Source organism: Glutamicibacter sp., assembly GCF_032154645.1.
Taxonomy (GTDB): domain Bacteria; phylum Actinomycetota; class Actinomycetes; order Actinomycetales; family Micrococcaceae; genus Glutamicibacter.
Map to the genome: position 1 here is coordinate 56447 of NZ_JALDXV010000005.1, position 57671 is coordinate 114117.

53 protein-coding genes and 1 tRNA gene (2 of these 54 running past the window's edge) are annotated in these 57671 nt (G+C 63.8%); 16 read left to right on the top strand and 38 right to left on the bottom strand.

What is annotated here, in order from left to right:
* The 4 genes from RUH64_RS06240 to RUH64_RS06255 form a co-directional block, all read right to left on the bottom strand.
* Positions 1-1480: the 5' portion of a transporter gene (locus tag RUH64_RS06240; RefSeq protein WP_313812164.1), read on the bottom strand. Its footprint begins 86 nt before the window's first position; the window shows 1480 of its 1566 coding nt (coding positions 1-1480); the start codon lies at positions 1478-1480; the stop codon falls past the left edge of the window.
* Entirely contained in the window at positions 1462-2220 is a 759-nt protein-coding gene (locus RUH64_RS06245) for an ABC transporter ATP-binding protein (protein WP_313812165.1), read from the bottom strand. Before RUH64_RS06245 ends, RUH64_RS06240 begins: the two co-directional genes overlap by 19 nt.
* Positions 2221-2347: 127 nt before the next feature.
* Positions 2348-3259: a tetratricopeptide repeat protein gene (locus RUH64_RS06250; RefSeq protein WP_313812166.1), complete on the bottom strand. Its 912-nt coding sequence runs from the start codon at positions 3257-3259 to the stop codon at positions 2348-2350.
* Between the two features lie 4 nt (positions 3260-3263).
* Positions 3264-4952, bottom strand: coding sequence for a hypothetical protein (locus RUH64_RS06255; RefSeq protein WP_313812167.1), 1689 nt, complete (start codon positions 4950-4952; stop codon positions 3264-3266).
* Between the two features lie 245 nt (positions 4953-5197).
* On the opposite strand from RUH64_RS06255, the gene RUH64_RS06260 reads away from it, so the two are divergent.
* Complete coding sequence (locus tag RUH64_RS06260) at positions 5198-6490, top strand: AI-2E family transporter (protein WP_313812169.1); 1293 nt, start codon at positions 5198-5200, stop codon at positions 6488-6490.
* A gap of 10 nt (positions 6491-6500) precedes the next feature.
* Here the strand turns inward: RUH64_RS06260 and RUH64_RS06265 are convergent, their stop codons facing one another.
* On the bottom strand, positions 6501-6854 hold the full coding sequence (locus RUH64_RS06265) for a hypothetical protein (protein ID WP_313812171.1): 354 nt from the start codon (positions 6852-6854) through the stop codon (positions 6501-6503).
* A gap of 59 nt (positions 6855-6913) precedes the next feature.
* On the opposite strand from RUH64_RS06265, the gene nucS reads away from it, so the two are divergent.
* A complete protein-coding gene (nucS, locus tag RUH64_RS06270) occupies positions 6914-7609 on the top strand; it encodes an endonuclease NucS (RefSeq protein WP_313812172.1) in 696 nt (231 codons plus the stop codon).
* A gap of 9 nt (positions 7610-7618) precedes the next feature.
* Positions 7619-8827: an N-acetylglucosamine-6-phosphate deacetylase gene (nagA, locus tag RUH64_RS06275; RefSeq protein ID WP_313812174.1), complete on the top strand. Its 1209-nt coding sequence runs from the start codon at positions 7619-7621 to the stop codon at positions 8825-8827.
* Between the two features lie 81 nt (positions 8828-8908).
* On the opposite strand, the gene RUH64_RS06280 is transcribed toward nagA, so the two are convergent.
* From RUH64_RS06280 to argS, 20 genes are all read right to left on the bottom strand, one after another.
* The gene (locus RUH64_RS06280) at positions 8909-9337 is read right to left on the bottom strand and encodes a DUF2550 domain-containing protein (protein ID WP_313812176.1); all 429 of its coding nucleotides are present in this window, start codon (positions 9335-9337) and stop codon (positions 8909-8911) included.
* A gap of 8 nt (positions 9338-9345) precedes the next feature.
* Positions 9346-9618: a F0F1 ATP synthase subunit epsilon gene (locus tag RUH64_RS06285; RefSeq protein ID WP_313812177.1), complete on the bottom strand. Its 273-nt coding sequence runs from the start codon at positions 9616-9618 to the stop codon at positions 9346-9348.
* A 2-nt stretch (positions 9619-9620) separates the two neighbouring features.
* Positions 9621-11069: a F0F1 ATP synthase subunit beta gene (gene atpD, locus RUH64_RS06290; protein WP_313812178.1), complete on the bottom strand. Its 1449-nt coding sequence runs from the start codon at positions 11067-11069 to the stop codon at positions 9621-9623.
* A gap of 36 nt (positions 11070-11105) precedes the next feature.
* Positions 11106-11999, bottom strand: a complete 894-nt coding sequence (locus RUH64_RS06295; protein WP_313812179.1) for a F0F1 ATP synthase subunit gamma — start codon at positions 11997-11999, stop codon at positions 11106-11108.
* 78 nt (positions 12000-12077) lie between these two features.
* On the bottom strand, positions 12078-13715 hold the full coding sequence (gene atpA, locus RUH64_RS06300) for a F0F1 ATP synthase subunit alpha (protein WP_313812180.1): 1638 nt from the start codon (positions 13713-13715) through the stop codon (positions 12078-12080).
* Between the two features lie 127 nt (positions 13716-13842).
* Positions 13843-14655, bottom strand: coding sequence for a F0F1 ATP synthase subunit delta (locus tag RUH64_RS06305; protein ID WP_313812182.1), 813 nt, complete (start codon positions 14653-14655; stop codon positions 13843-13845).
* Entirely contained in the window at positions 14655-15209 is a 555-nt protein-coding gene (locus RUH64_RS06310; RefSeq protein WP_313812183.1) for a F0F1 ATP synthase subunit B, read from the bottom strand. The genes RUH64_RS06305 and RUH64_RS06310 overlap by 1 nt, the downstream gene beginning before the upstream one ends.
* A gap of 80 nt (positions 15210-15289) precedes the next feature.
* A complete protein-coding gene (locus RUH64_RS06315) occupies positions 15290-15502 on the bottom strand; it encodes an ATP synthase subunit C (RefSeq protein WP_038990456.1) in 213 nt (70 codons plus the stop codon).
* A 108-nt stretch (positions 15503-15610) separates the two neighbouring features.
* Positions 15611-16402 (bottom strand): F0F1 ATP synthase subunit A, encoded by a 792-nt coding sequence (gene atpB, locus RUH64_RS06320; RefSeq protein WP_313812189.1) that lies wholly within the window; start codon positions 16400-16402, stop codon positions 15611-15613.
* A 287-nt stretch (positions 16403-16689) separates the two neighbouring features.
* Complete coding sequence (locus RUH64_RS06325) at positions 16690-17124, bottom strand: hypothetical protein (RefSeq protein WP_313812190.1); 435 nt, start codon at positions 17122-17124, stop codon at positions 16690-16692.
* 157 nt (positions 17125-17281) lie between these two features.
* The gene (locus RUH64_RS06330; protein ID WP_313812192.1) at positions 17282-18409 is read right to left on the bottom strand and encodes an MraY family glycosyltransferase; all 1128 of its coding nucleotides are present in this window, start codon (positions 18407-18409) and stop codon (positions 17282-17284) included.
* Positions 18406-19140, bottom strand: coding sequence for an L-threonylcarbamoyladenylate synthase (locus RUH64_RS06335; RefSeq protein ID WP_313812194.1), 735 nt, complete (start codon positions 19138-19140; stop codon positions 18406-18408). The genes RUH64_RS06330 and RUH64_RS06335 overlap by 4 nt, the downstream gene beginning before the upstream one ends.
* A 57-nt stretch (positions 19141-19197) precedes the next feature.
* Positions 19198-20103 carry a peptide chain release factor N(5)-glutamine methyltransferase gene (gene prmC, locus RUH64_RS06340; RefSeq protein WP_313812195.1) on the bottom strand — a complete coding sequence of 302 codons (906 nt, stop codon included), beginning with the start codon at positions 20101-20103 and terminating at the stop codon, positions 19198-19200.
* A gap of 11 nt (positions 20104-20114) precedes the next feature.
* Complete coding sequence (prfA, locus tag RUH64_RS06345) at positions 20115-21188, bottom strand: peptide chain release factor 1 (RefSeq protein ID WP_313812196.1); 1074 nt, start codon at positions 21186-21188, stop codon at positions 20115-20117.
* Between the two features lie 171 nt (positions 21189-21359).
* Entirely contained in the window at positions 21360-23606 is a 2247-nt protein-coding gene (gene rho / locus RUH64_RS06350) for a transcription termination factor Rho (RefSeq protein WP_313812198.1), read from the bottom strand.
* A gap of 306 nt (positions 23607-23912) precedes the next feature.
* Complete coding sequence (gene thrB / locus RUH64_RS06355; protein WP_313812200.1) at positions 23913-24845, bottom strand: homoserine kinase; 933 nt, start codon at positions 24843-24845, stop codon at positions 23913-23915.
* Between the two features lie 131 nt (positions 24846-24976).
* Positions 24977-26077, bottom strand: coding sequence for a threonine synthase (gene thrC, locus RUH64_RS06360; protein ID WP_313812201.1), 1101 nt, complete (start codon positions 26075-26077; stop codon positions 24977-24979).
* A gap of 1 nt (position 26078) precedes the next feature.
* Entirely contained in the window at positions 26079-27368 is a 1290-nt protein-coding gene (locus RUH64_RS06365; protein ID WP_313812202.1) for a homoserine dehydrogenase, read from the bottom strand.
* A complete protein-coding gene (lysA, locus tag RUH64_RS06370) occupies positions 27369-28790 on the bottom strand; it encodes a diaminopimelate decarboxylase (RefSeq protein ID WP_313812203.1) in 1422 nt (473 codons plus the stop codon).
* Between the two features lie 6 nt (positions 28791-28796).
* Complete coding sequence (gene argS, locus RUH64_RS06375) at positions 28797-30440, bottom strand: arginine--tRNA ligase (RefSeq protein ID WP_313812205.1); 1644 nt, start codon at positions 30438-30440, stop codon at positions 28797-28799.
* Positions 30441-30594: 154 nt separating this feature from the next.
* On the opposite strand from argS, the gene RUH64_RS06380 reads away from it, so the two are divergent.
* A tRNA-Arg gene (locus tag RUH64_RS06380) sits at positions 30595-30670 on the top strand.
* A gap of 45 nt (positions 30671-30715) precedes the next feature.
* Positions 30716-31174, top strand: a complete 459-nt coding sequence (locus RUH64_RS06385; protein ID WP_313812207.1) for a hypothetical protein — start codon at positions 30716-30718, stop codon at positions 31172-31174.
* A gap of 256 nt (positions 31175-31430) precedes the next feature.
* Here RUH64_RS06385 and RUH64_RS06390 read toward each other — a convergent pair whose 3' ends face one another.
* The 3 genes from RUH64_RS06390 to RUH64_RS06400 all read right to left on the bottom strand — a co-directional run bounded on the left by RUH64_RS06390 (position 31431) and on the right by RUH64_RS06400 (position 34241).
* Complete coding sequence (locus tag RUH64_RS06390; protein WP_313812208.1) at positions 31431-32222, bottom strand: ABC transporter ATP-binding protein; 792 nt, start codon at positions 32220-32222, stop codon at positions 31431-31433.
* Positions 32215-33135, bottom strand: a complete 921-nt coding sequence (locus RUH64_RS06395) for an ABC transporter permease (protein ID WP_313812209.1) — start codon at positions 33133-33135, stop codon at positions 32215-32217. The genes RUH64_RS06390 and RUH64_RS06395 overlap by 8 nt, the downstream gene beginning before the upstream one ends.
* 104 nt (positions 33136-33239) lie before the next feature.
* Entirely contained in the window at positions 33240-34241 is a 1002-nt protein-coding gene (locus RUH64_RS06400; protein ID WP_313812211.1) for an ABC transporter substrate-binding protein, read from the bottom strand.
* 401 nt (positions 34242-34642) lie between these two features.
* Here RUH64_RS06400 and hrpA point away from each other — a divergent pair, with 401 nt between their 5' ends.
* Positions 34643-38656 carry an ATP-dependent RNA helicase HrpA gene (gene hrpA / locus RUH64_RS06405; protein WP_313812213.1) on the top strand — a complete coding sequence of 1338 codons (4014 nt, stop codon included), beginning with the start codon at positions 34643-34645 and terminating at the stop codon, positions 38654-38656.
* Positions 38657-38763: 107 nt separating this feature from the next.
* Here hrpA and RUH64_RS06410 read toward each other — a convergent pair whose 3' ends face one another.
* Genes RUH64_RS06410 through RUH64_RS06420 form a run of 3 tightly spaced genes read right to left on the bottom strand, consistent with a single transcriptional unit; the run spans position 38764 to position 40776 of the window.
* Positions 38764-39192, bottom strand: coding sequence for an HIT family protein (locus RUH64_RS06410; protein WP_313812215.1), 429 nt, complete (start codon positions 39190-39192; stop codon positions 38764-38766).
* A 10-nt stretch (positions 39193-39202) separates the two neighbouring features.
* Entirely contained in the window at positions 39203-40039 is an 837-nt protein-coding gene (locus tag RUH64_RS06415) for a rhodanese-like domain-containing protein (RefSeq protein ID WP_313812217.1), read from the bottom strand.
* Positions 40036-40776 (bottom strand): MBL fold metallo-hydrolase, encoded by a 741-nt coding sequence (locus tag RUH64_RS06420; protein WP_313812218.1) that lies wholly within the window; start codon positions 40774-40776, stop codon positions 40036-40038. Before RUH64_RS06420 ends, RUH64_RS06415 begins: the two co-directional genes overlap by 4 nt.
* A gap of 164 nt (positions 40777-40940) precedes the next feature.
* Between RUH64_RS06420 and RUH64_RS06425 the strand changes: the two genes are divergently transcribed.
* Positions 40941-41363: a Fur family transcriptional regulator gene (locus RUH64_RS06425; RefSeq protein ID WP_313812220.1), complete on the top strand. Its 423-nt coding sequence runs from the start codon at positions 40941-40943 to the stop codon at positions 41361-41363.
* On the top strand, positions 41324-41866 hold the full coding sequence (locus RUH64_RS06430; RefSeq protein ID WP_313812221.1) for an NUDIX domain-containing protein: 543 nt from the start codon (positions 41324-41326) through the stop codon (positions 41864-41866). Before RUH64_RS06425 ends, RUH64_RS06430 begins: the two co-directional genes overlap by 40 nt.
* Here the strand turns inward: RUH64_RS06430 and RUH64_RS06435 are convergent.
* From RUH64_RS06435 to RUH64_RS06455, 5 genes are all read right to left on the bottom strand, one after another.
* Positions 41828-42502 carry a maleylpyruvate isomerase family mycothiol-dependent enzyme gene (locus RUH64_RS06435; protein ID WP_313812222.1) on the bottom strand — a complete coding sequence of 225 codons (675 nt, stop codon included), beginning with the start codon at positions 42500-42502 and terminating at the stop codon, positions 41828-41830. The two genes, RUH64_RS06430 and RUH64_RS06435, sit on opposite strands and share 39 nt — an antisense overlap.
* A 74-nt stretch (positions 42503-42576) precedes the next feature.
* Complete coding sequence (locus RUH64_RS06440; protein ID WP_313812223.1) at positions 42577-43434, bottom strand: metal ABC transporter permease; 858 nt, start codon at positions 43432-43434, stop codon at positions 42577-42579.
* An 8-nt stretch (positions 43435-43442) separates the two neighbouring features.
* Positions 43443-44285, bottom strand: a complete 843-nt coding sequence (locus RUH64_RS06445; RefSeq protein ID WP_313812224.1) for an ATP-binding cassette domain-containing protein — start codon at positions 44283-44285, stop codon at positions 43443-43445.
* 163 nt (positions 44286-44448) lie between these two features.
* Entirely contained in the window at positions 44449-45531 is a 1083-nt protein-coding gene (locus tag RUH64_RS06450) for a hemolysin family protein (protein ID WP_313812226.1), read from the bottom strand.
* A complete protein-coding gene (locus RUH64_RS06455) occupies positions 45528-46847 on the bottom strand; it encodes a hemolysin family protein (RefSeq protein WP_313812228.1) in 1320 nt (439 codons plus the stop codon). Before RUH64_RS06455 ends, RUH64_RS06450 begins: the two co-directional genes overlap by 4 nt.
* Positions 46848-47276: 429 nt before the next feature.
* Here RUH64_RS06455 and RUH64_RS06460 point away from each other — a divergent pair, with 429 nt between their 5' ends.
* The 3 genes from RUH64_RS06460 to RUH64_RS16895 all read left to right on the top strand — a co-directional run bounded on the left by RUH64_RS06460 (position 47277) and on the right by RUH64_RS16895 (position 52029).
* A complete protein-coding gene (locus RUH64_RS06460; protein ID WP_313812229.1) occupies positions 47277-51047 on the top strand; it encodes a multifunctional oxoglutarate decarboxylase/oxoglutarate dehydrogenase thiamine pyrophosphate-binding subunit/dihydrolipoyllysine-residue succinyltransferase subunit in 3771 nt (1256 codons plus the stop codon).
* Positions 51048-51203: 156 nt separating this feature from the next.
* Positions 51204-51809, top strand: a complete 606-nt coding sequence (locus RUH64_RS06465) for a GDSL-type esterase/lipase family protein (RefSeq protein ID WP_313812230.1) — start codon at positions 51204-51206, stop codon at positions 51807-51809.
* 145 nt (positions 51810-51954) lie between these two features.
* A complete protein-coding gene (locus tag RUH64_RS16895; protein WP_369299107.1) occupies positions 51955-52029 on the top strand; it encodes a 50S ribosomal protein bL37 in 75 nt (24 codons plus the stop codon).
* A gap of 78 nt (positions 52030-52107) precedes the next feature.
* On the opposite strand, the gene rsrA is transcribed toward RUH64_RS16895, so the two are convergent.
* On the bottom strand, positions 52108-52368 hold the full coding sequence (gene rsrA, locus RUH64_RS06470) for a mycothiol system anti-sigma-R factor (protein ID WP_141365610.1): 261 nt from the start codon (positions 52366-52368) through the stop codon (positions 52108-52110).
* A gap of 1 nt (position 52369) precedes the next feature.
* Positions 52370-53017, bottom strand: a complete 648-nt coding sequence (locus RUH64_RS06475; protein WP_313812231.1) for a sigma-70 family RNA polymerase sigma factor — start codon at positions 53015-53017, stop codon at positions 52370-52372.
* Positions 53018-53281: 264 nt separating this feature from the next.
* Here RUH64_RS06475 and aroA point away from each other — a divergent pair, with 264 nt between their 5' ends.
* From aroA to RUH64_RS06500, 5 genes are all read left to right on the top strand, one after another.
* Positions 53282-54634: a 3-phosphoshikimate 1-carboxyvinyltransferase gene (gene aroA / locus RUH64_RS06480; protein WP_313812331.1), complete on the top strand. Its 1353-nt coding sequence runs from the start codon at positions 53282-53284 to the stop codon at positions 54632-54634.
* On the top strand, positions 54634-55728 hold the full coding sequence (locus RUH64_RS06485) for a ribosome small subunit-dependent GTPase A (RefSeq protein WP_396275992.1): 1095 nt from the start codon (positions 54634-54636) through the stop codon (positions 55726-55728). The genes aroA and RUH64_RS06485 overlap by 1 nt, the downstream gene beginning before the upstream one ends.
* A 13-nt stretch (positions 55729-55741) precedes the next feature.
* The gene (locus RUH64_RS06490; protein WP_313812234.1) at positions 55742-56545 is read left to right on the top strand and encodes an inositol monophosphatase family protein; all 804 of its coding nucleotides are present in this window, start codon (positions 55742-55744) and stop codon (positions 56543-56545) included.
* 6 nt (positions 56546-56551) lie between these two features.
* Positions 56552-57178 carry a metal-dependent transcriptional regulator gene (locus RUH64_RS06495; protein ID WP_313812235.1) on the top strand — a complete coding sequence of 209 codons (627 nt, stop codon included), beginning with the start codon at positions 56552-56554 and terminating at the stop codon, positions 57176-57178.
* Positions 57179-57399: 221 nt separating this feature from the next.
* A protein-coding gene (locus RUH64_RS06500; RefSeq protein WP_313812236.1) for a universal stress protein crosses the window boundary here: on the top strand, positions 57400-57671 show its 5' portion. 211 nt of this gene lie beyond the right edge of the window; 272 of the gene's 483 nt are visible here — the first part of the coding sequence; it begins with the start codon at positions 57400-57402; its stop codon lies off the right edge, out of view.

Here is a 57671-nt window from a genome sequence, read left to right on the forward strand (position 1 = left end):
GTCCGACGCCCAGCACGATCCCGACGCCCAGGGCGATAAGGCCCAGGGTCAACGAGTGCAGGCCAAGAGAGAAGCCGAAGGGCACCGCCACGGGGATCAGCAGCACCGTCATCACGCCCATGGTGCCCAACTGGGTCAGCGCCATGCGCAGGCCATTGCCCGGTGGCGTCTTCATCGGATTCTCCCCCGGCAGCGCCACCGCGTAGGTGTAGCGTGCCGAAGCCACCGATGAGACGCCCAGCGCCACCAGGAAGGCAGCCAGCGACAGCCCGAGGTCGCCGGGCAGCCGCCACAGCTGGTCGGAGAGCACCGCGGGCAGGATCGCTGCCAGCAGCAGCGGAATGATGCCGACGATAAAGCAGGCGGCCACGCGACCAGCCCGGTCGACGAACCCCGACACCCCTGTCAGCACGTGCAGTGCGAAGGCGGTGTTGTCATAGGAGACGTCGGCGGAAATGGAGAACCCGAGCAGGATGCCGAACAGCGGGCCCAAAAAGTACATCATGGTGTAGCTGCCCGACTGATTTCCGGCGAACCAGAAGATCAGCGGCAGCATCGGCACCATCAAAATGCTGATCGCATAGCGCGGGTCTTTGAACCAGTAGGTCAGGGCGCGGGCGGCGACGGCGCCCACCGGCGTGGCGGGAAGCATCTTGAAAAACCCGAGCCCGCGGGCAGTCGCAGCGCGCTGCTGTGGCGGCGGAGCCACGGTCGCCGCCCCGGTGGCGCGCACCAGCAGCAGGTACAGCCCACCCAGGTACACCACACCGAGCACTGCGCTGATGCCAAGCTGAAGCATGTCGCCCGCGGCCAGCGCCCCGGGCAGGGCTCCGAAGGCGCCGAGCGGGGTGTACGCGAGCACCGCGGAGATGGGGTTGATCCAGTCGCCGATGGACTCGGCCGCGGCGAAGACCGAGCTGAGCAGCGGGCCCAGCGAGACCAGCAGCAAAAACAGCAGGCCAAAGGTCAGTTCGCGGAAGCGTCGCTTGGCACGCAGCGCGGTGGCCATGATCGTCAGGTACTGGCACAGCAGCACCGCCGTGACGGCGGTGGCAAGGTTTGCCAGCAGCGCCAGCAGCAGCACGCCGGGCTGCAGCCGCCACATTCCGGCAGATGCGAGCAGTCCCAAGATGGTCAGCAGCGCCGGCACGGAGATGAATCCCGCGAGCACCAGCGCCGGTCCCAGCACCTTGGAGTCGATGCCGAAGTGGACAAAGCGGGAGGGTTCAAGTGTCAGGTCCACCCCGGTGAGCAGCGGCGGAATCAACGCCCAGCCCAGCACCACCACGGAGCCGATCAGGATCGACAGCTGCCCCGGGAACGGGTTCTGCTCGGCGGTGAACCAGCAGGCCAGGGCGAGCATGAGAATCATGCCCAGCGCGTAGAGCCCGCCGATGACCACGCCGATCAGCTGGCCTACGGAACGTTTGAACCCGTTGCGCAGCAGCAGCAGCTTCAGGCTTAAGATGTGTGCAACCATGACAGCCCCTCGTTGGTTCCGCGCCCGCCGACCAGGTCGACAAAGCGCTCCTCCAGGCTCTGGCCGGCGCGGACCTCGTCCACGGTGCCTTGGGCCTTGAGCATGCCATCGGCGATGACCGCCACATGCGTGCACATGCGCTGGACCAGGTCCATCACGTGGGAGGAGACGATGACCGTCCCGCCGAAGCTGACGTAGTCGTTGAGGATGTCGCGGATGTTCGCCGCGGAGACCGGGTCCACCGCTTCGAAGGGCTCGTCGAGCACCAGCAGCTTGGGCGAATGGATCATGGCGGTGGCCAGCGAAATCTTCTTGGTCATGCCTGCGGAGTAGTCCACGACGAGCTTGTCCCCGTCGTCCGTCAGGTCCATCACGCGCAGCAGGTCCTCGGTGCGCTGCAGCACCTGATCGCGGTCCATGCCGCGCAGCAGCCCCGAATAGGTAACCAGCTGGCGTCCGGTGAGCCTGTCGAATTGGCGCACCCCGTCGGCCAGCACGCCCAGGGTGTGCTTGGCGGCGCGCGGGTCGCTCCAAATGTCGATGCCGTTGACCACGGCGCTGCCGGCGTCCGGACGCAGCAGGCCGGTGGCCATGGACAGCATCGTCGTCTTGCCGGCGCCGTTGGGGCCCACCAGCCCGTAGAAGGAGCCGGCCGGAACCTGCAGGCTGACGTTGTTTACTGCTACCTTGGCGCCAAACTGCTTGGCCAGGGCGCGAATATCAAGCGCGATCGGATTCATACCTAGAGATTAGCAACCGCCCAAATCAGCAGGCATCATCCTTTGGAGTTAATCCTTAAACGCAACACGGCGCCGGTGCTCCCATGGGAATACCGGCGCCGTGCTGCGTACCTGTTGCCAGCCCTGCTTAGAACAGGACGCGGGCCAGCTTCTGCCGCGAGGCTGCCACGCGCGGGTCGTTGTTGCCGATCACCGCGTAGAGCTCAATCAACCGGCGGCGCACCCGCTCGCGGTCGTCGTCGGCCAGGCGCGAGATCAGCGAGACCAAACGGGAGAACGCATCCTCCACGTGGCCGCCGACGACGTCGAGGTCTGCCACGTCCAACTGCGCCGCGAGGTTCTGAGGATCTGCTGCGGCAGCCGCGCGCGCCTGGTTCAAATCCAGGTTCTGGGTGCGTGAGAGCAGGCGAACCTGGTACAGCCCCACCTGTGCCTCGTGGTCGTTGGGCTTCTCGTTCAGCGCCTCAAGGTAGGCTGCCTCCGCGGCGGCGAAGTCGCCCTCGTCGATCGCGTCCACCGCCTTCTGGTGCAGCGGCGGCAGGGCAGGCTGCTCCTGCGCCTCGCCGGAGAATGGCGGAACCGTGCCGGCAAGCCCCTGCTGCACCGCAAGCTGCTGCAGCTGACCAAAGACCTGTTCGATCTGTTCGGCCGCCGCCGGGCCCTGGAACAGCGGCACCGGCTGGCCATTGACCAGCGCTACCACCAGGGGGATCTGCTGCGCCTGGAAGGCCTGGGCAATCTGCGGGTAGGCCTCGGCGTCGACCAGTCCCAGCACCAGCGAACCGGCGCGGGCGTCGACGAGCTGGCGCAGCGCCGCGTCGAGATCCACGGACACCTGCACACGCGGGGAACCGAGCGAAACAATGGCCGGAACACGCTGTGAGAGCGCGACGAACTGCTGGAAGGAGCCCTCGTCGAGCTGCATGGTCCAGCTGGCCGAGGCGGGGGCGCTCGCATCGGTGGCCTGCAGCTGGTGGGACGACAGCGAACTGAGGTCCACCGCGCCGCGGGATGATGGGATGGTCGGTTCTTCACTCATGTTGCTACTTCACTTCCTTGGCGTCCAGCAGTACCACCTCAGCGGCGATCAACTGCATCTTCTCATCCGAACCGTCGGCAGGCACGTAGATCATGACGGGTTCCGCGTAGGTGATTTCCACGTCGCCGGTGGAGCTCGACTTGCCCAGCAGCTTCTGGGTCAGATCATCGGTTCCCTTGAGCGGATCTGCATCCTTGGTGCGCTCGAAGACTACCTTCTGGGTCAGCTTGCCGGTGACGATCGCGCCGCCATCCGGGGTGGAAATCGCCTTGGTGTCGTTGTTGTTGACGGTGCGGGTGTACTTGACCTTCGCCTCGTTCGCTTCCTTGGACTCGGACTTCTGATCCGCGTGGATCGCCTTGATGAACTCCGAATCGGCGAACTTGTCCTTGTTCTTGGACTTTTCGTTGGTCAGCACGTCGGCCATCGTTACCAGGGCCTCGGTGGGGGTCTGCTGCAGGCCCTCGGCATCCGCGTCGAGCTGCTTGATTGATGGATCTCCCACGGCGATGCCCGGGAAGCTGGCGCCGGGCAGCATCTGCTCTGCGAAAACGACCTTGTAATTGTCGCGGGCGCTGTCCTGCTGCAGGGTCATCGCGATCGGCAGGGTGTCTGCGTCGGAATCCTTGGCGGTCACGACGCTGATCACGCGCGGGAACTTCGCCTCGGAGTCGTTCGGCACTGCCGCGGAGCGCAGCACCGAGGTGTTCAGGGTCAGCGGCTTGTTGACCTTGACGTCGTCCTTCAGGATGTCATAGCGGCTGGACCGGATGTACTTGAAGGCTCCTTCGGCACGCGAGTCGAGATCCGTGGCGTTCTGCGACTCGTCGGCCTTGCCGATCTGCTTCTGCACGTCGGCAAGGATACGAGAAAGCTGCTCCTCGGTCAGGTACGGGAACTCTGCGGGAGCCTGCTTTTCGTCGGCCGACGGTGAGTCGCTGGCGGCTGTTTCGCTGGCCGCGGTTTCACTGGGGCTGGCGCTGGCGTCGTCCTTTGGCGCCATCGGCACCGCAACGCCCGACACCGCGAGGGCGACCACCGCAGCGGCGGCAATGGAGTGCTGGGTGTTCGACTTCGACGCCGGGGCGCCGGGGCTTGCCTTGCCGGTGCGCATCACCAGCAGCGCCAGGCCGAAGACCAGCAGCAGGGCTCCGACGATGATCAGTGGCAGCGCCAGCGGCATGGCTGCATTATTTGCATAGGTGACCGAGATATTGGTCGGTGCGGCGGCCTTGCCGTCGGCGGCCAGCAGCAGCGACCAGTCGCCGGCGTCCGGTGAGGTCCAGCGGTAGGTCATGGTGCCATCGGCGGTCTGCGAATCGTAGAAGATGTCAGCGCCCTGGGGATTCGGCACGTCCTTCTTTCCGTCCACGAAGCTCGCCTGCATCTGGTGGTTCTCGGTGTCGATGCCGGTCACCGATACGTGGGCGGCGTCGTCCACCCAGGCATCGACATCGGTGCTGCGGCCCAGGGATGCGGTGAATTCTCCGTCGCCGGAGATCACCAGCTCGACCGGGGCCAGGTTTTCCGAGTTCACGCTTGATTCGATCAAGGTCAACGGGGCTGATCCGTCAAGTTGCGGCATGGTAGCGGTGACCGTTTCGGGCGGGGCCCAAAAGGTCTTCTGTCCGATGCCGACCACCAGGGCCACAGCCCCGAGCAGCATCGCGATCACGGAGATTACTTTTCGCACGATTTCACCTATTTACCTACGTCTCACAGCTGTACTATCCCCAGTCTAACGAGTGTGCCCCGCGCATGGTTCCTTAATGCACCTGTGAACTGACTCATTTCAGGCAGGTCTGCGGTGTCTTTGAGCACACTCCCAGCACCATCGCGGGTATGCTCGGTGCCATGCACTCAGATCAGCCCCGCGACCGGCAGGAACCCGGCTCGACCGGCGGGCAGCCTCAACGCCCGACGCCGCACCACGGTATCGTGCACGATGCGTCCACCGATGCTGAGCTGCAGCACAGCGGCCCCATCGAGGAAGCTACCAAGCCCGAGGTCGGGGCGCCCGTCAACGCGGCAAATACACAGGATGCCCCGGCCGCGGACAGCGCACCGGCAGATCCTGCGGCGCGCAGGCCCGGCCGGTTCACGCGGCGGCTGAACAGCCTGTTCAGCCCGCCACGGCGCAGCAATGCGCTGGGCGATGAACCCGCCGAAGTTTCGGGCCAGGCACCGGAGCCCATCGCGGCACTGCATCCGATCTCCATGGGCTTCCTTGGAACCATCGGCGTCGGTCTGGCCCTGGGCGGGTTCTACGTCTTGACGAACGTCGGCTCCCTGATGACCTGGATCGCCATCGCGCTGTTCATCGCGCTCGGGCTGGATCCGATCGTGCGCTGGATGGTCTCCAGGGGGCTGAGCCGGCCGCTGGCTGTCACCGCCACCATGGTCGGCATCCTCGCGATCTTCGGCGGGTTCATGGCGCTGATCATTCCGACGCTGGTCACGCAGATCACGAACTTCATCACCTATGCGCCGAACTACGTCAACGACTTTTTGGGCAGCGAATGGCTGGTCCAGATCGACCGGCAATACGCCCTCACCCAGCGCATCAACGACGAGGTGAACCGCTTCTTCGGCGATTCGGGCGCGATCACCAACGTGTTCGGCGGCGTGCTGGGCGTGTCGCAGACCGTCGCACAATCGATGTTCGGCATTTTGATCGTGCTGGTGCTGGCGATCTACTTCCTGGCCTCGCTGCCGACGATCATGGGCTTCGGGCTGCGGCTCGCCCCGCGCTCCAAGCGTGAACGCGTCGGTGAATTGGCCACCCGCATCACCCGCTCGGTGGGCAACTACGTCATGGGGCAGGCCACCGTCGCCTTCCTGAACTGCCTGGTGGCGCTGATCCTGATGTCGATCCTGAAGGTGCCATTCGCGGCGCTGCTGACCCTCGTCGTAGCCCTGCTCGCCTTCATCCCGCTGGTGGGCGGGGTCATCGCCGGCCTGCTGGTGACGGCCGTGAGTCTTTCGCTGGGGTGGCAGAGCGCGTTGATCTACGCGTTGTGCTATTTCGGCTACCTGCAGGTGGAGGCGTACTTCGTGTCCCCGCGCATCATGCGGCGCGCCGTGGCGGTGCCCGGTGCGGTGGCGGTGATCTCGGTGATCGCCGGCGGCGCCTTGGCTGGGGTGACCGGCGCACTGATGGCCATCCCCGTGGCGGCCAGCGGCATGATCCTGCTGCGCGAGGTGTTCATCGCCCGCCAGGACCGGCTCTAGCGGCCGAGGTCTAGTACCTGTAGGAGCGGGTTTCCCAGCAGCGCGGATGCCAGTGCCTGCGCGCCGCGGCGGAGGCGTCGTCCCCCGACCAATGATCGGCGCGCCAGGCGACGATGTGCGCCACGCCGACGGTGATGTTCCGGTGGCAGCCCGGGCAGGTGTAGATTTTCTGCGCGTTCATCGCAGACACCTTGCGCACGTGCCACTGCCCGTCCGGGGCGTCCTGCAGCACTTCCACGCCATAGCGGGCGCGCTGCATCCACACTTCCTGCTCCCCCGCCTGCGCCTCGAAGTCCTCGGTCGAGTAGCTGCGCGATGATCCATGGGATTTGGAGTTGCGGCGGGGGCGGTTTGAACGGGGCATGTCATTAATCATGCCGTATCGCCCGGCCGCAGGGACAACCAGCTAGTAAAGTGGGTCGGGTGCGTTTAGTGGTTGCAAAGTGTTCAGTAGATTACGAGGGCCGGCTTCGGGCCCACCTTCCGTTGGCTACCCGCCTGATCATGGTCAAGGCCGACGGCTCGGTGCTCATCCATTCCGACGGCGGCAGCTACAAGCCGCTGAACTGGATGAACCCGCCGTTATCCCTGCAGGAGGTGGCTCCCGACGACGACGCGGCGGCCCTGGGCGCCACCAGCACCTGGACAGTGTCCAGCGCGAAGACCGATGACAAGCTGACCATCAATTTCCACAGCATCGAACATGACTCGGCCCATGACCTGGGCACCGACCCGGGGTTGATCAAGGACGGCGTGGAGGCCGACCTGCAGCGCCTGCTGGCCGAGCAGATCGAACTGCTGGGCAGCGGGCACAAGCTCATCCGCCGCGAATACATGACGGCCATCGGGCCGGTGGACATCCTTGCCCGCGACGGTTCGGGCGCCACGGTCGCGGTGGAGCTCAAGCGCCGCGGCGACATCGACGGCGTGGAACAGCTGACCCGCTACCTGGAGCTGCTCAACCGCGACCCGCTGCTGCGCCCGGTCTCCGGCGTGTTCGCAGCCCAGCAGATCAAGCCGCAGGCGCGCACCCTGGCCGAGGACCGCGGCATCCGCTGCCTCACCTTGGATTACGACGCAATGCGCGGAGTCGATGACTCGGCGGGCCGACTCTTCTAAGCTGTAGTCATGACTGCTACGCGCTTAGTAATGTTCGCCACCCTGGTCTCCGATGGGCTCAAGCTCACCGATGGCGCTTTGGCCATCGACGGCGACCGCATCCGCTTCGCCGGCAACAAGGACGACTTCCTGCTGCTCGATGATGCCGAGGAATTTGTAGAGCACCCGGTGCCTCAGGGCGCCATCCTCACCCCGGGGTTGATCGACATCCACTGCCATGGCGCGGTGGGCGCCGATTTCGCCGCCCCGGAGCACCAGAGCGTGGGCGAAGCTCTGCGCTTCCTGCACCGCGCCGGCACCACCACGCTGCTGGCCTCGCTGGTCACCGCCGAACGCGGATCGATGATCGAGGCAGCCGAGATCCTAGCGGAATTTGCGGAGGCTGGACAGATCGCCGGCATCCACGCGGAGGGGCCGTTCCTCTCCCAGGACCGCTGCGGGGCCCAGGATCCGCGCTTCCTCTCCGACCCGCAGCCAGAGTTCGTCGACGAGCTCATGGCCGCCAGCCGCGGCCAGCTGCGCACCATGACCTATGCCCCCGAACTTGCCGGCACCGAGGAGCTGATCAGCCAGCTGGTCGCCTACGGCATAGTCCCTTCGCTGGGCCACTCCAACGCTTCCTATCAGGTCGCCGCCGATTCCCTGCGCTTTGCCCGGGAGCAGCTGCGCAGCGCCGGCGTCGACGGCTTCACCGAAAAGCCCACCGTCACCCACCTGTTCAATGGGATGCCTTCGCTGCATCACCGCGAACCGGGCCCGGTGGGTGCCTCCTTGGAGCTGGCCCGCCAGGATGATGCGCTGCTTGAGCTCATCGCCGATGGGGTGCACCTTTCCCCCGAGACCATTCGACTGGTCTTCAACATTGCCCGCGCCCGCGGGGTCATTCTTGTCAGCGACTCCATGGCCGCGACGGGTCTGGCCGACGGACAGTACTCGCTGGGACCGCAGGAGGTCGTCGTCGCCCAGGGACAGGCGCGGCTTGCCAAGGACAATTCGCTGGCGGGCGGCACTTCGACGCTGCTGGATATCGTCCGCACCGTCGTCGCCAGCGGGGTGCCGCTGGTGCAGGCGATCTACGCTGCCACCGTCAACCCCGCCTCGTTGATCGGGTTGGCCGACGAGGTAGGCTCGCTGCACTATGGGTTCGCCGCCGACGTGCTGGTCCTCGATCAGGACTTGAACCTCGTGCAAACCTTCCGCAAGGGCGAGCTGCTCTAGAATATTGCGCGTCGGCGCACAAAAAATCCCGCTTCGTCCTCCGTACTCGGAGGATGAAGCGGGATTTTGAGGTTTCAGCGGCTAGATTTGCCAGGAGCCGGCGATCGGGCCGGCCTCCAACCACGAAGAGAACCCGGTGTAGTCCCGGTAGTCCATGGCCAGCAGCAGCGGCTGCTCGGCCCGGACAAGTTCTACGATGATGAACCCCGGGGGGATCATCTGTGCCTCGTGGTCGTCTGGTTGCCGCCGCCCGGAGATATCCAGCCCGCGGCGTTCAATCACGAAACTTGGGATGGGCGAGACAGAGAAAAACCGCAACAGGTCTACATGTCCTCCGCCGTAGCGGCCGATGACCATCATCCACTTGCCCTTGGGCGTGAGAATGCTGGCGTCGAAGGTGCCCAGCGTGCGCCGCAATTGAATGTGGCGCACGGCCATGGCGCCAAAGAACATCACGATGCAGGCAAGAACCAGCAGCGCTATGAGAACTGGTGCGGTTATCTCAATCAATTCATCGCCTACGCTGCGTTTTCGAGCACAGCGTTGTCGGCGACGATGACCACGCGGTCAGAATCAACGGAGAGGAAGCCCCCGTCGATCTGGACCGTGAAGCGGGATCCGGAAACCGGTTCGATTTCCAGATCGCCTGCGGCTAGCACAGCCAGGGTCGGAACGTGACCGGGCAGAACACCGATCTCGCCGTTGACCGTGCGAGCCTTGATCAGCTTCTTCGCAGCGCCGGACCACACGAAGTGGTCGGCGGCTACGATTTCAATCTGAAGTTCGGCCATCGTTACTTGCTGGCCTTCTGGATTTCAGCCCACTGACGCTCTACGTCGTCCAAACCACCGACGTTGAAGAACGCCTGCTCTGCAATGTGGTCCAGGTCGCCATCGCAAATGGCCTTGAAGCCTTCGATGGTGTCCTTGATGGAAACGGTCGAACCCTCGACACCGGTGAACTGCTTTGCAGTGTAGGTGTTCTGGGACAGGAACTGCTGGATGCGGCGTGCACGTGCCACGACGATCTTGTCCTCTTCGCCCAGCTCGTCGATGCCGAGGATGGCGATGATGTCCTGAAGTTCCTTGTTCTTCTGCAGGATGCCCTTGACGCGGATAGCCACGTCGTAGTGGTCCTGACCGATGTACTGCGGATCCAGGATGCGCGAGGTCGAGGTCAGCGGGTCGATTGCCGGGTACAGACCACGCGACGCGATTTCACGCGACAGTTCGGTGGTTGCATCCAGGTGGGCGAAGGTCGCTGCCGGAGCCGGGTCGGTGTAGTCATCCGCAGGCACGTAAACTGCCTGCATCGAGGTGATCGAACGGCCCTTGGTCGAGGTGATGCGTTCCTGAAGCAGGCCCATCTCATCGGCAAGGTTCGGCTGGTAGCCCACGGCGGAAGGCATGCGGCCCAGAAGGGTCGACACCTCGGAACCGGCCTGGGTGAAGCGGAAGATGTTGTCGATGAACAGCAGCACGTCCTGGTTCTGCACATCGCGGAAGTACTCCGCCATGGTCAGAGCGGACAGTGCCACGCGCAGACGGGTTCCAGGTGGCTCATCCATCTGGCCGAACACCAAGGCGGTGTCCTTCAGAACGTTGGCTTCGTCCATTTCGACCCAGAGGTCGTTACCTTCACGGGTGCGCTCGCCAACACCGGCGAATACCGAGGTACCACCGAAGTTGCGTGCCACACGGGTGATCATTTCCTGGATCAGCACGGTCTTACCCACGCCTGCGCCGCCGAACAGACCAATCTTGCCGCCCTTGATGTAAGGGGTCAGAAGGTCGATGGACTTGATGCCGGTTTCCAGCATCTCGGTCGAGCCCTCAAGGTCTGCGAACTTCGGTGGCTGGCGGTGGATCGGCCAGCGCTCGGTGACCTGGATCTCCGAGTTGTCAACGTCCAGGGCGTCGCCCAGCACGTTGAAGATGTGGCCCTTGACACCGTCGCCCACAGGGACGGAGATGGCAGCGCCGGTATCGGTCACCTGGGTGCCGCGAACCAGGCCGTCGGTGGCCTGAAGGGACACGGCGCGGACCAGGTTGTCACCGAGGTGCTGGCTGGTCTCGAAGGTGATCTTCTTGGTTTCACCGTTGAGGGTCAGCTCAGCGGTGAGTGCGTTGTAGATTGCAGGCATTGCATCGGCAGGGAACTCGACGTCCACGACCGGGCCAATCACGCGGGCAATACGACCGGTGGCCCCTGCGGTAACCTGCTCGTTGAGTTGGGCAGTCATCTTTCTCACTTCTTGTCTGGTAGGAAGGCTTCGGTCTTAGTCGTTCAGCGCGTCTGCGCCGGCGACGATTTCCGAAAGCTCCTGGGTGATTTCAGCCTGACGGGCGTTGTTACGAAGTCGCGTGTACTTCTTGATCAATTCGCCGGCGTTGTCGCCTGCAGCCTTCATCGCGCGCTGACGTGCAGCGAGCTCCGAAGCCGCAGCCTGCAGCTGGGCGTTGAACAGACGCGAATCGATGTAACGCGGCAGCAGTGCATCCAGCACTTCCTCCGGCGACGGCTCGAATTCGTACAGTGGCAACAGTTCGTCGGTTGGAGTCTCGGTCTCTTCCTCGACAACCTCCAACGGCAACAGACGGATAACCGTCGGTTCCTGCGTGACCATCGACTTGAACTGGGTGTATACGACGTGGATCTCGTCCACGCCACCCTGCTCGTAATCGGTAGCGAAGTCCTCTAGGAGGATTTCGCGCAGCTCGCGTGCGGTTTCAAAATGCGGGGAATCGGTGTTCCCGGTCCACACTCGGGCGTACTCGCGCGAACGGAAGTCGAAGTAAGCCTGAGCCTTGCGGCCGACCAAGTAGGTCTTGACTTCCTTGCCTTCTTCACGCAGGAGTTCCACGAGGTGCTCTGCCTGCTTCAGAACGCTGGCGGAGTAGGACCCGGCAAGTCCTCGGTCCGAGGTCATCACCAGCACTGCCGCGCGACGGACATTGTCCGACTCGGTGGTCAGCGGGTGTTCAACATCGGCTTGGGACGCGACGGCGGTAACTGCACGGGTGATCGCATTGGCGTACGGCAGCGAAGCCGCGACACGGGTACGTGCCTTGCCGATGCGGGATGCAGCGATCAGTTCCATCGCCTTGAAGATCTTGCGCATCGACGAGGTCGAGGCAATCTTCTGGCGGTAGACCCGAATCTGGGCTCCCATGTGTGTCCTTTCCTTATTCCCAACGTTTGGGGTGCGGCGCCATCGCTGACGCCGTACCCCTAAACGTTATGGAAATTGTCAGCGCTTCTGCTTGACGATCTGTTCCTGGTCAACGGACTCGGCATCCAGAGCTGAGTGCTCTTCGTGGCCGGCTGCAACCAGCTGGTCGTCGCCCTGGCCGAAGAAGCCAGCCTTGAAGTCGGCGACGCCGGCCTTCAGTGCTTCAACGGTCTCGTCCTCCAGCTTGCCGGTCTGAGCCAGAACGGTCAGAACCTCGGTGCGGTGACGCAGGTAGTCGATGAACTCGCGCTCGAAGCGCAGTACGTCTTCCACAGGAACATCGTCCAGGTAGCCGTTGGTACCGGCCCACACGGAAACAACCTGATCCTCGACGGCGTACGGCTGGTACTGGCCCTGCTTGAGCAGTTCCATCAGACGTGCACCACGGGTCAGCTGCTGCTTGGAAGCGGCATCCAGGTCCGAAGCGAACATGGCGAAAGCCTGCATGTCTCGGTACTGAGCCAATTCAAGCTTTAGGGTACCGGAGACCTTCTTCATTGCCTTGACCTGAGCGGCGCCACCCACGCGGGAAACGGAGACACCCACGTCGACGGCTGGACGCTGGTTGGCGTTGAACAGGTCCGACTGCAGGAAGATCTGGCCGTCGGTGATGGAGATGACGTTGGTCGGAATGAAGGCCGAAACGTCGTTTGCCTTGGTTTCGATGATCGGCAGACCGGTCATCGAACCTGCACCGAGCTCGTCCGAAACCTTTGCACAACGCTCAAGCAGACGGGAGTGCAGGTAGAAGACGTCACCTGGGTATGCTTCGCGTCCTGGCGGACGGCGCAGCAGCAGCGACACGGCGCGGTAGGCTTCAGCCTGCTTGGACAGGTCATCAAACACGATCAGAACGTGCTTGCCGCCGTACATCCAGTGCTGGCCAATGGCCGAACCTGCGTATGGTGCCAGGTACTTGAAGCCTGCTGGGTCGGATGCTGGTGATGCCACGATGGTGGTGTACTCCAGTGCGCCCTGCTCTTCAAGGGTCTGACGAACAGCTGCGATGGTCGATGCCTTCTGACCAACTGCTACGTAGATGCAGCGAACCTGCTTGGTCTGGTCGCCGGTGGCCCAGTTGTCGCGCTGGTTCAAGATGGCGTCGACGGCAATTGCGGTCTTACCGGTCTGGCGGTCGCCAATGATCAGCTGACGCTGGCCACGGCCGATCGGGATCATGGCGTCGATTGCCTTGATGCCGGTCTGAAGTGGTTCGTGAACCGACTTGCGCTCGGTTACGCCTGGTGCCTGAAGTTCGAGGGCGCGGCGGCCTTCGGCTTCGATTGGGCCCAGGTTGTCCAGTGGCTCACCCAGTGGGTCGACCACGCGGCCGAGGAAGGCGTCGCCGACTGGAACCGAGAGGATCTCGCCGGTGCGCTCTACCTTCTGGCCTTCTTCGATGCCGGTGAAGTCGCCGAGCACAACGACACCGATTTCACGGGTGTCGAGGTTCTGGGCCAGGCCCAGGGTGCCGTCTTCGAACTTCAGCAGCTCGTTAGCCATGACGGAAGGAAGGCCTTCCACCTTTGCGATGCCGTCGCTCGCGGTGATAACGCGACCCACTTCGGTACGCGATGCCTTGCCCGGTTCGTAGGATGATGCGAACTCGTTTAGGGCATTACGGACGTCGTCAGCGTTGATGGTCAAATCGGCCATCTGCAGTCCCTGCTCTCCTAAATTGTGATCCACCGGTAATTGCGATGAATCGATGTGAATGAAGTCTGTGGTGGTCCTGACGGGCCAGGACTTGTCCCTTCGAGCCTCACGGCCTGAAAAGAAAGTCCTAGCCAGCCAGGGCGCGGCGCAACTCGGCCACACGAGATGCCACGGAAGCGTCGACAACTTCGTCGCCAACCTTCACGACCAGGCCACCGACCAGCGATGGATCGGTGGTGGCGTTGAGCTTCAGCTTGCGATCGTAGATCTTGTTCAAGCTGGTCTCAAGACGCGATAGCTGTGCCTGCGAAAGCTGGACAGTGCTGGTCACCGAGGCGATCCAGCGCTGCTGGCGCTTGGCTACCAGTTCAACGAAGCGCTCAACCAGGGTTACCGGCTTCAACCCGCGGGGGGCGGAAACTGCCTGGGAAATCAACGCCTGCGAGGCCTTCGACGCGTTGGGCACGAGCTTGAGCGCCAGAGCGCTCTTTGCCTCGGCTGGGGCCTGCGCATCATCCAACGCACGCTGCAGTTCGTGGTTTGAACGAACTACATCGATGAAGGAGAACAGATCCTGCTCCAGCTTGGCCAGCCCCGAAGGCCCGTCCTGCTGCTCGGCCACTGCGGTCACCGCAGTGACACCCAGCGTTTCGAGCGCATCGCTAATGTCGCGTTCCGAGCTCCAGCGGGTGGAAGCCAGCTGGGCGACGATGGCCTCGGTGTCTGCCGAAACCTTTCCACGCAACAGCTGTGCCAACAGGCTTGCCTTTTCGGCGGCTTCACGGGCTGGGTCAGTCAATGCTCGGCGAAGACCGGCATTTGCATCCAGTACTTCCAGGACCGCGAACAGTTCCTTCGGCAGCTCAATTGATGCCTGTGCCAGCTTGGGTTCAGCGAACTCCAAAGCCTTTGCCAATGACTCGCTCGATACACTTGCCATTAGTTCGATGCACCTGCGTTCTGCTGAGCTTCCAAATCGTTCAGGAACTGATCAACCACGCGCTGTGCACGGGCATCGTCCTTCAGAGCTTCGTCAACAATCTTGCTTGCAAGCTCGGTGGCCAAGGTGCCCACGTCGGTGCGAAGCGAAGACAGAGCGGCGGTGCGCTCGGCCTCGATCTGACGCTGAGCCTGCTCGGTGATACGAGTAGCCTCATCAGTTGCCTTGGTCTTCAGATCTGCAAGGATCTGAGCACCTTCGCTACGAGCATCCTCGCGGATGCGGTTTGCCTCGGTGCGGGCTTCCAGAAGCTGGGCCTTGTACTGTGCCAAGGTCTCCTCTGCTTCCTTCTGCGCAGCCTCGGCCTTTTCCAAGCCACCTTCGATCGCGGTGACGCGATCTTCGTAGGACTGCTCAAACTTCGGAGCAATAACCTTCACGACGATGAACAAAAGGACCGCGAAACCAACGCCCGTGACGAGAATTTCCCACGGGTTTGGCAACAGCGGGTTTGCCGATTCGCTCGCAGCGAGGATGAAGTCAGTGCTGTTCATTCTCACTTTTCCTTATCTACTAGTTTTCGCTTGTGTGTCTGCCTCGCGATAGTGGCGAGGCCACTACAGTTGCGAAAAGACTAGGCGCCGACGACGAAGGCGAAGACCAGGCCCAGGATGGCCAGTGCTTCAGCAAGGGCGAAGCCCAGCATGGCGATTGGCTGCAGAATACGCTGAGCCTCTGGCTGACGAGCAACACCGTTGATGTAAGCGGCGAAGATCAGACCCACGCCGATGGCCGAACCGATAGCAGCCAGGCCGTAGCCGATCATATTCAGGGAGCCGTGCAACATGTGATTATGTTCCTTTCAAGATACCGACCTTCTTGCCGGTAGGTTGTGAGGTATTCCTTGAGAAGCTCAAGGAAGAACTTTGATGGTTGGAAGTGACGAAGATATGGCTTAGTGGGCGTCGGCGTCGATAGCACCCTGGATGTAGATCGCGGTCAGCAGGGCGAAAACGAACGCCTGCAGAACCATGATCAACAGTTCCAAGAAGTACATCGCTACCGAGCCGGCAATGATCAGTACGCCAAGGCCGTTCATGGCCAAGTTGTCCTGAACCACGATCAGGTAGCGTGCGCCGGCGGCAGCCAGCATCACGATCATGTGACCAGCCAGCATCGTTGCCATCAAACGCAGCGAGTGCGTCAGCGGGCGAACGATGAAGTTTGAAATGATTTCCAACGGAATCATCAGCGGCATGATCCAGCCCGGAACACCGGACGGAACAACGGCCAGCTTGAAGTAGCGGATACCGTGGTTCTTCAGGCCTACGGCAATCCAGGTGCCGTAGATGATGATTGCCATCGCATATGCAGAACCAGCGTGTGAGAACGATGGAAGCTGCAGGAACGGAATTGCACCGAAGAGGTTGTTCAGCAGTACAAAGAAGAAGGTCGCGAACAGCAGAGGAACCCATGGACGGAAGTTCTTCTCGCCGATGATGTCGCGGCCAATGCCGTTACGCACGAATGCGTAACCGGATTCAGCGATGTACTGCATCTTGCCTGGAACCAGCTTCGGGTTCTTGATGGCGACGGTGAAGAACCAAGTGATGAGCACGATCGAGAGTACGATCATGAGCATCTGCTTGCCGAAACCCGTACCGTATTCAGCCAACCACGGGTAAATCTCCGGGAGGTGAGTATCGGACACGGTCGGCGGCACGAAGCCGCCTTCTTCTGAGGCCATTGGGAGCGCAAACGCGAGCAACGCGCTGTCCTCTCTGCAGTAACGGTCACGGGCAAAAGGTGGTGACTGGCGGTAACTGCCTTTCACCGTGTGAAGAAAAGATCAAAACGGGCAACCCTCAGAGTTGCCAGCAAATGCATCAACTCTGATAGAGTGCCATCCTCAGGTCCCCCTGAAGATGAATTCCGATTCAACTACGCGCGATTATGCGCACGGCCGAAAATGACCCGTTAGTAAGCTTATCAAACTCACAGCATCTCTTTGGCATATTTGCCACAGAGCTAGACCTAATCCTCGTTGTAGATCGCAAGACGTGCCTTCATGAAGGCACGGACCTCTCCGACCTGCCAGGCAACGAGAGAAATAGCTGCTGCAAGTACGAAACCCTGACGGTCAACCCAAGCGGGCAACCCCAGGTTCAACAGAACGAAGGCGATGCCGAAGACCTTGACGACGAATACAGCCAAAAACGCGGGCATGGCCCACGAACGGCGGATTCGTCCGGCAGCTTCGGCGATGAGGATGCCAATAGCAAAAAAGCCAATAACCATTCCGGCGGCCAAAGCCCCGGAGAGTGCGTACTCAAGATCTGCGATCAGCCAAGAAATCAGGAAAAAGGCCAAGCTCGCAATGATCGAGTACACCAATGACAGGCCTAGAATCGGCAGCCAGATGGACTTCGGCGCAGACGAAGCACTGACGCGGGCAGAACCAGAAGCCAAGTCCGCATCCTTTCTTCGTCTATCTCGATCGACCATCGTGCACCCATCGATGCTGATGAAACTCAAAACTTCCACATGGCGACAACGCCCAGGAAGTAGATCCATATTGAATTCTACACGAGATAGAAGAGAATGTCGGACTCGACCGTCGGTGCTTTCAGCTGGCCTTTTTGCCCAGCTTTGTTTTTAGGGCGCTCCAGCGCTCGGTCACCAGCGGTTTCCACGTAGCCAGAGCAACGCCGAAGAACAAAACCAGTGCAATTGGCAGCACCAGTTCGACCGGGATAAATGCGATGGAGACCACAGTCACCGCGATGGTTCCGGCCCAAATATAAAGCAATATGACCGCCCTGCGCACCGAGTGGCCCTGGGCAAGCATCTTGTGGTGGATGTGCTTGGCATCCGGTGAGAACGGAGAGCGTTTGTTGGCGAGTCGTCGGAATACCGAGAGCACAAGGTCTAGAACTGGTAGGAAGACGATGACCATGGGCAGCAGCATCGGCATGTAGGCCGGGATGTTCCGGAAACGCTGGGCCTCAAGTCCCTGCACGTCGCCGGTGACCGCGATCGCCGAGACCGATAGGATCAGGCCGATGGACAGCACGCCCGTTTCGCCCATGAAGATGTTTGCAGGGTTGAAATTATGCGGCAGGAATCCCAGACAGGCGCCGAGCAACAGGCAGCACAAAAGCGCACCGATGTTGGCGTAGTCCTCCGCGCTGACATGTGTTGCCAGGACGTAGGAATAGACGAAGAAGGTTGCAGCCCCGATGGCCGCCAAACCTGCGGCAAGCCCGTCGAGCCCATCGGAGAAATTGATGGCGTTCATCGTGAGCACGATCAAAAATACAGTGACCAGTATTTGTAGCCACTTGTAGTCGATCTCCCACGAGCCCACGGGCAGGGACTGAATGAGGATGCCATTGGTGGAGATGATCAGGCCGACCATGATCTGCGCCGCGAGCTTCACGTACCAGCGCAGGTCGAACATGTCGTCGGCCAGTCCCAGGATCAGAATCACCAGCAGGGCCATGACGATGCCGATGATCGGCTGCGGGCTGTTAAAAATCCCGGTGAAGAACCTCAGTTGGCTCGCCAGCGCAAGTCCGGCCAAAAACGCGGCGATGATCGCCACGCCGCCGAATTTAACTATGGGGCTCTTGTGCTGATCGCGCGCGCGAACCTGCTGCCCGATGGTAAACCGCTCACCCACCGAACGCACGACGGGGGTGAGCAGATAGGAGACCGCAAAGCTGAATGCGATCAGGATGACATAGCTTCTCATGCGTCCTGGCCAGCAGCGTCCTGATCTGACTGCTGCGAGTCGGAGTCGTCGGCGGGTGCAGCGGCAGGTTCTTCGCCCAGATCTAGGATCTGCGGCACGACAACGCGCAGTTCATCGATGCCGATGGCGCCGGAACGCACCACACGCAGCTGCTCTGAGGTGCAGTCGATGATGGTGGAGGGCAGCACTTCCTGCCCATCGGCGCCGCGGGAGCCGCCGTCCAGGTAGACGTCGACCGAATCACCCAGCTGTTCCATGGCCTCATCGGCAGTGGTGGCAGCCGGCTGCCCGGTGCGATTTGCCGAAGAAACTGCCAGCGGGCCGGTGACCGCCAACAGGTCAAGTGCGCTCTGGTCGTTGGGGACACGAAGCCCCACGGTGCCGCGGGTCTCCCCCAAATCCCAGGTCAGCGAGGGCTGTGCCAGCAAAATCAGGGTCAGCGCGCCGGGCCAGAAGGCCTCGGCCAGCTTGCGGGCGTCGTCGGGAACGTCGCGCGCCAACCCGTCCATCGTCGCAATCTGCGAAATCAATACCGGCGGCGGCATCATGCGGCTGCGGCCCTTGGCCGCCAGCAGCATGGCCACGCCCTGGGCGCTGAACGCGTCCGCGCCGATCCCGTACACAGTGTCGGTGGGCAGGACGATGCAGCGCTGCGCCGACAGCGCCTGACGCGCGGCGGCGAGGCCGTCTGCATGTTCCTGCTCGTTGCTGACCAAAAATCGTGTGCTCACGGGTTCATTCTTTCATGTGCTGTTGCTAGTTCGTGGTTTATCGCGCGGGCGGGATTCCTAGGGGGCCATGCCGCTGGTGGATCGGGCCCTGCCTGTCAGGTCCTGGTGCCCGGCAATCGAGATGAAGCCCGCATCGCGCAGTAGCTGGGCCGCGGAGTGCTCCTGGACCTCTGCATGCTCCATCACAAACAGGCCGCCGGGGCGCAGCAGCCGCATTGCCTGCGCGGTGATGGCCCGGGGAATCTGCAGGCCGTCCTCCCCCAGTCCGTAGAGCGCCATCTGAGGGTCGTGCTCGCGCACCTCCGGTTCACGCGGCACCGCGTTGGGCGGGATGTAGGGCGGGTTGGAAACCACCAGGTCCATCGTGCCTTCCAGCGCAGCGGGAAGGTCCGCCGCGTCCTGATGCAGCACCTTGACACCCAGCGGTTCGCAGTTGGCCCGGGTGTAGCCGATGGCATCGTCGGAGAGCTCCACGGCCCACACGGTTGAGTTTTTGGCCTCGGTGGCAAGGGCCGCGGCGATGGCGCCGGAGCCGGAGCACAAATCCACACAGCGCGGGTTCTCCAGCCGCTGCTCAGCCAGGAAGTCGAGCCCCACCTGCACCACGCTTTCGGTTTCTGGGCGCGGTGAAAAGACCCCGGGGCCAACCTTGAGCGTGAGGTAGCGGAAGTAGCCCTGCCCGGTCAGGTGCTGCAGCGGGATGCGCGTGGCACGGGCGGCGAGCAGGTCGTTGAACTTCGCCGCCTCGAAGGCGCTGAAGCTCTCGCCGCGCAGTTCACGCAGCTTGAGTTCCGCCCGTTCGATGCCCAGCACGAAACAGGCCAGCAGGTCGACGTCCGCCATCGGGCTGGGCACCGAGGCGGCGGCAAGCTGGGCAATGCCCGCGCGGCGCAGCGCTGCGATCTGGAACGCCGAGGCGCCCTGCGAGGGTGCGCCGCCGACGGTGCTGATATCCGGGGCCATGGGCCGGCCGGCTACTCGCCCAGCGCGGCCAGGCGCTCTTCCTCGTCCATTTGGATGCAGGATTCGATGACGGGCTGCAGGTCGCCGTCCATCACCGCGTCCAGGTTGTAGGCCTTGTAGCCGGTGCGGTGGTCCGCAATGCGGTTTTCCGGGTAGTTGTAAGTGCGGATGCGCTCGGAGCGGTCCATGGTGCGGATCTGGCTGGCACGCTGGGCCGAGTTCTCCGCGTCGATCTGCTCCTGCTGGTGGGCCAGCAGGCGCGAACGCAGCACGCGCATGGCCGCTTCGCGGTTCTGGATCTGCGACTTCTCGTTCTGCATGGCCACGACGATGCCGGTGGGCAGGTGGGTGATGCGCACCGCTGAGTCGGTGGTGTTCACCGACTGGCCGCCCGGGCCCGAGGAGCGGTAGACGTCGATCTTCAGGTCGTTCTGGTGGATCTCCACCTCTTCGGGCTCGTCGACCTCCGGCAGCACCAGCACGCCGGCGGCGGAGGTGTGGATGCGGCCCTGAGATTCGGTGACCGGCACGCGCTGTACGCGGTGCACGCCGCCCTCGAACTTCAGGTGGGCGTAGACGCCCTCGGCGGGGTCGTTGGACGAGCCCTTGATGGCCACCTGAGCATCCTTGTAGCCGCCCAGGTCGGACTCGTTGTAGGAGATCATCTCCACCTTCCAGCCCTTGTGCTCCGCGTAGCGGGTGTACATGCGCAGCAGGTCGGCGGCGAACAGCGCGGCCTCGTCGCCGCCTTCACCGCCCTTGACTTCGAGGATCACGTTGCGGCCGTCGTTCTCGTCGCGCGGGATCAGCAGGCGGCGCAGCTTCTCCTCCAACGCCGGCAGTTCGGCGGTCAGGGTTTCGACCTCTTCGGCGAAGTCCGGGTCTTCGTCGGCCATCTCCTTGGCGGCTTCCAGATCTTCGGTGGCGGTGTTCCACTTGTTGTAGGCTTCGACGATGCCGTTCAGCTGTGCCGAGCGGCGGCCGAGCTTGCGGGCCAGGGACTGGTCGGCGTAGACCGCAGGATCGGAGAGCTGCGCCTGAATCGCGGCGTGCTCCTCAAGTAGCGACTTGACGGATTCAAACATGGTGTAGCTCTTCCTTTGTCTACGCGGAACCGGTGGTGGCCGAATTAAATTCTACGGCTAAATCTGAGGCACGCTGCGAGCGTGCTGGCGTGATCTGCATGGCAGTGGCAACGCCGACGCGCCGATGGCGTCCAGCTGAACTATCAGCTGGACGCCATGGCGGGTGCGGAACTAGTGCTTGTCCGGGGTGGTCTTGTTGACCAGCATCAAGAACTCCGCGTTGGACTGGGTCTCGCGGATCTTGCCGGTGAGCACCTCCAGCGCCTGCTGCGGGTCGATGCCCGAGAGCATGCGGCGCAGGCGCCACATGATGCGCACCTCTTCCGCGCTCATCAGGGCCTCTTCGCGGCGGGTGGAGGACGCGTTGACGTCCACCGCTGGGAAGATGCGCTTCTCGGCCAGCTGGCGTGAGAGGCGAAGCTCCATGTTGCCGGTGCCCTTGAACTCCTCGAAGATGACCTCGTCCATCTTGGAACCGGTCTCCACCAGCGCGGTGGCCAGGATGGTCAGCGAGCCGCCGTTCTCGATGTTGCGTGCGGCACCGAAGAAGCGCTTGGGCGGGTACAGCGCCGCCGAGTCGACGCCGCCGGAGAGGATGCGGCCGCTGGCGGGGGCCGCCAGGTTGTAGGCGCGGCCCAGGCGGGTCATCGAGTCAAGCAGGACGACGACGTCCATGCCGAGCTCCACCAGGCGCTTGGCGCGCTCGATGGCCAGCTCCGCCACGGTGGTGTGGTCGTCGGCCGGGCGGTCGAAGGTCGAGGCAATGACCTCGCCCTTGACCGTGCGCTGCATGTCGGTGACTTCTTCGGGACGCTCGTCCACCAGCACCATCATCAGATGGACTTCTGGGTTGTTGGTGGTGATGGCGTTCGCGATGGACTGCAGGATCAGGGTCTTGCCGGCCTTCGGAGGCGAGACGATCAGGCCGCGCTGGCCCTTGCCGATCGGGGCGACCAGGTCGATGACGCGCGGTCCGACCTTCTTCGGGTCGGTCTCCAGGCGCAGGCGCTCGGTCGGGTACAGCGGTACGAGCTTGTTGAACTCGACGCGGTCACGGTTGTCCTCAGGCTTCTTGCCGTTCACGGAAGTCAGCTGCACCAGGGCGTTGAACTTCTGGCGCGGGTTCGGGGTTTCACCCTCGCGCGGGGCGCGGATGGCGCCGACGATGGCGTCGCCCTTGCGCAGATTGTACTTCTTGACCTGGCCCAGGGTGACGTAAACGTCGTTCGGGCCCGGCAGGTAGCCGGCGGTGCGGACGAACGCGTAGTTCTCCAGCACGTCCAGGATGCCGGCGATCGGCAGCAGGACGTCGTCCTCGCTCAGCTGCGGCTCATCTACATCGTCGCGGCGGTTGCGGCGGTTGCGGTTGTTCCGGTCGTTGCGATCCTGGTTGCGGTCGTTGCGGTCGCGGCGGTTGCCCCGCTCATTGCGCTCGCCCCGGTCGTTGCGATCGTTGTTGCGTTCGCGGCGTTCGCGGCGCTCATTGCGGTCCTGGTTGCGCTCATTGCGCTCGGATCGGTCGTTGTTGCGCTCGCGACGTTCCTCGCCCTGCTCACCCGATTCGCCCTCGGCGGCTTCCGCGCGCTCTGAACGGTCCTGGTTGCGGTCATTGCGGTCGTTGCTGCGCTCGTTGCGATCACGGCGGTTGCCTCGCTCGCGGCGGTTGTTGCGGCGCTCGTCACGCTGCTCACCGTTGCGCGAATCGGACTCGTTGGCGTTCTCGGCTGCTGCCTCGCCCGACGGTGCCTCGGTGTTGGCCCCGGCTGCTTCTGCAGCTGCTGCTTCTGCCTTGGCTGCACGGGTGTTGCGGCGCTGACGAGGGGCTCGGGAGGAACCGGCACCCTGCTCTGCCGGCGCCTCGGCCTTTGCGTCCTCGCCCTGTTCTGACGCTGCCGGGGCGGCGTCGTTCTGCTGCTCGGCGGCTGCGATCTTGCCCGAATCGGTGACGCGGCGCGATGGGCGGCGGGTGCGTGCAGGCTTCTCGGCCTTGGCCTCGTCCGCAGGTGCCGCATCCTGGCTCTGAGCCGCTGCCTCGTTGGCGGCCTCTGCCGGAGCTTCCGCCTTGGCATCGGTCTTCGGTGCACGACGGGTGCGGGTCGACTTCGCCGCGCTCTTCTTAGCAGCCGGAACCTCGGTTGCTTCAGCCTTCGACTCGGTCTTTTCTTCGACCGCCTTGGCATCTGCCTTCTTGGCTCCAGCAGACTTCGCTGCCGCGTCCTTGGCAGGAATCGAACCGCCGCGCTGGTGGGTTGCAATGGCGGACACCAGATCTGCCTTGCGCATGCGCGATCCGCCGGTAATTCCAAGCTGCGAGGCAAGCTGCTGCAGCTGGGTCATCTTCAAAGAGGCCAGGCCGGCGCTCTTGGTATCGGAAGTCTTGGCGTCCACGCCTTCGTTCAGGCTCGTGGTTTCGGTCACGAAAGTTCCTTCTGACTCGTTGTTTGGGTGCCCTCAGGCTGCCCACTGTGCCGTAATTGAGGTGTTGCAGCGAAGAATATGGCTGTTCCACCGCCCGACCCGCCACCAAGGTACAACTGATGATCGCGGGAAGCCGGGATTGAAAACTGATATCTCGACGGCACGACTGTGCATGAGTGTGGGATATCAAAGGTGCTGCAAACTGCAGAAGATTCGGAACGGCTTGAAGAAGTAGCTACTTCCCTTAGCACTCGCCTGTTGGTTCATCACCGGGTCGACCCCGCGTGATCCGAGACTGCATTGGTGCTACAGCACCTCTACTGTAGCACCCTTGGTGGCAAGTGATGGAACTTCAACCCTCCACGACACCGCAGATTGTGCGCCAAAGCGCTGGATCTGCTCCACCGCCTGCGCCTGCTGCGCCTCATCGGCAACCAGGGTCATCACGGTGGGACCGGCCCCGGAGACCACTGCGGCCAGTCCCGCGGCGCGCAATTGGGCGATCAGGGCGGTGCTCTGCGGCATCGACGCCCCACGGAAGGACTGATGCAGGTAATCGGTGGTGCCGGCCAGCAGGAACGAGGGGTCGTTGCTCAAGGCATGGATCAACAGCGCCGCGCTGGCGGAGTTCGCAGCGGCCACCGAATGGTCGACCTGAGCGGGCAAAACACCGCGAGCCACCTCGGTGGACAAACCGTTGGAAGGGATTGCCAGCACCGCACGCACGTTCTCGTGCAGCGGCACCAACGCGGTGGAAAAGCTGCCGTCGGCATTGGTGGTGGAAATGCTCAGTCCGCCGAAGACCGCCGGGGCGACGTTGTCGGGGTGGCCTTCCCAGGCGGCGGCCGCCTGAAAAATACCGTCCGCTCCCCCGCGCGCGTTTTCTGGCAGCAGCGCGTCGGCTGCAGCGTAGGCGGCGACGATCGCCGCGGCGGAGGAGCCCATGCCGCGGGCGTGCGGAATGTTGTTTTCAGCCTGCAGTTCGATGCCAACCGGTGCGAAGCCGCGGGCCGCCCAGTACTTGTACATTTCCGCAATGATCAGGTGCGAGGCGTCCTTGGGCAGCGACTCGGCGCCGTCGCCGGTGATCTGCACGCGCGTGTGCTGCCCGGTGCGGATCTGAATGCTGTCGCGGAATTCAAGGGCCAGGCCCAAAGAATCGAACCCCGGGCCCAGGTTGGCGCTGGTGGCAGGCGGTTTCACGATGATGTGCTGTCCCAGGGCGATCTGCTGTTCCATGGGTTCCTTACTTGAGTGCGTGGCTAGATGCAGCCGGTGGGAATGCAGAACCCGCCGCCTGCCATGGTTCAGGCAGGCAGCGGGCCGCGATATTACTTGGTGTGCGTCAGTGCCGTTGGGCGGGCCGCTGACTAGTTCAGGCCCAGAGCGGCGGCTACTTCCACCACGTCAAAGGCTACCTTGGTAGGTTCGACGGCGGAGCCGTCGGCCTGCTGCAGCGCCCAGTTGGGGTCCTTCAGGCCATGCCCGGTCACGGTGATCACGATCTTCTTGCCGGTCGGCACGTTACCCGCGCCGTGGTGCTTGATCAGACCTGCGACGCCAGCGGCGGAGGCTGGCTCCACGAAGACTCCCTCACGCGAGGAGAGCCAACGGTGGGCGGCGAGGATCTCCTCATCGGTCACCGAATCGATCAGGCCGCCGGACTCGTCGCGGGCGGCTTCGGCCTGCTCCCAGGAGGCGGGGTTGCCGATGCGGATTGCGGTGGCGATGGTGTCAGGCTCGGTAATCGGGTGGCCGGCGACGATCGGGGCCGCGCCAGCTGCCTGGAAGCCCCACATGATCGGGGTCTTGGTGGCCACCGGCGCCAGGGTTTCACCCGCAGCGTTGGTGTACTCGGAGGCGTACTCCTTGTAGCCCTTCCAATACGCGGTGATGTTGCCCGCGTTGCCCACCGGAAGCAGGTGGTAGTCAGGCGCGTCGCCCAAGAAGTCCACGACCTCGAAGGAGCCGGTCTTCTGGCCCTCGATGCGTGCCGGGTTCACGGAGTTAACCAGGAACACCGGGTAGTTTTCGCTCAGCTTGCGGGCCACCTCAAGGCAGTTGTCGAAGTTGCCGTCGACCTGCAGCAGCTGCGCCCCGTGGGCAATGGCCTGGGAAAGCTTGCCCATGGCGATCTTGCCGTCCGGCACCAGCACGGCGCACTTCAGGCCCGCCTGGGTGGCATAGGCTGCGGCGGAGGCCGAGGTGTTGCCGGTGGAGGCGCACACTACCGCCTTGGCTCCGGCGGCCACGGCGGCGGTCATCGCCATGGTCATGCCGCGGTCCTTGAAGGAACCGGTCGGGTTCATGCCCTCGACCTTCAGGTACACCTCATTGCCGGTCAGCTCGGACAGGGCCGGTGCAAAGACGAGCGGGGTGCCGCCTTCGCCCAGGGTGATGACCTTGGTGTTTTCGTCTACTGGCAGACGGTCGGCATATTCGCGGATGACTCCGCGCCACTGGTGGGCCACGTTAGTTTCCTTCAACTCGCATAACGGATGTAACAGTATTGACCACGTCCAAGGCCTGGAGCGCCTCGACGGTGGTGCGCAGGGCCGCTTCGGTGCCCAGGTGGGTGAGGATGCGCAGGGACGCCGCCTCGCTGCCCTCGCCGCCCTGCTGGATCATCGACTCGATGGACACCGAGTGGGTGCCGAACACGTCGGCAACGCGGGCCAGCACACCTGGCTGGTCGGTGATGGACAGGCCGATCCAGTAGCGGGTGGTGATCTGCTCGAAGTCGAGCAGGTTCACCGGCAGGTCCGCCGAGCCGTTGGGCAGCGGGGCCCCGGCTGCCAGCTGGCGGGCGACGGCGACGACATCGCCCATGACCGCCGAGGCCGTCGGGTTGCCTCCCGCCCCGGCGCCGTAGAACATCAGGTCCCCGGCGTTTTCGGCCTCCACAAAGACAGCGTTGAACGCGCCGCGTACGCTGGCCAGCGGATGGCTTCGCTTGATCAGCGACGGGTAGACGCGCACCGAAACTCCGGCGTCTTCCTTCTGCGCGATGGCCAAAAGCTTGATGACGTAGCCAGCCGCGGCGGCTGCCGCCACGTCGGCGGCGGACACCTCGGTGATGCCTTCGGTGTACACCTGGTCCGAGGAGACGGTGGTGTGGAAGGCCAGCGAGGCGAGGATCGCCGCCTTCGCGGCCGCGTCGTGGCCTCCCACGTCGGCGGTCGGGTCTGCTTCCGCGTAGCCCAGCGCCTGGGCTTCGGCGAGCACATCCGCAAAGGCGGCGCCGGTGGAATCCATCGCGTCGAGGATGAAGTTCGTGGTGCCGTTGACGATGCCCATGACCTTGGTGATGTGGTCTCCGGCCAGCGAATCTGCGATCGGGCGCAGGATCGGGATGGCCCCAGCCACGGCTGCCTCGTAGCGCAGCTGGGCGCCATTGGCGGCGGCCAGCGCGTTCAGGCGTGCGCCCTCGGCGGCGATCAGCGCCTTGTTGCCGGTGATCACGCTGGCGCCGCGGGACAGCGCGCGGGTGATGTAGTCCCCCGCCGGCTGCAGCCCGCCAAGCAGTTCGATGACCACGTCGGCCTGATCGATCAGCGCGTTGGCATCGGTGGTGAACAATTCCGCAGGCAGCTGCACGTCACGCTGTGCGTCGACATTGCGCACCGCAATACCGATCAATTCAAGCTTCACGCCGCTGCGATCGGCCAAGGCCCGTGCGTCTTCTAGAAGAATCCGCGCCGTCTGGGCACCGACCGTACCGGCGCCCAGCAGGGCTACCTTCAGGCTCTTTTCACCGCTCAATTAAACTCCCATGTCGCGGGCTAACAAATCTGCTTCGGTCTCCCTGCGCACGATCAACCGGGCGGCTCCGTCGCGCACCGCAACCACTGCGGGGCGCGTGAGGTAGTTGTAGTTGCTGGACAGGGCCCAGCAGTAGGCTCCGGTGGCCGGCACTGCCAGCAGATCGCCGGCGGCGACGTCCTCGGGCAGGTAAACGTCCTTCACGACTATGTCACCTGACTCGCAGTGTTTCCCAACTACGCGAGAAATAATTGCGTCGCTTTGCGTCACACGGCCGGCCAGCACGCTGGTGTACTGCGCGTCGTAGAGCACCGGGCGCGGGTTGTCGCTCATGCCGCCGTCGACGGAAATGTAGCGGCGCGGGTGCAGTGCGCCCGCCTCGTCTTCCACCTGCACGTCCTTGCGCACGCCCACCTCGTAGAGGGTGAAGGTCGAGGGGCCGACGATGGCGCGGCCGGGTTCGATGGAGATGCGCGGGCAGACCATGTCCAGCTCCTTGCAGGTCGCGGAAACGACCTCCGCCATCTGCGCTGCCAGCTTCACCGGGGTAGAGGGGTGGTCCTCGGATGTGTAGGCGATGCCGTAGCCGCCGCCCAGGTCCAGTTCGCCCAATTCAACGCCGTGGATTTCGCGGATCTGCGCCAGGATGCCGAGCATGGTGCGCGCGGCCATGGCGAAGCCCTCGGCCTCGAAGATCTGCGAGCCGATGTGCGCGTGCAGGCCCAGCAGGTTGATCTGCCGCGACTCAATGGCGCGGGCCACGGCGGTAAGCGCCGGGGAGGTGCCGGTGGCGTCGGCCAAAATTGACAGGCCGAACTTCTGGTCCTCATGGGCGGTGGCGATGGCCTCATGGGTGGAGGCGTGCACGCCAGGGGTGATGCGCAGCATGACATTGGCGCGCTGCCCCAGCGCCTCGGCCACGCGGATCACGCGCTCAAGCTCATCCAGGGAGTCGACGACGATGCGGCCCACGTTCAGCTCGATGGCGCGGCTGATCTCCGCCACCGACTTGTTGTTGCCGTGCAGCGAGAGGTTCTCCCCCGGCACGCCGGCGGCCTTCGCCACGGCCAGCTCGCCGCCGGAGCAGGTGTCCAGGCGCAGGTTCTCGGCGGTGGCCCAGCGGGCCACCTCGGTGCACAAGAACGCCTTGCCCGCGTAGTAGACGTCCACCCCGCCGCACAGGTCCTTGAACGCCGCATCGAACGCGGTCTTGAAGCCTGCGGCGCGGGCGCGGAAGTCGCTTTCGTCGAGCACGAACAGCGGGGTGCCGAATTCGCGGGCCAACTGGGATGCGGGGATGCCCTGCACCGCAAGTTCGCCGTCGGCGCCGCGGGCCACGCCAGCGGCCCATTCAATCTCGCGCAGCGCATTAACGTCGTTCGGGAAGTTCAGCCAGGCGGGTGCCAGCGGCGATGCTGCCATAAGGTGTTACATCCTCTCCGGGGCGGAAACGCCCAACAATTCCAAACCATTTGCGAGCACCTGGGTGGTGGCGTCGTTGAGCCACAGGCGCGATGAGTGCACCGGAGCGACGGCTTCGTCCTCGCCGACCGGGGTGATGCGGGTGGCCGCGTACCAGGAGTGGTAGGCGCCAGCCACCTGTTCCAGGTAGCGGGCAATGCGGTGCGGCTCGCGGAATTCCGCCGCACCGGCGACGATGGACGGGTACTGGCCCAGCACCGCCAGCAGCTCGTTCTCGGTCGGGTCGGTCAACAGGCCGGCATCGAAGGTGTCGCGGGTGACGTTCTTTGCCGCCGCGTTGCGCGCCGCAGCAGCGGAGCGTGCGTGGGCGTACTGCACGTAGAAGACCGGGTTGTCGTTGGTGTTCTTCTTCAGCAGTTCCGGATCCAGCGAGATCGGCGAATCGGCCGGGAAGCGGGCCAGCGAGTAGCGCAGCGCGTCGGCGCCGATCCAGTCGATCAGATCGCGCAGCTCGATGATGTTGCCCGCACGCTTGGACAGCTTGGCACCGTTGACGCTGATCAGCTGGCCGATCAGCACCTCGATGTTCTTCTCCTTGTCATCGCCCGCGCAGGCGGCAATGGCCTTGAGGCGGTTGACGTAGCCGTGGTGGTCCGCGCCCAGCAGGTAGATCTTTTCCTCGAAGCCGCGGTCCTTCTTGGACAGGTAGTAGGCGGCGTCGGCGGCGAAGTAGGTCGGCTCGCCGTTGGCGCGGATCAGCACGCGGTCCTTGTCGTCGCCGAAGTCGGTGGTGCGCAGCCAGACCGCGCCCTCCAAGTCGAAGATGTGGCCCTGTTCGCGCAGGCGAGCCACGGCGTCCGCCACCGCCCCGCCGTCATGCAGCGCGGTTTCGGAGAAGAACACGTCGAAGCTCACGCCGAAGTCCGCCAGGGTCTTCTTGATGTCTTCCAGCTGGGCCTTGTAGGCCAGCTCGCGGATCTGCGGCAGGACTGCGGACTCTTCCTGGCCCTTGAGCTGCGGCGCCTGCGCCTCGACGATGTCAGCCAGATCCTTGATGTATTCGCCCGGGTAGCCGCCCTCGGGCACCGGCAGGCCGTGCATGCGGTTGTAGACCGAACGCGCGAACACGTTCATCTGGTTGCCGGCGTCGTTGATGTAGTACTCGCTGGTGACATCCGCACCCGAGGCGCGCAGCACGCGGGCAATGGCATCGCCCAGCGCGGCCCAGCGGGTATGGCCGATGTGCAGCGGGCCGGTGGGGTTGGCGGAGACGAACTCCATGTTCACGGTGTGTCCGGACAACGAGTCGTTGCGGCCATAGCTGGCGCCAGCTTCGACGATGGTGCGGGCCAGTTCGCCGGCGGCCGCCGCGTCGAGGGTGATGTTCAAGAAGCCCGGACCAGCAATATCTACCGCTCCGACGCCGGGAACCTCGGCAAGTCGTCGAGCCAGGATCTGCGCGAAGTCGCGGGGAGCCATGCCCGCCTTCTTACCCAGCTGCAGTGCGATGTTGGTCGCCCAGTCGCCGTGTTCGCGGCTCTTGGGGCGGTCGACTCGCACATTATCTGGAACGTCGACGGTAATTTCGCCGGCTGCTACGGCCTGGGTGAGGCATGCGGATATTGCTGCGGAGAGTTCTTCTGGAGTCACCCATCAAGACTACCGGTATTTAGCCGCGGGTTTTGGCATTCATGACGCAGGCAATGCGCAAGATCACCTGCGGCGAAGGGACAGCCACAAGCATGTCCAGTTACACGGAAACGTCATTGACCTGATAAGCTCGTTTTCGTTGCTAGCGCAACATGCCTCTGTAGCTCAGTGGATAGAGCGTCTGCCTCCGGAGCAGAAGGCCGAAGGTTCGATTCCTTTCAGGGGCACCATGAGTCAAAGCCTCGATTTTTTCGGGGCTTTTTCTTTTTCAGACGATGACTGCCTCCCGGTTGCAGGGCTATCCTCGCCTCATCGAGAAGCAACCGTGGATTATCCCGACCCCTGCTGCCGGGCTCTCGGGATCCGAGCTCTTTGAAGGCATGGACGCATCCATCGTTGATTTTTGGAAATTCGCGATGAGCGATTTACGCATGAACAACGTCCGCGGCGATCTTGCCGAGTTTCTTGTGGCTAAGGCCCTGGGAATCGAGGATTATGTGAGAACCGAATGGGATGCCTTTGACATCGCCTACAGGGACCAGCGGATCGAGGTGAAGTCCTCGGCGTATTTGCAGGCTTGGGAACAGCGAACGTTAAGCACCATCGCCTTCAGCGGGCTGCGCGGCAGGCGTTATCATATCATCCACGGCACGGCTACGACCCCAACGGCCCTAGTTTCAATGCTCACGTCTATGTTTTCTGTGTTCAAACCGCCAAAGACCATGGCCTGCTGAACGAGTTCGATATCGCGCAGTGGGACTTCTACATCGTTAAACGAAGCCTGTTGGCAGCCCGAAATCATGCGGGCATCTCTCTGGGCGCGGTGGCGAAACTTTCGGGCGGCGCCGTTCCGTGGTCGGAACTTCGTCATGGAGTTGAACGGGCGGCCGTGGGTGAACGCGTCGATATTGCTCCTTGGTGGGAAGAGCAAAGCACCCCGACAGTCCATGCGGACTGACGAGGTGCTATGGGCTTGTCGTAGCGGCAGGACTACTGAAGCATGGTGCGGTCGTCGAGCTGCGCACCCTTGATCTTTTCGAATTCGCCCAGCAGGTCCTTGACCGTCATCTGGCTCTTCTGTTCGGCGTCGAGATCCAGAATAATCTCGCCGTCGTGCATCATGATCAGGCGGGTACCCAGCTGCAGGGCCTGCTCCATGTTGTGGGTGACCATCAGCGTGGTCAGCTCATAACGCTCGACAATCTGCCGAGTCAGGCGCGAGACCAGCGCGGCGCGCTGCGGATCGAGGGCCGCAGTGTGCTCGTCGAGCAGCAGGATCTTCGGCTCCGAGAAGGTGGCCATGAGCAGGCTCAAGGCCTGGCGCTGACCGCCGGAGAGCAGCCCTACCTTGGTCTTCAGCCGGTTTTCGAGGCCCAGTTCCAGGCTCTTGAGCTCTTCGACAAATAGTTCGCGGCGCTTTGAGGTCACACCGAGCTTCAGCCCGCGGAACTTCCCGCGGGAGTACGCCAGTGCCATATTCTCTTCGATGGACATCGTCGGCGCGGTACCTGCCATCGGGTCCTGGAAGACGCGGCCGATGTACTTGGCGCGACGGTAGTCGGCCATCTTGGTGACATTTTTGCCGTCAATGCTCACGGTGCCGACGTCCGGCTGAAGCTTGCCGGCAATCATGTTCAGCACCGTTGATTTTCCGGCGCCGTTGGAGCCGATGACGGTAACGAATTCGCCGGCGTTCAGCGTCAGGTTGATGTTGCGCAGCGCCTTGCGTTCATTGACCGTTCCAGGGAAGAACGTGCGCGACAGGTTCTTAATTTCAAGCATTGGAGCGAACCTCTTCCTTGGTTTCTGCACCGGCGGCGGGCTTGGACTTGAAGGACTTCGTCAGTTTCTGGAAGCCCTTCCATTTAGGCAGCAGCAGCGCCAGAACGACGAGTACCGCGGAAATCAGCTTCATGTCGTTGACTTCCAGGCCGGCACCCAGGGCGAACTGGATCACCAGGCGGTAGATCACGGCACCGATGACCACTGCCAGGGCGGCAAGCCAGATGTGGCGCTGGGTGAAAATTGCCTGACCGACGATGACCGAGGCCAGGCCGATGAGGATGACGCCGATGCCCATGCCGACGTCGGCGAAGCCCTGGTACTGGGCAACTACAGCGCCGGAGACTGCAACCAAGCCGTTGGACAGTGCAAGGCCCAGAATCTTCTGGTTGTCGGTGCTGACGCCGAAGGAACGGATCATTTCTTCGTTGTCGCCGGTGGCTCGCATGGCCATGCCCATTTCGGTGTGCAGGAACCATACGGTGGCCGCCACCAGCAGCAGGCTCACCACGAAGAAGATGCCGATCGAGGTGGGGGTGCCAAGAATTCCAGCCTCGCGCATGGGGCTGATCAAGGTGTCTTCGCCGAGCAACGGCGTATTCGCCTTGCCCATGATTCTCAGGTTGATGGAGTACAACGCGATCATGGTCAAGATACCTGCAAGCAGGCCGTCGATCTTGCCCTTGGTGTGGAGCAGGCCAGTAATGGTGCCGGCGGCCATGCCGGCAAGGAAGGCCAGGGCCGTCGCCAGCCATGGGTTCATCCCGTTGACGATGCCAACCGCCGCGACGGCGGCACCGGTGGTGAAGCTGCCGTCGACCGTCAGGTCGGGAAAGTCGAGGACGCGGAAAGTCAGGTACACGCCCAGCGCCATGATGGCGTAAATCAGGCCGAGTTCAACTGCGGTGATCATGTTCGGATCCTAGAGTTGTCAAGAAAGTTATTGGTCGCGACGAAGGCGAGGCGGTATGCTGCACGCCTCGCCTTCGTTACACAGCTGGAAAGGTGGGTTCGACCCTAATAGGTCTGAACTGCCTTGTCCTTCAGTTCCTGCGGGAACTCGATGCCGATCTTCTTGGCGGCGGTCTCGTTCAGGTACAGCTCAACCTCGGAGATGGTTTCTACCGGCATGGTTGCCGGTTCGGCTTCACCCTTGAGGATCTTCACAGCCATTGCAGCGGTCTGCTCGCCGAGCTTCTCGTAGTTGATGCCGTAGGTGGCGGTGGCGCCGCGCTCAACCGAGGAGCCGTCGGCGGAGATTACCGGAACCTTCTTGGATTCAGCGGTCTGCAGCAGGCCTTCAAGGGCCGAAACAACCGCGTTGTCGGTGGGTACGTAGTAGGCGTCGACGTCAAGGGATGCCGCCGCCTGCTGTACCTCGCTCGGTGCGGAGATGGCTGCTTCCTTGATGTTCAGGCCCAGCTCGCTCGCGGCGTCCTTGGCCCACTGGACCTGCACCGCGGAATTTGCTTCACCCGAGGAGTAGACGATGCCGACGTCCTTGGCGTCGGGATCGATCTGCTTGAGCAGTTCAAGCTGTTCCTTGACGGGGTTCTTGTCCGAAGTGCCGGTGACATTGGCACCCGGTGCTTCCTCCGACTTGACCAGCTTGGCCTCGACAGGGTCGGTCACCGCGGAGAACAGGACCGGGACGCTGGTGATGGTCTGGGCGATTGCCTGTGCGGTAGGGGTGGCGACCGCGAGCACCAGGTCGATGTCCTTGTCGGCGGCGAGCTTGCCGGCGATGGAGGTGTTGGTTGCCTGATCCGCCTGGGCGTTGTTCTCGTCGTAGGAGATCTTGTCCCCGGTGTAGCCGGCGTCTTCCATGCCCTTCTTAAAACCCTTCACCACTGCATCGAGCGATGGGTGGGTCACGTACTGGGCGATGCCGATCTTGACCGGTCCGTCGCCGCTGCCGGCATCGGTGGAGCCGGAGTCGCCGCTGCCGCCGCAAGCGGTCAGGGCCAGCGCGCTGGTGGCGGCGATGGCTGCGAATTTCAGTGCGGTGAAGCGCTTCATGAAGGTTCCTTTCAAAGTTCCCTGTGCGAGTTTTGACCACCGATGTTTCCTTAGGCCCCAGGAGCCTGGCAGGGTGGCTGCCGAGCTTGGGAACACCCTAGACCTTGTGACGGTGATTACCCACGATCTTACATGTGAACGACCTCACTTAGGCCACAATTCGATCTCCATCGCAGACATTTGCACCTTGAAATCAGCGTAGTTACACACAAATATGCTGGTTTTGACGCTTCAATCACACTTTTTGTATTTTTTGCCCCAAAGCTGTCGACGAGTTTTTGGACGAATAGCGAATTTGACTTGCACAGAGCGTGATCTGGGTCGCTGTGAAAAGGCGCAGCTTTGCGCGTTGAGAACAGTGCGAGCGCCGAGTCGGGCGGCACTAATAGAATGGAGTCATCATGGCGCTAACCATTTCCTATCCAGAAGCCCTGCCCGTCTCTGCCCGCCGCGAGGACATCCTCGATGCGGTGGCCAACAACCAGGTGGTTGTCATCGCCGGCGAGACCGGTTCGGGCAAAACCACCCAGCTGCCAAAGATGCTCATCGAATTGGGCCTGGCTGAACGAGGCATGATCGGCCACACTCAGCCGCGCCGCCTGGCCGCACGCACCGTGGCCGAGCGCATCGCCGAGGAAATGGGCACCACGATCGGCGACGAGGTGGGCTTCCACGTCCGCTTCACCGGCGAGGTCTCGCGCAACACCAAGCTGAAGGTGATGACCGACGGCATCCTGCTGGCCGAAATCCAGCGCGACAAGCTGCTGAAGAAGTATTCGGCGATCATCATCGACGAGGCGCACGAGCGCAGCCTGAACATCGACTTTCTGCTCGGCTACCTCAAGCAGATCATGCCCAAACGGCCGGATTTGAAGATCATCATCACCTCCGCCACCATCGACCCGCAGCGCTTCGCCGCCCATTTTGGGAGCCTCAATGCCGACGGCGAACTGGTGCCCGCCCCGATCCTCGAGGTTTCCGGACGCACCTTCCCGGTAGAACTGCGCTACCGCCCCCTGCAGGCCGAACTGGACCTGGAGGAGCAAAACGCCGATGCCGACTCGCTGGAAGACGACCGCGACCCGCTGGATGCCGTCACCGATGCGGTGCGGGAACTGGCGGCCGAGGCCCCGGGCGACATCCTGATCTTCTTCTCCGGCGAGCGCGAGATCCGCGACGCCGCCGATGCCCTGCGCGCGCTCGTCGCCGGCAACAAACGACTGCCGCGCTATGAGGTGCTGCCGCTGTTCGCCCGCCTATCGCTGGCCGAACAGCACAAGGTGTTCCATCCGGGCGCGGCGCCGCGCATCATCCTTGCCACCAACGTTGCCGAAACCTCGCTGACCGTGCCGGGCATCAAATACGTGATCGACACCGGCACCGCGCGCATTTCGCGCTATTCGCACCGCACCAAGGTGCAGCGCCTGCCGATCGAGCGCGTCTCCCAGGCCAGCGCCAATCAGCGTTCGGGCCGCAGCGGCCGCACCTCGGACGGCATCGCGATCCGCTTGTACTCCGAGGATGACTACGCCTCGCGCCCCGAGTTCACCGACCCGGAAATCCTGCGCACCAATCTTGCCAGCGTCATCCTGCAGATGATCTCCATGGGCGTGGTGGCCACCGCCGCCGAGGTGGCGGACTTCCCGTTCGTGCAGCCGCCCGAGGCGCGGGCCATTGCCGACGGCGTGAACCTGCTGCGCGAGCTGGGCGCCCTTCAGGGCGACAAGCGGGCGCGCATCACCCCTGTGGGACGCAAGCTGGCCCAGCTGCCATTGGATGTGCGCCTGGGCCGGATGATCGTGGAGGGCGCCGAACGCGGCGTGGCCAAGGAATTGATGGTGTTGGCCGCCGGGTTGAGCATCCAGGATCCGCGCGAACGCCCAAGCGAAGACACCGGGCAGCGCGAGCGCGCCGTCGAATTGCACAAGCGCTTCGTGGACGAGAAGTCGGACTTCATCAGCCTGCTGAATCTCTGGGCCTATCTGCGAGAGCAGCAGCAGGAGCTGTCCTCCTCCGCATTCCGCCGGCTGTGCAAGGCCGAGTTCATCAACTACCTGCGGGTGCGCGAATGGCAGGACCTGTTCACCCAGCTGCGCCAGCTGGCCAAGCCCCTGGGCGTCACCGTCGCCGCCGCCCCGATCGTGCCAGCGGCCAACGAGGATGCGGTGCACAAGTCGCTGCTGGCGGGGCTGTTGGGGCACATCGGGCTCTATGACGAGCGCAAGCGCGACTACGCGGGTGCCCGCGGCACCCGTTTTGCCATCTTCCCGGGCTCCGGGTTGTTCAAGAAGTCGCCGACGTGGATCATGTCAGCGGAGCTGGTGGAAACCTCTCGGCTCTGGGCGCGAACCAACGCGGCGATCGACCCGGCCTGGGTTGAGGAGCTGGCCCCGCACCTGGTCAAGCACACCTATTCCGAACCGCACTGGTCCCGGCGCAACGGCTCGGTCATGGGCTACGAGAAGGTCACCCTCTTCGGGCTGCCCATCGTGCCACGCCGCCAATTCCACTACTGGCGGGTCGACAAGGACCTGGCCCGCGAGCTGTTCATCCGCCATGCGCTGGTGGAGGGCGACTGGCGCACCCACCACAAATTCTTCGCCAAGAACCGCGCGCTGCTCGAGGAGGTCGAGGAGCTCGAGACCCGCATGCGCCGCCACGACCTGCGCATCAGCGACGAGGACCTCTTTGCGTTCTACGACGCGCGCGTTGGCGAGCAGGTGTATTCCGAACGCCACTTCGACCGCTGGTGGAAGAGCGCCCGCGGCGAGAATCCAACGCTGCTCGACTTCGACCCTCAGGCGCTGCTGGCCGCCGACGCCCAGGTGCTCGATGAGAAGGCCTTCCCCACGACCTGGCCGCTGGGCAGCATCCACCTGCCGCTATCCTACGAGTACAACCCGGCCGCCCAGGCAGACCAGGGCGACGGGGTGACGCTGACGGTTCCGGTGGTGTTCCTGAACCAACTGGATCCCGCCCGCTTCGCCTGGCTGATCCCGGGCCTGCGCCACGAGCTGCTCACCGCGTTGATCCGCTCCATGCCCAAGGCCATCCGCAAGAACTTCGTCCCCGCCCCGGATGTGGCGGCCAAGGCGCTATCCATGCTCGACGCGGACTTCGACCCGGCCCTCGACGACCTGGCCGAATCCCTGGCGCTGGTGCTGCGCCGGCTGCGCGGGGTCGTCGTTGATCCAACGGTCTTCGACTTCTCCACCCTGCCGGCGCACCTGCGCTTCGGCTTCATCGTCACCGATGCCGCGAACAAGGTGATCGGCCGCGGGGACGACCTAGCGGCCCTGCAGTACAAGCTGGCTGCCGCAAACCGTGCGGCGCTGGCCAGCGGGGTCAACTCCCCCGGCCTGCCGGGCCCCTCCGGAAAGGGTTCGGCTGGCAAGGGTTCGGCCGGCAAGGGTTCGGCCGGCAAGGGTTCGCCGAAGTCCGTCGGCCAACAGACCGGAAAGCAGCAGGGACGTCCCGGCGCTGCGCCCGCGGCCGGGGGCAAGGCCGCCGGAGCCTGGGACCAGCAGAATCTGCAGGTGTGGCCGCAGCTGGAGGCGAAGGGCGAGACCCTGAGTGACACGCTGCCGGTGAAGGTGACCACCACCGTGATGGGGCAGCAGATCACCGCCTACCCCGGGTTGATCGACAACGGCTCAGGCGCAGACCTGACGGTCTTCCGCACCCCGATGGAGCGCGACGCGGCCCACCGCAGCGGTGTGATCCGGCTGCTGATGCTCGCCCTGCCCCCGGCGGCGAAGTTCGTGAGCACGCACCTGAACAACACCGAGAAGCTGGCGTTCACGCAGAACCCGCACGGGTCCATCGACAAGCTCATCGCCGACTGCACCATGGCGGCGGTGGACAAGCTGGTGCCCGAAAAGCTGCCGATGAACCGCACGGCGTTCGAGGCGCTGTTTGAAACCGTGCGCGCCGAGCAGATTGACACGGTGTTCACCATCACCGCGGTGGTGGCCAAGGTCTTCGCCTCCGCCACGCGCATCGCCAAGGCGCTGAAGTCCACCACCTCGCTGGCGATGTTCGCCGCCGTGTCCGATGTGCGTTCGCAGATGGAGCAGCTGATCTACCCCGGCTTCATCGCGGCCACCGGCGCCACGCATCTGATGCGGCTGCCGCGCTACCTGCAGGGGGTTGAGCTGCGCCTTGAAAAGCTTTCAGGCGGCGCGGTGACCCGCGATGGGCAAGCGCTGACGGTGATCCAGAAGCTGGAGGACGACTACGACGCGGCGCTGGAGCGGGTGCCCCAGGGAGCCCGCCTTCCGGCCTCGCTGGCCGAGGTCAAGTGGATGCTGGAGGAGATGCGCATTTCGCTGTTTGCCCAGGAGCTGGGCACCGCCTATTCGGTCAGCGAGAAGCGCATCCGCAAGGCCATCAAGGACGGCTTGGAGGCGCTCTAGGAACGTTCGGCACCGCGGCCGGAGAAATCAGGGACCCGCAAGCATGCTTGCGGGTCCCTGGTTTGTCCGGGTCTTCACTGCGGCGGCGCAGTGCGTCGGCAGCTCGTCTAGTCGGCGGGGATGAATCGGCCGTGGCCATCGGCGCGCAGCCCTTCGCGCAGCGCCTGGGCGTTGGCGTCGAGCTGGGCCGGGTCGGGGTTCACCGCGGCGTTGGACAAGTCGAAGTCTGCCAGCGAATTGGTGGGCCAGACGTGCACATGCAGGTGCGGAACCTCGAATCCGGCGATCATCAGCCCTGCCCGGGCCGCGGAGAAGACGCGCTTTTGGGTGCGGCCGATCTTCGTGGCCACGAGTGTCAGGTGGGTGATCAGCTCGTCGGGGGCATCGGTGAATTCGTCGATCTCGGCGCGCGGCACCACCAGGGTGTGCCCATCGGAGAGCGGGCCGATGGACAGGAAGCCCACGCAGGTTTCATCGGACCAGATGAAGCGGCCGGGAATCTCCTTGTTGATGATTTTGGTGAACAGGGTGCTCATTGCTGCCTTTCTAATGGCGGTGTTGTTCATCGCTGGTGGCCACGGGCGCCTCGGGATGCGAGACATACTGCGACCAGCTGCCCGGGTACAGGCCCATGGTGATTCCGGCTGCGGCGGCCGCAAGCACCTGGTGGGCCGCGGTGATCCCCGATCCGCAGTAGGCGACGGAGTCGTTCTGCACCCCGAGCTTCGCGAATTCTGCGTGCAGCACCTGCGCCGGCAGGAAATGCGCCTGCGAGTCGAGGTTGTCGGTGGTGGGCCTGTTGCGGGCGCCGGGGATGTGTCCGGCCACCGGGTCGATCGGCTCTTCAATGCCCAGGTAGCGGGCGGTGGCGCGCGAATCGATCAGCGTGCCGGACACCGCGTCCAGCTCATCGAAGTCCACCACCGGCATCTTCCCCCAGGACAGGGCGACGCTTCCCGGGGGGTTGTGCTCGGCGCCGGAGACGAGTTCGGTGCCGGGAAGCTGCCGCCAGGCATCCAGTCCCCCGTCGAGCACCGTGACCCTATCGAATCCCGCGTGTTTGAGCAGCCACCAGGCGCGGGCCGCGGCCAGCGCGCCGGCGTCGTCGTACACCACCACCTGCGAATCGTCGGTGATCCCCCAGCTGCGGGCCGCCGCCTGGAAATCCTCGGGCAGCGGCAGTGGATGGCGGCCGGTATGAGCCCCGGGGGCCGAGGAGAGCTCGCGCTCCATGTCGACGAAGACCGCGCCGGGGATGTGCCCTGCGGCATAGAGTTCATTGCCGTCATCGCGCCCCAGCGACCAGCGCACATCAAGCAGGATCGGGGCGGGCCCGCCCTGAAGCTGCTGGGCGAGCTCTGCGGCGGAAATCAGCGGGTTCATGCCAGGCCTTCCGGGGTCGTTGCATCGGTGGCCGCCTGCGCGGCGCGTGTCAACAGTTCGCCGACCTCATAGTCGGTGCCGGTCTCGAGCCGTTGGTAGGCGGAGCCATGGTGGGCGGCGATGGTTCCCAGCTGCCTGTCGAACAGCGCCCGGCCCACCTCGTTGAGCAGCCCGTCGTGGATCGGCACCCACAGCTTCGCGGCGGTAGCCACGGCGAAATCGGCGGCCTCCGCCATCTTGCCCCAGGGCCCCATGATCGGCAGCGCCAAAACCTCGGGCCGCACCCCCACCGGTACCTGGTAGCTGTCACCGGGATGGAACAGCGTTTCCTGGCCCACTGCCGTGTCGCCGATCAGATAGCCGACGTTTTCCACCGGGTCGATGGAGTGGTGGATCGTGGCGTGGGTGCCGCCGAAGGTCCGCACCCTGATGCCTCCGACCACGAAGTCGGCCCCCGCGCGCACCGACCGGATCTGCGCGCGCACGGCGGCCGGCAGCTCGGTGCGCAGCGTTTCGGCCAGGGTGGCAGGGGCGAAAAGTTCAAGGACCGGGTTGGCCGCCAGCGCCGTGGCCAGCGCGCCCTGGTCTGCGTGGTCGGCATGCTGGTGCGTGATCAACACCGCATGTTTGCCGCTAAACGCGCCGTCCAGCGCGCTGAAGGTTCCCGGGTCGAGCAACAACGACCCGTCAACTGTGCTAATTTCCAGGCAAGCGTGCCCGCGGGATGTGATGCGCATGTCAATAGCCTAGGCTTGTGCAACCTGCCGCGCCAGCACCAGACACGCCAGCGCCGGCAAAGTTAGCTAAAATTAGGTGAAACCGCCGGTGGCTAGTGTCGGTTCGGCCCGCAGGCCGCAGCACCCGCCGGGCAACGCTGCAGGAGAGGAATGGTGCACACCCCATGGCCCAGCCCGAGACCCGAGTGACCAAACAGCGCCTTGATCTTGCCGAAGCGCTGGAACAGGTCGATGACTTCGCCACCGCGCAGCAACTGCACCGCTGGCTTCAGGAAGCGCAGAAAAAGGTGTCGCTGGCCACCGTGTACCGGCTGCTGCAGTCGATGGCCGACGACGGCCTGGTCGATGTGCTGCGCAGCGGGGACGGCGAGGCGCGTTTCCGCCGTTGCGTCACCGAGGTCCACCACCATCACCTGGTGTGCCGCGTCTGCTCCAAGACCGTCGAGGTCATGGCGCCTTCGGTGGAACGCTGGGCGGCCCGAGTGGCGGCCGAACACGACTTCTCCGACCCGGAGCACACGGTTGAAATCTACGGCGTCTGCGCCGAATGCCGCGCCGCCGGGGCGCAGGCGTCGCCGCACAGCTAGAAATGGCCGTCCTCCACAATTCCGTCGAGAACACCACCGGACACAGCGAAAAAGTCGTGTGCTACTTGGTGCACTGCGGGCACCTACTGGTCTTCACCCATGACGACGTCGACCTCCTGCACACCGGGGTTCAGGTCCCTGCGGGGACCGTCAAAGCCGGCGAATCACCGGCTGTGGCGGCGGTGAGGGAACTAGTCAAGGAGGCAGGCATCAGCGCTGAGGTCCGCGCATACCTTGGCAGCGAAGAATACGACCTGCATCCGGTGCGCGCTGAGCTTGCCACCCGTCATTTCTACTGGATGCATGCCAAGGCCGGGGCTGACCTGCCTAGTCTCAACGAGCAGAATGCTGGCGGCGAGAATGACGCGACGGACGGCAAGAAACGCAACTTTACCTGCTTTTGGATACCGATATCCCAGGCTCATGTGCTGGCCGCCGGATTCAGCGCCAAGCTGGGTGCACTTTCACGGATGGTTCAAGACAACTTGCCCGGTCCGAATTAGCTGCCACGGCGGCAGGTATGCAAGCCCGGGGCCGCTGAGCTCTGCGGCATCTACCGTGCGGCCGCTGAGGACCATGAGCAGCGCAAGCCGCGTCCCCATGATCCGCGGCCCAAGACCCATGCTGAAGCGCTCGTCGTCGGATACCAGCTGCACCCTTTGAGCCAGCTCCTTGGTCCCCGAGAAAGCCTGCGGGGTGCCTGCCTGGTAGCGGATCGCGTATTCAAGGGCCTGCACCGGGTAGTCCCGGCGGATTCCCACCGCGCGCCTGATGTCTTCACCGTGCGCGATCTCCTCCACCAGCCTGCTGGCCAACGGGGCCGGAGGACCGGTGCGCGATGCGGCGGCCGCCTTCAGCCCTTCGAGGGTCTGCTCCGGGGTGGCCGCGCGCTGGGCTGCCACCCCGTTGGCGTTCTGCCGATCGAAGTTGAACCCCGCCCTGAGCATCGCCCGGAACAACCGCGGGCCGGTGGTCAGCGCGTTGTCGACCAGGTGGGCGGCGACGTCGTGCACGCTCCATCCGGCGGCGTCGGAAGCTCCGTTCCACTGCTCCTGGTTCAGGGTGGACAGGTCGGTGATCAGCGCACGGCGTTCATCGTGCACCAGGTCCCAGATATGCTGCGCCGTCGAATCACTCATGCCTCGATCCTTCCCGGTGCGCCGCCGCGGGTCAACCGCGGGTCAACCGCGGCCGGGGACCTGCCTCGGTCGGGCTATACCTGGTGGCGGCGCGGCGAGCGCAGCCTTTCGACTCCACGGCAGACCAGGTAGATCACGAAGGAGATCGTGGTGACATAGGGGCTGATCGGCAGCGAGCCGGCCAGCGCCAGCAGGATGCCGCCGATGATCGCCACCTCGGCAAAGAGCACCGAGAGCACGACGGTGACCAACGGGTTGGAGCTCACCCGCATCGCCGCGGCGGCCGGGGTGATCAGCAGGGCGAGCACCAGCAGCGCACCGACCACCTGGATGGTCACCGCCACCGCCAGGGCGAGCACCATCATGAAGATGATCGACAGCCCGCCGGTGCGCACGCCCCGGGCGTTGGCCACCAAGGGGTCGGCGCTGGCGAAGGTCAGCGGACGCCAAATCACCAGCAGCGCCAGCACCACCACGGCGCTGAGCAGCATCAGTCCGGAGAGCTGGACGTCGTCCACCGCGACGATCTGGCCGGTGAGCAGGCCGAACTTATTGGCGCTGCGCCCCTGGTAGAGCGAGATGAACAAGATGCCCAGGCCCAGCCCGAAGGGCATGAGCACGCCGGTGATGGAGTTGCGGTCCCGCGCCCTGGTGCCGAGCACGCCGAGGATCAGCGCCGCAATCATCGAACCGATCACCGAGCCGGTGACCACGTCCGCGCCGATCAGCAGCGCAAAGGCGGCCCCGGCAAAGGAGAGTTCGGCGATGCCGTGCACGGCGAATGCCATGTCGCGCATCATGATGAAGATGCCGATCAACCCGCCGACGACTCCCAGCGCGGCGCCGGCGATCAGCGAGTTGGACACCAGCGGCAGCAGCTGCGCATAGTCCTGAAAGTTGAAAGCCTTGTCCAGAAAATCCGAAAAGTCCATGCCCGCTCCTACTTTCCGCCGTGCTTCTCGTGGTCTTCGGGGACCTCGGGGTGTTCATGCCCGTCCGGCGGCAGCGCGCGGTTGGCAGTTCCCGCCACCACCACAATGCGTTCGTTGACCCGCAGCACCTCCACCGGGGCGCCGTAGAGTTCGGAGAGCACGTGCGACTGCATGACCTCGTCGACGGTGCCGATGTGGAAGCGCCCCTCGGCGAGGTAGAGGACCCGGTCCACGTAGGGCAGGATCGGGTTGATCTCGTGGGTCACGAAGATCACCGCGCTGCCGCGCTGCACCGCCTGCTGGTGGATCACCTGGCTGATCGCCTGCTGGTGGTGCAGGTCGAGGGACAGCAGCGGCTCGTCGCACAACAGCACCCGCGGATCCCCCGCCAGCGCCTGCGCCGCCCGCAGCCGCTGCTGCTCGCCGCCGGACAGGTCTGAGACCGGACGATTAGCGTAGCCGCTGGCCCCCACCAGCTCCAGCAGTTCGTCGACCTTGGCAGCCACCGACTTCCGGGCCAGCCGGATTCCGAGCTTGGTGCCGTCCACCCCCAGGGCGACCAGATCACGGGCGCGCAGCGGCACATTGTCTCCGAAGGGCCGCTGCTGCGGGATCAGGCCGACCGCCGAAGAGCCGCGGCGCACTGGCTGGCCGTCGATGCGCACCTGCCCGGAATCAAGCGCCGTGGTGCCGAGCATGGTGTTGATGAAGCTCGTTTTCCCCGAACCGTTCGGGCCGAGCACCGCGAGAAACTCTCCCGGCGCTACCTGCAGATTCAGGTCCTGCCACAGCACCCGCCGGCCATAGGCGAGCCGAGCGTTGTTGAAGGTGACGATCTGCGTGGAACTCATCTGCCGGCTTTCTGCATGTTCTAATGGTGCGCGCCGCCGCTGTGGGGCGTTAACGCAAAACTGCGGCACCGCACAAGCGGTGCCGCAGTCAATACTACCAGTTGCGAGTCATTCGCATTACCGGCGATGGGCGGGGCGGGGTTCCTCCGGCCGCCCGGGGCGGCTAATTCACCGGAGTTCCACCGTTTTCAGCCCGCGGCGGAGCGACGCGCTTTCGCGTGGAGTCGCTGATTTCACCGACCAGCACTTCGATGATGTCCTCCAGGAAGACGACGCCAAGGGTGGTGCCTGCCTCGTCGACCACAGCAGATAGGTGGTTGCCCTCCTGGCGCATCGTCTCCAGCGCATCCTCGATCTCCGTGTCCTGCTTGAGCTGGCCCAGCGGGTGCAGCGGAAGATCGCGCAGCGGCGCGGTGGAATGCGCGTCGTCGATGAGCATGACGTCCTTGACGTGCCAGTACCCCACCGGGGTCTCGGCGCGGGTGATCAGCAGGCGGGAGAACCCTGTCTTGCCGACCTTCTTCTCAAACTCGCGCGCGGTGGCCGTGCCCCATTCGAGGGTGAACAGGTCGTCCAGCGGCACCATGCAGGTCTTGGCGGTGAAGGTTGAGAACTCCAATGCCTTGGTCAGGCGCAGCGCATCGTCCTTTTCCAGCGCGCCCTCTTCGGAGGAGGTGTCGATGATGGTGCGCACCTCGGCGGCCGTATAGGAGCTTGACACCTCGTCCTTCGGCTCCACGCCAAATGCATGCAGCACTAGGTTCGCCGCCCCGTTGAGCAGCGCGATGATCGGTTTGAGCACCTTGGACAGCCCCACCAGAGGCATCGCGAGCAGCAGCACCGCCTTGTCCGCGATGGAGACCGAGATGTTCTTCGGCACCATTTCACCGAAGGTCACATGCAAGAACGTGACCAGTATCAGTGCGATCAAGAAGGCGATGGTATCTGCGGCACCGGCGGCCAGGCCCAGCAGCATCAGCGGCTCCGCCAGCAGGTGGTGGATGGCCGGCTCGGAGATGTTCAGGATCAGCAGCGAGCAGACGGTGATGCCCAGCTGGCAGACCGCAAGCATCGCCGAAACGTGCTCCATGGCGAACAACGCCACCTTGGCGCGCTTGTTGCCCGCCTCGGCCAGCGGTTCAATCTGCGAACGGCGGGCGGACATGACAGCGAATTCTCCGGCGACGAAGAATGCGTTGAACAGCAGCAGGATGACAAGCCAGATCAGGCCCATGACGTCGCTCATTCGCCATCACCCTCTTCAACCTCGGCCGGTTCGAAGCGGATCTGGGCGATGCGCCTCCCGTCCAGCTCGGTCACCGTGAAGATGCCTGCGTCGGTGTGCACCGTGTCGTTCAGCTCGGCCATGCGGCCCAGTTCTGCCAGCATGTAACCGCCGACGGTTTCGTAGGAAGCGTCATCCGGCACCACTTCGCGGCCGATCAGCTCGTTGACCTCGTCCGGGCGGTACATGCCCGGGAAGAGCCAGTTGCCGTCGGGTTGGGTGACCGCTTCTTCTTCATCCTCATCGTGCTCATCGGAGACTTCGCCGACGATTTCTTCGACCAGGTCCTCCAGCGTCACCAGGCCTGCGGTGCCGCCGTATTCATCCATCACGATGGCCAGCTGATACTCAGCCTCGCGCAGCTGTTCGAGCAGCACGTCCAGGTGGATGGTTTCGGGGACATAGAGGGCGTCGTGGGCGAACTCTCCCACCTGCAGCGCTGCGCGGCGTTCGCGCGGCACCGAAACGACTGCCTTGATATGGCAGACGCCCTGAATTTCGTCGCTGGAGCCTTCGGTGACCGGGAACCGTGAGAACCCCGTCTCCGCGCTCATCTCAATCAGCTCCAGCAGCGCAGCTTCGGAGTCGATGGTGGCCATCGAGGTCCTCGGCGTCATCACGTCGGCCGCGGTACGTTCGGAGAATTCAATGGTGGACTCGACGAAGCGTGCGGTCTGCACGTCGAGGGTTCCAAGCTGTGCCGAGCGGCGCACCAGGGATGCAAGTTCCTGCGAGGAGCGGGCCGCCGAAATCTCTTCCTTGGCCTCCAGGCCGAAGAAGCGATGCAGCACTGAGTTGGAGAAGCCGTTGAGCACCACGATAAATGGCTTGAAAATTGCGGTGAACACCAAATGCGGACGGGCCAGCGCCTTGCCGACGCCCATGGCCTTGGCAATTGCAAGATTTTTGGGCACCAGTTCGCCGATCAGCATGGACAAGAGGGTGGCGATCACCATGGAGACGACCAGTGAAATCGCGGTGGCTCCGGTGACATCGATACCCAGCAGTTCGAATACCGGTTCCATGAGCTTGCTCAGGGATGGTTCCAGTACGTAGCCGGTCAGCAACGTGGTCAGGGTGATGCCCAGCTGGCAGCTTGACAGCTGGGTTGAAAGCGAGGTCAGGCACTGCATGAGCGGCTTGGCGCCGCGTTCGCCGGCCGCCACAGCCTGGGCAACTGTGCTTTTATCGAGTGCGACCAGTGCGAATTCCACGGCCACGAAGAAGCCGGTGCCGAGAATCAGCAGCAGGCCAAGAACTAGGTAGATCCATTCCATGGGCGGTTACTTCCACCCTCGCAATGATCTGGGTAAAGGTTCATCGTCTAATCGCCCGGGGCAACTAGAAGGCTCCAATCGGGAGCCGGAACCGGTGTGAGATGGACTGACGTGGCCGGCGCTGCGCCCTTGGGCGGCGGGCCGGCTAGGAGAGTGTGATTCCATAGTGCGATTTAGTCTAACGAACCACGGCCCAATCCGCATTACTTTGTGTTCGTGGCGTCGGACGGTAGTGCAAAAACGATAAGCGGGGTGTAATACGGGCCACTTTCGTGAGATTCGATACGTGCCGTGGCCAAGTGCGTAGAAAAGTTACTAGACTGGTGCGCAGGTCTAGAAATATTGTGAGTTCGGCGGTCATTATCACGTCCTCGTCAGACCACCGGCTCAAGCTAGAACAACGTAGAAATCAGGGAAGAGGCGTTGCACGTGCCAGAGCAAGCACACCACCGACTTACTGAAGAGTTTGGTGGAAACGAATGGCTAGTAGATGAGCTATTCGAACAGTATCTCGTCGATAAGAATTCGGTAGACAAGAAGTGGTGGGATATTTTCCAATCCCTCGCCGATGAGAAGTCGACTCCATCAGCAGCAGCACCGGCAGCGAAGCCGGCGGCAGCAGCACCCGCAGCTAATGCAGCTGCCGACAACGGCGTAGGAGCCCCTCGTGCCGCAACCGCGGCCCGCTCCACCGAGCCCGTCGCTGCACCGGTCGCAGCTCCAGCTGCTGCAGCAGCACCGGCACCTGCAAAGAAGGCGGAACCAGCACCGAAGACGGCGCCGATTCCTGCCCAGGCCCCGAAGGCCACCCCATCCACCGAATTGTTCGGTGAAGAAAAGCGCACCGCCCTGCGCGGCCCGCTGAAGGCCATCGCGACCAACATGGACGCCAGCCTGACCGTGCCAACTGCAACCACCGTGCGTGCAGTGCCGGCCAAGGTGATGATCGACAACCGCATCGTCATCAACAACCACCTCAAGCGCGCCCGCGGCGGCAAGATCTCCTTCACCCACCTGATCGGCTTCGCCGTGATCCGTGCGCTGAAGCAGATCCCATCGATGAACGTCACCTACGACGTCATCGACAAGAAGCCAACCGCCATCCAGCCGGCCCACGTGAACTTCGGCATCGCCATCGATATGCCAAAGCCGGACGGCACCCGCATGCTGGCAGTGCCGAACATCAAGGCGGCCGAGACCCTGAGCTTCAACGAGTTCTGGGCCACCTACGAAGATTTGATCAAGCGCGCCCGCGGCAACAAGCTGACCGCCGACGACTACGCCGGCACCACCGTGTCGCTGACCAACCCGGGCGGCATCGGCACCGTGCATTCGGTGCCCCGCCTGTCCAAGGGCCAGGCAGCGATCATCGGCGTCGGCGCCCTGGAATACCCAGCAGAGTACCGTGGCTCCGCTGAGAAGACCGTGGCGCTGCTGGGCATCGGCAAGCACATCACCCTGACCTCCACCTACGATCACCGTGTCATCCAGGGTGCAGGTTCGGGCGAATTCCTGAAGCTGGTTGAGTCGCTGCTGCTGGGCGAGCAGGGCTTCTACGACGAGATCTTCGAGCAGCTGCGCATCCCTTACGAGCCGATCCGTTGGGCGGTAGACAACCAGGTCGACATCGACCTGCAGGTCAACAAGGTCGCCCGCATCCAACACCTGATCAACTCCTACCGCGTGCGCGGCCACCTGATGGCTGACACCAACCCGCTGGAGTACGTCCAGCGCAAGCACCCGGACCTGGACATCAAGTCCTACGGCCTGACCCTGTGGGATCTGGACCGCGAGTGGCTGGCCGGCGGCCTGGGCGGCAAGGACCGCGCGCTACTGCGCGACATCCTGGGCATCCTGCGCGACGCCTACTGCCGCACCATCGGCACCGAGTACATGCACCTGAACAACCCGGTGGAGCGCGAGTGGTTCCAGGCCAAGCTGGAGCACGGCTACACCAAGCCAAGCCGCGAAGAGCAGCTGCGCATCCTGTCCAAGCTGAACTCCGCCGAGGCGTTCGAGACCTTCCTGCAGACCAAGTTCGTCGGCCAGAAGCGCTTCAGCCTTGAGGGCGGCGAGTCGCTGATCCCACTGCTTGACGCCATCATCTCCGACGCTGCCGACGCGCAGCTGAACGAGGTGGCCATCGGCATGGCCCACCGCGGACGCCTGAACGTGCTGACCAACATCGCCGGCAAGACCTTCGGACAGGTCTTCCGCGAGTTCGAGGGCACCGCTACCCCGGGCTCGGTCCAAGGATCGGGCGATGTGAAGTACCACCTAGGCACCGAGGGCTCCTACACCTCGGACTCGGGTAACACCACCAAGATCTACCTGGCTGCGAACCCATCGCACCTGGAGGCAGTGGACCCGGTGCTCGAGGGCATCACCCGCGCCAAGCTGGACCGGCTGAACTCCCGCGAGGCAGTCCTGCCGATCCTGGTCCACGGCGATGCAGCATTTGCCGGCCAGGGCGTGGTCTCCGAGGTATTGGCCATGAGCCAGCTGCCCGGCTACAAGACCGGCGGCACCATCCACCTGATCGTGAACAACCAGATCGGCTTCACCACCGCTCCGAGTTCTTCGCGCTCCTCGGTCTACGCCACCGACATCGCACGCAGCGTGCAGGCACCGATCTTCCATGTCAACGGGGACGACCCGGAGGCAGTGGTCCACGTGGGCCAGCTGGCCTTCGAGTACCGCCAGAAGTTCGGCAAGGACGTCGTCATCGACCTGGTGTGCTACCGCCGCCGCGGCCACAACGAGGGCGACGACCCATCGATGACCCAGCCGATCATGTACAACCTGATCGAGGCCAAGCGCTCAACCCGCAAGCTGTACACCGAGGCCCTGGTCGGCCGCGGCGACATCACGCAGGAAGAGGCTGACAACGCACTGGCCGAGTACAAGGAATCTCTGGAGCGCATCTTCGCGGAGACCCACGCCGCCCAGACCTCGCCGATCCCGATCATCACCCCGGGCTCGACCATCAACGACCTGGAGAAGCCATTCGCCCAGGCCGCTGACGAGGGCACCATTGACGGGGCCCGTCCGTCGGCGATCTCCCCGCAGACCCTGGCGCACATCGGTGCCGCCCACCTGGCAGTGCCGGAGGGCTTCACCATGCACACCAAGCTCAAGTCGCTGCTGGAGCGCCGCGAGAAGATGTCCCGCGAAGGCGGCATCGACTGGGGCTTCGCCGAGCTCGCTGCCCTGGGCTCGCTGTCCATGGAAGGCGTGCCGGTCCGCCTGGCAGGCCAGGACTCTCGCCGCGGCACCTTCGTGCAGCGCCACTCGGTCTTCCACGACCGTGAGAACGACAACGAGTGGTACCCGCTGCACCACCTGAGCGACGACCAGGCCCCACTGTGGATCTACGACTCGCTGCTCTCCGAATACGCAGCCCTCGGCTTCGAATACGGCTACTCGGTGGAGCGCCCGGATGCACTGGTGATGTGGGAGGCTCAGTTCGGCGACTTCGTCAACGGCGCCCAGACCATCATCGACGAGTTCATCTCCTCGGCTGAGCAGAAGTGGTCGCAGTCCTCCTCGCTGGTCATGCTGCTGCCTCACGGCTACGAAGGCCAGGGTCCGGACCACTCCTCGGCCCGCATCGAGCGCTTCCTGCAGCTGTGTGCAGAGAACAACATGGTGGTGGCCCAGCCTTCCACCGGTGCCAACCACTTCCACCTGCTGCGCCGCCAGGCCTACGCCCGTCCGCGCAAGCCGTTGATCGTGTTCACCCCGAAGCAGCTGCTGCGCCTGAAGGCCGCAGCCAGCTCGGTGGAGGACTTCACCACCGGCGGCTTCCAGGAAGTCATCGGCGATGCATCGATCGCCAATGCGGCGGCAGTGGACAAGGTGCTGCTGTGCTCGGGCCGCGTCTACTACGACCTGCTCGCAGCTCGCACCAAGGCCGGCGATGAGAAGACCGCGATCGTCCGTGTGGAGCAGCTCTACCCTGCACCGGTGGAGCAGATTGCCGCCGAGCTCGCCAAGTACCCGAACGCGGAGGTCACCTGGGTTCAGGACGAGCCATCCAACCAGGGGCCATGGACCTACTTTGGCCTGTACGTCGCGCCGCGACTGCCGCAGAAGGTCAACTTGGTGTCCCGTCCGGGGTCGGCGGCGACCTCGGCAGGTAACGCCAAGCGCCACGAGGCTGAAAACGCCATTCTGATGCAGCAGGCATTCGCCCGCTAAACCAGCTGCGCGCCAAGCACCACCGGCCGGCGAGCCGTCCTCACAAGGGAAGGTTCGCCGGCTGTGGCATTTAACCCGCCCCAGCCTCCCGGATCGAGCCCTGCAACACTGCTAAGGTTGAGTCCGATTCATCTTTTGCCAACGAAAGGTCGCCAGTTGGAGTTACGAACCATCCGCATTACAGCAATCGGAGACGAACTTCTGGCAGGTCATGGCGACCCGCGGGCACTTGGTTGGTTTGGCCGTGTCATGGCCCGCACCCAGGATCCGAGCCTGCGGCTGCAGTCATTTGTGCTCGCAGCCCCCGCAGAAGGCTCCGAAGCGCTGGCCGAACGCTGGCTCGGCGAAGCGACGCGGCGTTTCAGCGACCAGTATGAGAACCGTTTGGTCATCGCACTTTCAGACCGCGACGTGGATCTGGAGGTCAGCACCGCGCGCAGCCGCCTGAACCTCGCAAACATCCTGGACTCAGCGTCGCAGATGAACATCAAGGCCCTGCTGGTGGGACCGGCCCCCGGGCTGGACGAGGCACGCAACGAGCGGGTCGCCGAACTCAACCGGGTCTACGCCGACGTCGCGATGCGCCGCAACCACCACTACATCGACACCTTTGCCCCGCTGCGCACGCATGCGCAGTGGCGAGCCGATCTCAACGCCTCGGGAGGCGTGCCAGGCCAAGCCGGGTACGGACTCATGGCATGGCTGGTGCTGCACCGCGGCTGGTATTCCTGGCTGCAGCTGCCGGAGCCAAGCGCAGGCTAGACACACGGCATTCCTCCGCTCCTCGCGGAGGGCCGATGGGCTGGACACCACAGTCGCCCGTTAGGTTTTTGAACCGGAAATGTGAAAGACTATTAGTCGGCCCGAACCTCTCGGGCGGTTGAAATGATCCCTCTAAGGAGTCACCATGTCGAAGCGCGCACGTAAGCGTCGCGATCGCAAGCGTGGCGGTGCCAACCACGGCAAGCGTCCAAACAGCTAAGCGAAGCGAAAAGACGAAGAACCCCGTACCTCTCGAATATTTCGAGTGATACGGGGTTTTTTCTTCGGCCTTTGGCAGCTAGTGACCGGATTCGATCCGAATCTGCGAGATGCGAGTGATGATATTGGCCTTGAGCTGCTGCGGTGCGTGTTCCTGGCAGCTGCGGCGCACCACCGAACGGATGATGCATTCAAGATCGTATTGCTCGGTGCATTCCGGGCACTGCTCCAGATGCGATTTAACCTCTTTGAGGTCGGCCAGGGTCAGCGCGCCGTCGAGGTACTCGTAGATGCGCACCATGCGGTCATCGGCGCAGTCCCCCAATGAATTGCAGTCCATCTTACTTCGTCCCTCCATCAACCTTGGCTGCGGGTTTGTCCGCTGCCCTGATTCCACGATCTGCCGCGTAGTCTGACAATAAATCTCGCAGCTGCTTGCGTCCACGGTGCAACCGGGACATGACGGTGCCGATCGGCACCCCAAGGATCTCGGAGGCTTCCTTGTAGCTGAAGCCCTCGACGTCGACGAAATAGACTGCCATGCGGAAATCCTCGCCAATGGACTGCAATGCAGCCTTCACGTCGGAATCCGGCAGGTGATCCAGCGCCTCGGCCTCGGCCGAACGCAGTCCGGTGGCCGAATGCTCCATCGCCGAGGCCATCTGCCAATCCTCAACGGTGTCCGTGCTGGTCCGTTGCGGTTCGCGCTGGCGTTTGCGGTAGAGGTTGATATAGGTGTTGGTCAAGATGCGGTACAGCCACGCCTTGAGATTGGTTCCGGGCTTGTACTGGTGGAAGGCCGAGTAGGCCTTCGTGTATGCCTCTTGAACCAGATCTTCGGCGTCGGATGGGTTGCGTGCCATGCGCAACGCAGCCGAATACAGCTGGTCGACATAGCCCAGTGCATCCCGTTCGAACCGCTCGCGGCGCTGTGCCTCGGTCTCGACGCTCACATCGGGAAGATTCGCGTCCACACTCTCATTAGTCATCGTCTTAGAGTCTACGCGTTTACGCCGGGCATCGGACAGTGATGTACCCGGCCGTGGTGCATTGTCCACGACACAGGTGCTGCCTCCCGCACTGCAGGTGTCTTCAATCGTCGTCACACTTGATACAACCGACGGCTTTCATCCCTTATTCCCCGGGCATTCTCGGCTAGGATTTAACTACCGATGCCGTGCATGCCCGGCGGCCATCCACGCGTCTCCCATTGGCGGCTTGAGCAGGCGCCCTGATAGTAAGGAACAGCCAACATCAGCACCCTACCCAGCACTGGAAGCAGCAACGGCCACGAGGAACAGTCGAACTGGTGGCCTGCCCCCTATGCGCAGGCACCGCTTGACGCAACAGTCCTCGTCCCAGCTTCCAAGTCGCTGACCAACCGGTATCTGATCCTGGCCGCGCTGGCCTCCTCGCCCTCCACGATTCACAACACCCTAATCAGCCGGGACACCGAGCTGATGCTGCAAGCGCTCGAGGCGTTCGGTGTAGAGATCAGCCGCCAGAAGCTGCCCGACGGATCCACCACGGTGCTCGTCACTCCCCCGCAGCAGCTGAATTCATCCCCCGCACCGATCGACTGCGGACTTGCAGGCACCGTCATGCGTTTCGTACCCGCCCTGGCAGCCGTAGCAGCGGCAGAAGCTTCCTTCGACGGCGACGTGTCAGCACGGGTCCGCCCGATGGCCCCGGTGCTCGATGCGCTGGCGGCGCTCGGCGTCAAATTCAGCTTTGCCGGCGAGCCGGGCAAGCTGCCCTTCACCATGGATGCACGGGAGCTCGGCACGGGTCGGACCGTCGACATCGACGCCTCGGGCAGCTCGCAATTCATTTCTGCACTGCTGCTTGCGGCGCCGGCATTGCCCGGCGGCCTGCACCTGCGCGCCGCCGAAGGCCATATCGCCTCCCCCGATCACATCAACATGACCGTACAGACCCTGCGCGAACTCGGCGCCGAGCTCGAGGTTGACCAGGACGGTCGCGGCTGGAATGTGGCCCCTGGGCGCATCTCAGGCTTCACCGTCACCGTCGAACCTGACCTGTCCAACGCCGGGCCGTTCCTCGGCGCCGCCCTGGCTGCCAACGGCACCGTGCGCGTGCCGTTCTGGCCAACGCAGAGCACCCAGGTCGGGGGCAAATGGGTGCAGATTCTTCGCAGCATGGGCGCCGAGGTGTCACTGGGAGGGGACGGGGTGCTTGCGGTGCGCGGCACCGGGGTCATCCACGGCATCGATTATGCCGACGCCTCAGAACTCGCGCCCACCCTTGCCGCGCTGTGTGCGCTGGCCGACGCTCCGAGCCGGCTGACTGGGATAGGGCATCTGCGCGGACATGAAACCGACCGCCTGGCAGCCCTGGAAGCAGAACTGGCAAAGGTCGGAGCCACGGTGCAGGCTACCGACGACGCGCTGCTGATCACCCCGGGGCCGCTGCGGGCCGCCGATCTTGAAAGCTACGAGGACCATCGCATGGCCACCGCGGGGGCGCTGCTGGGCTTGGCCATCGAGGGCATCCGCGTGCAGGACATCGCCACCACCTCCAAAACCATGCCGGATTTCCCCGGGCTGTGGACGGCGATGGCTGCCACCGGAGGGAAGCAGGCATGATGCGCTACTCGGAGTACGACGAATCTGCGGTCCGGGTCCGTCCTAACAAGCGCGGTTCTCGCCCGCGCACCAAGGACCGCCCCAGCTACGACAAGGCTCAGATCGGGCGCATCATCACCGTCGACCGGGGCCGCTACACCGCCATCCTCGACGAAGACACCGCCAAGGAGCGCATCGTCATCGCCGCCCGCGCCCGCGAACTGCGCCGCCAGGCCATCGTCCCCGGCGACCGTGTGGCGCTGGTCGGAGATACCTCCGGCAACCCGGACACCCTGGCACGGCTGGTGCGCATCGAAGAGCGCAGCACCCTGCTGCGCCGCAGCGCCGATGACACCGACGCCACCGAGCGCGTGGTGGTGGCAAATGTAGACAAGCTGGTCATCGTGGTGGCGGCGGCGAACCCCGAGCCGCGCACCGGGTTCGTCGACCGCGCCCTGGTCGCCGCCTACGACGCGGGCATTCAGCCGGTGCTTTGCGTGACCAAGGCCGATGTCAAGGATCCTGAGGAGTTCCTCTCGCACTATGAGGGTCTCGATCTTCCGGTGGTCATCTCCCGCACCACCTCCGCGGAGGCCTCCGGCGTCGACGCCCGCGGGGCCGACGGCTCCAGCGCCCGATTGGACGCCGCGGCGTTGAGCGAACTTGAGGAACTGCTTGCGGGGTGCGTTTCGGTGGTGCTGGGGCATTCGGGCGTGGGCAAATCCACCCTGGTCAACGCGTTGACCGGTGCCGAACGCGCCACCGGGCACGTCAATGCGGTCACCGGCCGCGGCCGCCACACCTCGTCCAACGCGCTGGCGCTGCGCCTGGGCGATACCCCCGGGTCATGGCTGATCGACACCCCTGGCATCCGTTCCTTCGGGCTGGGCTTGGTGGACTCTGAGAACATCCTTGCCGCCTTCGAGGATCTGGCGCAGATCGCCACCGGGTGCCCACGCGGCTGCACCCACGCCGAGTCAGAAGCAGGCTGCGCCTTGGATACCTGGTCAAAGGAGGAGTCGACCCCTGCACACGCGGCGGCACGTCTCGCCTCCTATCGGCGCCTGGTCACCACCGAGGAAACAACCCACGAAAAGGAGCTCGGCGCCCTCTAGGGCGCGCACCGACATGGCTGAATACACTCTGCAACAGGATCTAGACTTCGCCCTCGCCCTGGCCGATCAGGTCGATGCCTTCACGCTCGCCCGCTACGGCGCCAACGACCTGAGCGTGGAAACGAAGCCTGACATGACCCCGGTGTCGGATGCCGACCGCGGCGCCGAAAAGCTGATTCTTGCAGCGCTGGCCGAGCATCGTCCCAGTGACTCGGTGCTCGGCGAAGAGTTCGGCGTGCACGGAAATTCCTCGCGCCGCTGGGTCATCGACCCGATCGACGGCACCAAGAACTTCGTGCGTCGCGTCCCGGTGTGGGCCACGCTTATCGCGCTGTTGATCGACGATGAACCGGTCCTCGGCGTCATCTCCGCTCCTGCGATGACCCGACGCTGGCATGCAGCCACCGGACTCGGAGCATTCGTCACCGAGCCGGGCGCCACGGTGGGTTCCACTGCCACCCGGCCCATCCATGTCTCCAAGGTCGCGCAGCTTTCGGATGCGTCGCTGTCCTACGCTTCACTGAACGGCTGGAAAGATGCAGGCAAGCTCGATGACCTGCTGGAACTGCTTGACCAGGCCTGGCGTACCCGCGGTTACGGAGATTTCCTTTCCTATGCCCTGCTCGCTGAGGGAGCGGTCGACGCCGCGTTCGAGCCGGAACTAGAACTCTACGACATGGCGGCGTTGGTGCCTGTGGTCCGCGAAGCCGGTGGCAGGTTCACCTCCGTGGCAGGGGTTGAGGGCTGCCACGGCGGCAATGCGCTTGCCACCAATGCACTGCTGCACCCGGTGATCCTGCCCTATCTGAATCGATAGGCTTCGATGGCCAAGTACCGCGACCCGCGCCGGCTGACCACCAGCGAAGAAGATTACCTCAAGGCGTTGTACCTGCTGACGGAGTGGGAGGATTTCCCCGTCAGTACCGGTGCGTTGGCCGATCAGCTCGGCCTGTCCCCCGCTTCTGCCACCACCATGGTGCAGAAACTGGCAGGCAAAGATCTGGTCAACCACGTCCCGCGCGGAGCCATCACGCTCAGTTCCACCGGCCGGCGCGAAGCACTGCGCATGGTCCGGCGGCACCGCCTGTTGGAAACATTCCTGCGCGACGAGCTCGGCTATGGTTGGGACGAGGTGCACGATGAGGCAGAGGCATTGGAGCACACCGTCACCGACCGCTTCATCGATGCCCTCGACGAGCGACTTGGCCATCCGAGCCGCGATCCGCATGGCGACGCCATTCCCGCAGCCGACGGCACGCTTCCTGCCAGCATTGCCGTCCGCTTGGATCGCTTCACGGGTGAGGACGCACTCATCGACCGTATCAGCGACGAAGACCCTGATTTTCTGCGTCGCGCCCATGAGATGGGTTTGGTTCCTGGAGCACGCATCAACCTGCCGCATTCGCTGAACTATCTCGATGCATCGATGGTTTGGGTACGACCTGTCTGACCGGCATCGCTTTCCTGCGGGGCGTGTGCAAAAATGTACCTATCGGGTCAACCGACGCGGCGGTGGGGCTCGCCGAAACCAAACTTCGAATCAGCCACAAGGCCGACTCGACAACAGTCCCTACCTCGGCCGCTTCGTCGCGTTCAAAGGTAGGAGAATCATGCGCCATTCAATTTCACTAGATTCAATTTCACTAGGGACCTCGACGTTGCGTGGTTGCTATGGGTAATCCTTCAGCCCCAATCATCGTTGGCGTCTACCCCGGACAGGACCAGCGGGTTCTAGAACAAGCCGCACGTCTCGCAGAACAGATGGGCGCGGCCCTAATCTGTGTATGGGTCGACCCGACCCGGTACACGGTCGACAGGCTCGCGGACGGCACGGTAGTTTCATCGCCCATCGATCCAGATTCCACCGGACACTCGGCACAGGTTATGCCCCCGGAGTTATTCGGTCGTTTCGAGACGCTGCTCAACTCGTACAACATCAGTTG

Coding starts and splice junctions, on each gene's coding strand:
- RUH64_RS06390 (WP_313812208.1), bottom strand. CDS start 32,222: ATGCTTGAAATTAAGAACCTGTCGCGCACGTTCTTCCCTGGAACGGTC.
- RUH64_RS06495 (WP_313812235.1), top strand. CDS start 56,552: ATGGCCAAGTACCGCGACCCGCGCCGGCTGACCACCAGCGAAGAAGAT.
- hrpA (WP_313812213.1), top strand. CDS start 34,643: ATGGCGCTAACCATTTCCTATCCAGAAGCCCTGCCCGTCTCTGCCCGC.
- RUH64_RS06450 (WP_313812226.1), bottom strand. CDS start 45,531: ATGAGCGACGTCATGGGCCTGATCTGGCTTGTCATCCTGCTGCTGTTC.
- RUH64_RS06410 (WP_313812215.1), bottom strand. CDS start 39,192: ATGAGCACCCTGTTCACCAAAATCATCAACAAGGAGATTCCCGGCCGC.
- RUH64_RS06475 (WP_313812231.1), bottom strand. CDS start 53,017: ATGACTAATGAGAGTGTGGACGCGAATCTTCCCGATGTGAGCGTCGAG.
- nagA (WP_313812174.1), top strand. CDS start 7,619: ATGACTGCTACGCGCTTAGTAATGTTCGCCACCCTGGTCTCCGATGGG.
- atpD (WP_313812178.1), bottom strand. CDS start 11,069: ATGACTGCCCAACTCAACGAGCAGGTTACCGCAGGGGCCACCGGTCGT.
- RUH64_RS06425 (WP_313812220.1), top strand. CDS start 40,941: ATGGCCCAGCCCGAGACCCGAGTGACCAAACAGCGCCTTGATCTTGCC.
- RUH64_RS06265 (WP_313812171.1), bottom strand. CDS start 6,854: ATGCCCCGTTCAAACCGCCCCCGCCGCAACTCCAAATCCCATGGATCA.
- RUH64_RS06490 (WP_313812234.1), top strand. CDS start 55,742: ATGGCTGAATACACTCTGCAACAGGATCTAGACTTCGCCCTCGCCCTG.
- RUH64_RS06420 (WP_313812218.1), bottom strand. CDS start 40,776: ATGCGCATCACATCCCGCGGGCACGCTTGCCTGGAAATTAGCACAGTT.
- RUH64_RS06310 (WP_313812183.1), bottom strand. CDS start 15,209: ATGAACAGCACTGACTTCATCCTCGCTGCGAGCGAATCGGCAAACCCG.
- RUH64_RS06485 (WP_396275992.1), top strand. CDS start 54,634: ATGCGCTACTCGGAGTACGACGAATCTGCGGTCCGGGTCCGTCCTAAC.
- RUH64_RS06455 (WP_313812228.1), bottom strand. CDS start 46,847: ATGGAATGGATCTACCTAGTTCTTGGCCTGCTGCTGATTCTCGGCACC.
- RUH64_RS06430 (WP_313812221.1), top strand. CDS start 41,324: ATGCCGCGCCGCCGGGGCGCAGGCGTCGCCGCACAGCTAGAAATGGCC.
- atpB (WP_313812189.1), bottom strand. CDS start 16,402: ATGGCCTCAGAAGAAGGCGGCTTCGTGCCGCCGACCGTGTCCGATACT.
- RUH64_RS06285 (WP_313812177.1), bottom strand. CDS start 9,618: ATGGCCGAACTTCAGATTGAAATCGTAGCCGCCGACCACTTCGTGTGG.
- RUH64_RS06250 (WP_313812166.1), bottom strand. CDS start 3,259: ATGAGTGAAGAACCGACCATCCCATCATCCCGCGGCGCGGTGGACCTC.
- prmC (WP_313812195.1), bottom strand. CDS start 20,103: ATGGCCCCGGATATCAGCACCGTCGGCGGCGCACCCTCGCAGGGCGCC.
- RUH64_RS06395 (WP_313812209.1), bottom strand. CDS start 33,135: ATGATCACCGCAGTTGAACTCGGCCTGATTTACGCCATCATGGCGCTG.
- RUH64_RS06295 (WP_313812179.1), bottom strand. CDS start 11,999: ATGGGAGCCCAGATTCGGGTCTACCGCCAGAAGATTGCCTCGACCTCG.
- RUH64_RS06385 (WP_313812207.1), top strand. CDS start 30,716: ATGACTGCCTCCCGGTTGCAGGGCTATCCTCGCCTCATCGAGAAGCAA.
- prfA (WP_313812196.1), bottom strand. CDS start 21,188: ATGTTTGAATCCGTCAAGTCGCTACTTGAGGAGCACGCCGCGATTCAG.
- lysA (WP_313812203.1), bottom strand. CDS start 28,790: ATGGCAGCATCGCCGCTGGCACCCGCCTGGCTGAACTTCCCGAACGAC.
- atpA (WP_313812180.1), bottom strand. CDS start 13,715: ATGGCCGATTTGACCATCAACGCTGACGACGTCCGTAATGCCCTAAAC.
- RUH64_RS06435 (WP_313812222.1), bottom strand. CDS start 42,502: ATGAGTGATTCGACGGCGCAGCATATCTGGGACCTGGTGCACGATGAA.
- thrB (WP_313812200.1), bottom strand. CDS start 24,845: ATGGAACAGCAGATCGCCCTGGGACAGCACATCATCGTGAAACCGCCT.
- RUH64_RS06400 (WP_313812211.1), bottom strand. CDS start 34,241: ATGAAGCGCTTCACCGCACTGAAATTCGCAGCCATCGCCGCCACCAGC.
- RUH64_RS06445 (WP_313812224.1), bottom strand. CDS start 44,285: ATGAGTTCCACGCAGATCGTCACCTTCAACAACGCTCGGCTCGCCTAT.
- RUH64_RS06315 (WP_038990456.1), bottom strand. CDS start 15,502: ATGTTGCACGGCTCCCTGAATATGATCGGCTACGGCCTGGCTGCTATC.
- RUH64_RS06305 (WP_313812182.1), bottom strand. CDS start 14,655: ATGGCAAGTGTATCGAGCGAGTCATTGGCAAAGGCTTTGGAGTTCGCT.
- RUH64_RS06330 (WP_313812192.1), bottom strand. CDS start 18,409: ATGAGAAGCTATGTCATCCTGATCGCATTCAGCTTTGCGGTCTCCTAT.
- RUH64_RS06415 (WP_313812217.1), bottom strand. CDS start 40,039: ATGAACCCGCTGATTTCCGCCGCAGAGCTCGCCCAGCAGCTTCAGGGC.
- rsrA (WP_141365610.1), bottom strand. CDS start 52,368: ATGGACTGCAATTCATTGGGGGACTGCGCCGATGACCGCATGGTGCGC.
- RUH64_RS06440 (WP_313812223.1), bottom strand. CDS start 43,434: ATGGACTTTTCGGATTTTCTGGACAAGGCTTTCAACTTTCAGGACTAT.
- RUH64_RS06245 (WP_313812165.1), bottom strand. CDS start 2,220: ATGAATCCGATCGCGCTTGATATTCGCGCCCTGGCCAAGCAGTTTGGC.